This is a genomic window from Psychroflexus aestuariivivens, from assembly GCF_004010055.1.
GTDB lineage: Bacteria > Bacteroidota > Bacteroidia > Flavobacteriales > Flavobacteriaceae > Psychroflexus > Psychroflexus aestuariivivens.
The window spans coordinates 1-57,671 of the sequence record NZ_RQVT01000050.1 but is presented as its reverse complement, the minus strand read 5'-3'; the positions used below and the strand labels follow the sequence as shown (position 1 = coordinate 57,671).

The following is a 57,671-nucleotide window of genomic DNA, read 5'->3' as shown; positions in this document are numbered from 1 at the left end:
TAGGATTAATACAAGCACAACTGAGGCTAGACTTCCTAACAGAGAAATGCGTAAGCTCAATCACGAACACATATTTATTTATCCTTACTTAGAAGATAATGGTCTTGATTTAGACGACATCCTTCCTGGATTGCAGGCGGTTGGAAAACCATATAAACAAGACGAAGTTTTAAAAGATAAAGTAAAGACACTAGGAGAACGCTATCTACAGGATGGTAAAAACTTACTACATGGTGATTATTTTCCAGGAAGCTGGCTGAAGACGGGGCAGGGCATCAAAATTATAGATCCAGAATTTTGTTTTTTTGGAGACGTAGAATTTGAAATCGGTGTGACTTTAGCTCACTTAAAAATGGCTGATCAACCCAACGAAATAGTCGAAAAAGCTTTGAAGTTTTATAAGGATAAACATGCTTTAGAAAATTCCCTTTGTATGCAGTTTATGGCAGTAGAAATCTTAAGGCGGATTCTTGGTTTGGCACAGTTGCCATTAAGTATTGACCTGAAAAATCGTAAGGATTTACTAGAAGAAGCAAGAACCCTATTAATAAAAACCTGAAGATTCAGTATATCAAAACCGCCCAGAGATAAAAGCCAATGAACTACAATTTAGAGCCTTGGAGATATAACGAAAAAAATACATTATGGGTCTGCTTATTCCTGAATTAAATGTAGGTACTTACGGTTCTTATTTTGGTCGTATCAGAGGAAATGTATCACCAATGACCCCTGCTCAATATCCTGAAACACAACAGCTTTATCCTACACAAGCCTTGAATGTTTCATTGATGTGGAAAATCCCGTTGGGAGCAATAACCTATCAGGGAGACAAAAAGACCTTTGAAAGTAAAATGCGTCTGAATGAAATTGAAGCAGAGCAATTTAAAGTTAAGATCAACGAAGAAATTGCCAATGCTACTTCTGATTTGCAATTAGGAAAAGAACAAATTGAAGCCGCCAAAGAAGCGTTAGACTTTACTACAAAAGCTTTGAACCAAAGTATAGAAAGACAAAAGTTGGGTACGGCTAAACCCTTTGAAGTTTTTCAGGCACAACACTTTTTTCTGCAATCACAATTGGATTATTTGAAAGCGGTTAGTGCTTATAATAAAGCTCAGTATGCTTTGAAAGTTGCGAAGGGAGTAAATTTGTAAACAAGTCATGGCAATAAATTCTAAAAAAAGTTGTTAACAATAAAAATTCAAATATGAAGAAAATATTCCTAGTCGTTTCAGTAATATTACTAATTGCTGCATGCAACGAAAATACACCAAATCAAAAGAAAAAAGATACTAAGCAAGAACTTGGCATTAAAAAACATGGAGTGAGTGAAAATTCAAATCCTAAAGGTCTGAAAATTGGCGATAATGCGCCAGTTATTACAATGAAATCAAGTAATTCCGAAGAGATTTCACTTGAATCACTTTACCGTACCCAACCTCTCGTAGTTATTTTCTACAGGGGCTATTGGTGCCCAGTTTGTAACCGACATTTGTCAGAATTTGCAGAAAGAGCGGTTGAAATAGAAAATGCCGGTGCTAAAATTATCGCTGTAACTCCTGAGACCTATGAAAATACCGAAAAGACTATAGATAATACTGGAATTGATTTTACGGTAATTTCAGACGCTGACGGTTCAGTGATGACAGCTTTTGATGTTCAATTTGATGTTACAGATGAATATCACTCAATGATTGAAGAAAAGCTCAATGCCTCAATTAGTGAAACAAATGCAAATAAACAGGCAACACTACCTGTTCCGGCAACTTTCATTATCGACACTAATGGTAGAATTGTTTATAAACAATTCAATCCTGATTATAAGCAAAGAGCCTCGGTTAATGACATTTTAGAGAATTTACCCAAGTGAATTTGTAAAGAAAGTGAGTATTATATTAGCCCCTCAGATTGTTTGAAAGCAGAGAGTTCTAAAATATAATTTGAAAGAAATGAAATGGATGACCTCTTTCCGACAGAATTTGTTGAGCGATAATGTGGGCTGAGTAGTTAAAATTCAGTATTTTGAAATCTATAAAGTTTAATACGGGCAGACAGTGAATTGCTCTGAAATCCTTTATTACGCTATTATTTGGTCATTTTAGCATATTAGACAAAACATAAAAACGATACTATAACCCAAAAGATAAAAATATGACTAACTACATTGATGGCTTCGTACTTCCAATTCCTCGAGTTTATTTGGACGAATACAAAAGGGTCGCTAAAAAAGTAGCAGAAATTTGGAAACAACATGGTGCAATTGCCTACTTCGAGTTCGTTGGTGATGATTTGTCTTTAGAAGGCACGACATCTTTTATAGAGACCTTAGATGCAAAAGAAGAAGAGGAGATTGTATTTGGTTGGGTTGTTTTTCCTTCAAAAGAGATACGTGATTTAGCCAATAAAAGAGTTTCCACAGACCCAAGAATGGCAGAATTAGTTTCACCATTGACCAATCCTAAAAAATTGATTTTTGACGCCAGTAGAATGGTATATGGTGGATTCAAACCTCTTTTACAATCAGATGAATAGGTGAGAAATAAAGTGTAATAATGAAAAAATGAAGGAAATACTGATAAAAAAATACGTGATGTATATATTCAGCATAGCAATTTTAATATTTGTGTTGAATAAGCTATATATCAGAAATTGGATTTTAGAAAATGATTTACCAGATTTTCTTCTGATTGTTACCTATTCAATTCCGAACTTGATAGAAGCTATTATTGTAACGCTTCTACTAACAGGAATTCTTTTGCAAGTACGTCAACATTACAATAAAAAACTTGGCTCAATAAAAGTTGAACATATCAATATACTTGCATCAAGTATCGCTGCAGTTTATGTTATATCTCAAGAGCTAAAATTCCACAACTTAGGTGGAAATAACGTATATGACCCTTATGACCTATTAGCTTCATTCATTGGATTAATTGGGACATTTGGAATAATTCAATTATTTGGATTTATGAACGAAAACGAAGTTGACACAAAAGAATAAGAGCAAGTAAGATAACAATTTACAATATTGTACAATCATAATGGGGTGAATGCATGAATTGAGCATTTTTGCTTCTAATAAACTTTACTTTATAAGGACAATGAATCACTCCAAAACCCCACACTACACTTAAACTCAACCACCGTATCTAACAATCTAAATACCTATGGCGTGTCCCCGGTTTGCTTTCAAAAAAGAAAACAAACCCGGGTCGGGCTATCCGTTCCAATCTGCATTTGCGCTGTGGGTTCGCTAAACTTTTGTGGGATCTTTTAAGAAAGCTCCACAAAAGCAAGCCTCACCAACACAGCGACAAAACACAGGATTTCCACTACTATCCCTCACGCAACCACCACGCCCAGCAGCAAGATCAAATAAACAAAATCTTATTCTTGCCAGCTAGAGTGAAATCAAAATCCTCATCTTTCGAGAGAGCCAAAGAGGCTTTTTTAAACGTTTAAACGCAACTAAGAAATATAAATAGCCTATATTTGGTGGTATTTTGTAGTTGTGCCAATTAAAAAAACTGAAATGAAAAACCTTTTTTTAACGACAATATTCCTGATTTCAACTGTCTCTACTTTTGGACAACAAGCCAAATTGACAACAGGTAAAGAAGAATACAAGTTTGACGAAATCATAAAACTAACTTTCGAACTAAATGCAAAATTTGACTCAATCGACAATCCTGGACTCGAAAATTTCAAAATAATTAGCGGGCCAAACAAAAGCTCTTCTGTTTCAATTCAAAACTGAGTAACAACTGAAAGCGAAACACGGACTTATAGACTAAGACCAATAGAAAGTGGAAGACTGACAATTAGCTCTCCAACATTCTTTAAAGATGGAAAGAAGATAATAGGAAAATCTATTAAAATTACGGTAGCACCTTCAAGCTTGACTGACGAAGAATTAAAAGAAAAGGAATACATTGAATTTATTGAAGATAGCATAAAACCAAAAGGCACGACTCGAATAATTCTGCATGAAAATAAAGGTTTCATTGAGATTTTTGAAGATTTGAGATGGAAGCTTCTCAGACGACTAACTACCGAAGAAATTGAACAAATAGGAAAAATAAAATAACTGGTCACAAATCGACATATCGCTCACTGTGACGTTTCGGCTGAAATCAGGATTTGGGGTTTCATGAAATAAAATTATTGAATTGAAAAATAATCACTAATTTTTCCACTACGAGTCGATATTTAAGAACGTTGGCGGTAATCCCTTATAGATTTATAGAAATTTTAATCCCTCGGCTAACGTAAAAATGAATAAATTTAGGATTTAATTGAAAATTTCGAATAGAGTATAAATAATTGATTTATAGGTAATAATTTACGTTAGTCAGAGTTAAATTATAAAACAAATGAACACTTCAATTTTAGAATCTAAATTGAAAAGACATAAAATTTCATATTTCAATGAAAATGGAAAAATAATTATTGGAAAACCGAAAAAAGACTACTTGACATTAAGTGGACTTGTTGCTTCTCCAATTATCATAGGTGCGGGATTGTCTTTATTTATGTTATTTGAAGGTATTGAATCTTTTGAAAGACATCGGTGGAAAATTATACCTGGCATAGTTTTTCTATTTGGAACTGGGTTTTTCAATTATACTCGAATAACAAATAAAAAACAGGCAAACGACAATTTGAAAACGCTCGACAGTAAATCAATTAAAATAAAAAATGAGTTTGGTGAGTATATTTTTGATTCTAAAAATATTAAAGATTTTATTTTTTCGGCTGAGCAAATAGGTGAACATACATATGAAGGAAATCTTTACTTATTAGACAATAATGAAAGACAATATCAGATTCTTGGATTTGATGACGAAAATGAAAAATATATTTTGAATGACTTAAAATGGTTTACAGAATATTTTATGAATCATGTAAGATTGAAGGAAACTGTAGACAACATCTAGCATAGCAAATAACTATTATCTGCAAAACCGAAAGTTTTTGTATACTTAAAAGATAAAACTAAAAGGAAGCTAGTATTTGCACGTTAATTGCCATACTAGTAGATACCCCCCTTTGATAACAATATGAAAAAAACAATCCTACTTCTAATTCTAACCATTTTCAGTTCAAATATCTTGACTGCCCAACAAAAAATTTCCGAAACTGAAAAATTAGTATCACTCGGAAAAATCTATGGTTTTTTAAAATATTATCATCCCGAAGTTGGAAAAGGTAAATTTGATTGGGACGATGAGTTTATCAAGATTCTTCCTGAGGTTTTAAAAGCATCTGATAAAGAATCCATGTCGACTCTATATATTGATTGGATTGAAAGCCTTGGCGAGGTCGATGAATGTAAAAGATGTGATTCTGAAGAAAACTATTTTGATAAAAATTTCGATTTATCATGGACGCAAGACACCACAGTTTTTAATAATACTCTCATATTGAAATTAAAACACATTGAAAATAATAGATTTCAAGGAGAGAATTTTTATGCATCAAATGAACCTGTTGGCAAAATAAAAATAACCAATGAACCTATCTACAAAGAATTTGAGTATCCAAACGAAAAATATAGATTATTAGGATTGTTCAAATATTGGAATATCATAGAATATTTTTACCCATATAAATATCTTGCTGACCAAAATTGGGATTCAGTTTTGACAGAAATGATTCCAAAGATTAGAAACGCATCAAGCAAAAGTGAATATCAATACATCATAAAAGAACTTATTGCAAAACTAGACGATACTCACGCTTGGATAAATTTCTATGAGGAAAAAGCTAAATATCTTCCAGTTAAAGTTTCACATATAGAGAACAAAGCGGTTATTTCAGGTTTTTATAATGATTCGATTGCTAATATTAATAATTTAAAGTTAGGAGATATTATTTTAAAAATTAATGATTTAGATATCAAAAAAGAAACAGAGAAAAATCTAAAATATGTTGCAGGTTCTAATATAAATATCAAATTCAAAAACACTTACAATACAATTTTAAGAGGTTCAGAAAGCAAAGTAAAATTATCAATTGAAAGAGACGGACAAATTAAAGAGATCAAAGTAAATAGATATGACTTTAATGAGTTCAACTATTGGAATAATCCAAAACAGATTAAATCAAAACCCTTGAATGATAAAATAGGCTACATAAATATGGCGAGTGTTAAGGGCGAAGATATCAAAGATATTTTTGAGTCCTTTGAAAATAAGACAGCTATAATAATTGATTTAAGAAATTATCCCGCTTTTATTTACAAAAGATTTTCAAGGTATTTAAATTCAGAAAAAAGGGATTTTAGTAAAATTTATAGTCCTGATGTAAATTATCCATCAAGATTCACATTCAAAGATAATTTAAAAACAAACAGAAGTAGAAAGGCATTTAAAGGAAAAGTAATTTTATTGGTTAACGAAGATTCAATGAGTAGGTCTGAATTTACAGCTATGGCATTTCAAACGGCTGACAACGTGATTACAGTTGGAAATCAAACTGCTGGAGCTGATGGGGATGTAGTTATATTTGAATATATGGGTGGTTATAGAACAGCAATGTCAGGTAATGGAATTATTTATCCAGATGGGACAGAAACTCAAAGGACAGGTATTAGAATTGATGTTGAAGTGAAACCTACCATAAATGGATTAAGACAGGGTCGTGATGAAATTTTAGAGAAAGCGATTGAGATTGCGACTGAATAAAACACTGTTTCAAAAACTACATATAGCTCATTGTGAAGTAGCAGTTGAAGTAGACTTTTTGAGTTACACTCTAGATAAACTAGTTAATGGGAAAAAGAGCTTTTTAGAAAAATCAAGTAATGTTTTTGATATGAAATCATCTAGATTAGGAGAACAGGAAATTGAAGATTTACAAGAATTAGATAATAATAGTGATGAGAATAATTAATATTTTAGTTTCAAGGAGTTTATCAAGAATTTCTTTGCTTTTATTTTTTTTAATAAATTCATGTATCAATAGTTATGAAACATCTAAAAGTATTCCAGGTAGTTGGGTGATAGAAAATATCTCTTATACAGGAATTGATTACAAGGATTCGTTGGGATATAATATGATTTTTTTTGAAACGGCAAAGAACAATAAAATTGTTACGATACCTAGAACATCATATTCTAATCGAGTAATTTCGAAATGGAATCAATTAGAGGATAATTATATTTTAATAAACTCATCAAATAAATTGTTTAATGGGAAATTTGAAATAAAATATTTCAGAGACAAAAAGCGAAATTTAATTGGAGCAATTTTTGAATCAAATAATACTACAATTGAGGCTTATAAATTAGGAAATGGTTATTCAGATGAATAAAAGTGATATTAATTTATCTAATTGCTCTGAGTTTTTTGCAAATTGGGAAAACTGAGTTAACATGCTTATAGTCGGTCGGAAAGATGCTCTAAAAAATTTAAATAATTTAAAAGCTACCTTTTTTTATGGATTAAAGCTGAACATATTTTTTTGGAGGAAGTATTTAAACTTCTTTTAATTAACAAATGCAATTTTTAGGTCTAAAAGTTTAAAAATTGAAAGTGATAAAATCTGCCTATTTCTTATTCTGGTTGGAAAATGTTATTTTACTTTCTCAATTTTCAAAAAAAGGGAATCTCGTATTCAAGTCATAAATGCAACTCGATTGTTAAACAATAACTTATCCATGACAAAGAAAGGATTTTCATAATCAAAACTTTTTCTAGGTCTTCGGTTTAATTTGTCTTCAATAGCTTTCACTTGCGCATCTGTTATTCTACTGAAGTCTGAAGATTTGTTGAAGTACTCTCTTATCAATCCATTCAGGTTTTCATTACTTCCTTTTTCCCAAGAATAATAGGGTCTGGCAAAGTAATAATCGATATTTAATTGTTCAGAAACGAGCTTGAGTTAATTTAAAAGATTTTACAAAAAATTAAATAAGATTCTGTAAATTTAAATATTATAATGATCGAATTGAAATCAATAAGAGTTTTGAAATTGAAGCTTAAAAGAATTTATCGTACAAGAATCGTACAACTATGAAAATAAAAAATCCTTAAAGCCAGTGTTTACAAGGCTTTAAGGATTTTGATAGTGGAGAATATCGGATTCGAACCGATGGCCTCCACGCTGCCAGCGTGGCGCTCTAGCCAACTGAGCTAATCCCCCAAATTTACAAGACAAAAATAAACAAAAAATCAGTGTTTGAAATAATTCAGAAAAATATTTATTCAAAAAGCTTCAATTTTAAAACTAATCGCCTATAAATCTATACTTTTATGGCAAAATTTACAAGTGATACAAAATGGCAGATTTTTGGTTATATTTTAAACTCGGTTTCGAGCATGTTTTAGATTGGAAAGCTTATGATCATGTATTGTTTTTATCGGTATTAGTCGCCGCTTATTCGTTCAAAGAATCCAAACAGGTATTTTGGCTAGTTACACTTTTCACAGTTGGGCATGTCCTGTCTTTAGCTTTGGCAGCTTATGATGTGCTTCGAGTCAATTCTAAGACTATAGAGTTTTTGATTCCTGTAAGTATCATTTTTACGGCGCTTTATAATATCATCACGGCTGGCAAAAATACCGCATCCCAAAAGATAAATTTTTTATACTTTATCACTTTCTTTTTTGGTTTGGTACACGGCTTTGGCTTTTCGACCTATTTCAATATGCTTTCCAAAGACAGCGATAGCTTATTACTATTGCTGGTTGAATTTGCATTAGGCATAGAAGTTGCTCAGATTGTGATAGTTATTGCAGTTTTATTGCTAAGTTTCATTTTTCAATCTGTTTTCAGATTTTCTAAAAGAGACTGGATTTTGGTCATTTCATCTATCGTTTTAGGCATGTCAATTCCAATTTTAGCTGAAAATTGGCTTTTTTAGACAACTAAACTGTGTTTAAAACCAAAATTTATGCTTTTCAAAACAAATTTAAATAGCTTCTTAACTATTGTAAAATCACTTTCGCACTATATTCGAAATTATTTTCAAAAATGAATAAAGAGAAACAACGCAAATTCGATAAAGCTTACCTAAGAATTGCTCGTGAATGGGGCAAACTTTCGCATTGCGAACGTAAGCAAGTTGGCGCTATTATTGTCAAAGATCGAATGATTATTTCAGACGGTTTCAACGGGACGCCAAGCGGTTTCGATAACAATTGCGAAGATAACGAAGGCATGACCAAATGGTATGTCCTGCATGCAGAAGCCAATGCTATTTTGAAAGTTGCAGCCTCCACACAATCTTCAAAAAACTCAACGTTATACATCACACTTTCACCTTGTAAAGAATGTAGCAAATTGATTCATCAAGCTGGAATTACAAGGGTGGTTTTTCAAAAAAACTATAAAGATGATGCTGGATTAGAATTTTTGAGAAAAGCAGGCGTTAACTTACAACAAATCGAAGATTTAGAAGAATGACCAAAAGAACCAAAATATGGCTACCACTTATACTTGCAATTACTTTTGTGGGAGGTATGATCTTAGGCGATATTTTGGACTTCCCCGAAAATTCAATTTCCAATAAGTCATCCAAAAAGCAAAAGTTGAATAGATTGATCAACTATATTGATACGGAATACGTAGATGAAATCAACACCGACAGCATTGTAGATATTACGGTCAACTCTATTTTAAGCAATTTGGACCCACATTCTGCTTACATTTCAAAAAGTGAATACGAAGCAGTTCAAGATAATATGCGTGGCGATTTTGTTGGCATCGGGATAAGTTTTTATAAAGTGAAAGACACTATTGCAGTCATTCGTACTTTGGATAACGGTCCAGGCGAAAGCGCTGGTTTGAAAGCTGGAGATCGAATTTTGTACGCAGATTCAATTCCGCTTTTTGGTGAAAATATGAGTAACGATTCACTGACAGATATTTTGAAAGGACCAGCCAATTCTCAAGTTCAACTGAAAGTAAAACGCAATGGGCAGGATGACTTGTTGAAATTCGACATTAATAGAGGTGTGGTTCCGTTGAAAAGTGTAGATGCTGGTTATATGTTGAATGATACTATCGGTTATATTAAAATTAGTCGTTTTGCAGAATCAACTTATGATGAATTTAGATTGAAAATGAATGAATTGAAGACGCCACAGATGAAAAATGTTGTCATCGATCTTCGTAATAACGGTGGCGGTTTTCTGAAGCAAGCTACAGACATTTTAGATGAATTTATAGCCAAAGACAAACTACTGCTTTATACCAAAAACAAAAAAGGAGACATCAACGAAACTTTTTCTACAGATCGTGGGGAATATGAAGATCAAAAAGTTTTTGTGCTAATTGATGGCAAAACTGCTTCTGCCAGCGAAATTTTAGCCGGGGCAATACAGGATAACGACAGAGGAACAATCGTAGGCAGGCGTTCTTTTGGAAAAGGTTTGGTGCAAAGAGAAATGAATCTCGGTGACGGTAGCGCAGTTCGTTTGACAGTTGCACGATATTATACGCCAACCGGGCGTTCTATTCAACGACCATATGAAAAAGGCAAAAGTGATGCCTACTATTCAAAATATATGGAACGCTACACAAATGGTGAAATGCAAAGCAAAGACAGCATTGTTGTGGACGATTCTTTAAAATATGAAACTCCTGGAGGTAAAATCGTTTATGGTGGTGGCGGCATTGTTCCCGATATTTTTGTGCCAAGAAATGATTCTCAAGCAATTATTGATATTAAATTCATGTACAAAGGTGGTGTGATGGATAGGTTTATTTTCGATATTTTGGATGAAAATCGAAAATTTTATAATAATTTGAGCATTTCCGATTTTATGGAGCAAAAATTAATCACAGATGAAATTATGAATCGCTATACACAGTATTTAGGCGATTATGATATGAATTATAATTTTGGTAGTACTAGCAATATTCTAAAACGATATTTGAAAGCTACAATGGCAAGACAGCTTTTTGGTAGTGATTTGGCGGAACAAATCGCAAACAAAAATGACAAAATGATTGAAGCTGTTTTGAATCAGAAAAACTAAAAGCGCTTGATTTGAAAAAGTTTGCAGAACTTGTCAAAACTATAGACAGCACTAACAAAACCAACTTGAAAGTGCAGGCGCTTACAGATTATTTCAATAAAGCTTCAGATGAAGATAAAGTCTGGACCATAGCAATACTTTCCCATCGCAGACCTCCACGTCCTGTAAATAGTACAAAAATTAGAACTTACGCTTCAGAACTGGCAGAGATTCCACTTTGGCTTTTCGAAGAATCTTATCATATTGTTGGCGATTTAGCTGAAACGATTGCTTTAGTAGTACCAAATCCGGTTTCGCAAACCAATAAAAGCTTAACGAAGTTTCTAGAGGAAATAATCGCACTGAAACCAAAATCGGATACCGAAAAAAAAGAATATTTAACGAATAATTGGAGGCAACTCGATTATTATGAGCGTTTTGTGTTTACAAAGCTAATCACCGGTGGTTTCAGAATTGGTGTAAGTCAAAAACTGATGACACGCGCCTTGTCCAAAGCCACAAATATTGATGAAGATATTTTAGCCTTCAAATTGATGGGAAACTGGAATCCAGATAAAATTTCTTTCCAGGCTTTAATTTTAGAAGAAAATGAAGCCGATTATTTATCCAAACCTTTTCCTTTTTATTTGGCATACGCCATAGATGATAAAGTTGAAGATTTGGGGTCGCCAGAAGATTGGATTTTCGAACACAAATGGGACGGCATTCGTGCGCAACTTATCGTCCGCAAAAATCAATTGTTTGTTTGGAGTCGAGGTGAAGAATTGGTAACCGACAAATATCCTGAGTTTGAAATTTTTACTGATTTTTTACCCGACGGAACTATGCTCGATGGTGAAATTTTGCCTTTTCCAAATAAAGATATCGGCGATTTCAAAGATTTGCAAACACGGATTGGTAGAAAAAACGTATCCAAAAAACTTTTAGAAAATCTTCCTGTGATTTTGAAAGCTTATGATATTTTAGAATTCAAAGGAAAGGATATTCGATCTAAACCATTCAAAGAGCGTCGCAAAATATTAGATAATCTTTACACTCAATTTCAAGATAAAATTCCAGAGTTTCACCTTTCAGAAACCATGACTTTCAAAACTTGGGAAGATGTAGCTGAAGAGCGACAACGTGCCAGAGACATCAAATCCGAAGGTTTGATGATAAAACGTTCCGGTTCCGTTTACGGCGTTGGTCGTAAAAAAGGCGATTGGTGGAAATGGAAATCTGATCCGTTTACTATTGATGCAGTTTTGACTTATGCCATGCGTGGTCACGGGCGGCGTAGCAATTTGTTCACCGATTACACATTTGGTTTGTGGAATGACGACAAAACCGAGCTCATTACTTTTGCAAAAGCCTATTCTGGCTTAACCGATAGTGAATTCAAAAAAGTAGATGCCTGGATTAAGAAAAATACCATTGAGCGTTTTGGGCCAGTAAGAAGTGTAGAACATGAACATGTGTTTGAAATTGCTTTTGAAGGTATCGCCGAATCCAAACGACATAAAAGCGGCGTGGCAACGCGTTTCCCTAGAATTTTGCGTTGGCGCACCGATAAATTGATTGAGGACGCTAATACAATTTCAGATTTGAAAGCTATGATTCCAGATTAAAAATCAAGATTTGTTTTTAAGTTTCTTTTTATATAGGTATTCGTTCATATGCCAAGTGACGAACCCATATAGTCCACCTCCTAAAATTATTGAGATTAGAAGTGAAATTAGCAAAGAAGTCCATTCCATTCTCTCCCAATCTCCCCAGTAATTCATACTTGTATTAATTACAAAAATGATAAGGCCAAAAGCCAATCCGTGAGTGATGATGTATTTTTTCTTTCCAGCTTTTTTGGTGGCTTTCCAGTTTTCAATAAATTTTTTATCAGATGCTTTCATTTGAATTTGATGTTTTATTTCAATCTAAAGTTGGCCTAAAAATAATTAAGACTTTCAAATTGGAGAAGTAATATTTAAATTTATTAATTATTGACTCACACGTTTTTTATATTCGTTTAAATTACTGAGAAATGAAGCAAAACAAACTGAAGCCAACTTATTTTCAGCAATCGGATGTTGTTTTCCTAGCCAAAGATTTGATTGGGAAAAAGATATTTACCTTCTTCGATGGACAATTAACTGGCGGAACCATCACAGAAACCGAAGCCTACGCCGGTGTTGGAGACAAAGCTTGTCATGCACATTTGGGGCGCTTTACAGAACGCACCAAAGTGATGTATGAAACAGGTGGTATTTCTTATATTTATTTATGCTATGGCATTCACCACTTGTTTAATATTGTGACCAATATCAAAGGCCGAGCAGATGCAATTCTTTTACGAGGATTTGAACCTGAACATGGCATTGCAACCATGCTGAAACGGCGTAATAAGACTAAAGTTGAAAAGAATTTGTCCGCCGGTCCTGGGAACGTTTCTCAGGCTTTAGGTTTGACGAAAGCACAAAATGCCAATTCTGTTTGTTCTAATGAAATTTGGTTAGAAAATGGCAGTAATTTTGATGTAGACATTGTCGAGACCACTAGAATTGGAATTGATTATGCCAAGGAAGACGCTGAATTACCATGGCGTTTTTATCAAAAGGATTCCAAATTTGTGTCTGTAAAATAAAAATTATGAAATCCATCAATTGGTTTGTTTTAGGTGTTTTGCTTATGTTCAATTTTGAAATATATGGGCAAAATGAATTCGCTTTTAATCGTTTGTATAAGTATGAACATTACGATTGTGAACATCCTATAGGAATAATTTTAGTAGATAAAATTCAATTTCAGAATAACGCTGAGGATGATAATTTCATATGTGTTTTCAATTCTGAATCAGAAATAATAAATGTCAATTTGATTGAACGACAGAATTTCGTCAGCAGCAATAAGTTTCTGAAAAATGATTTTTTGCAGGCTCATAAAATTTTAATGAACCAATTCTGGACTTTGGATTCTGTCTCCAAAACAGACTTTTCTATTTTGAAAGAAAGATTTCGCTTAGGAAAAGTCAAGGATACACTAATACAAGGTAAATCCTTAAAACACTACACCATTCATGCAAATAACCCAGAGGCAGAGACTTTTAAATCTTTTCACTTAATCATAAATACAAAAATGAACTCTGAAAATGTGGTAATCAATTATCCTGCATTTTACTATTTTCTCAAACAAAAAGGGCTTAAATTGAAAGGTGTTCTAGTTGAACAATTTTTCATTAACTTAGATGACCAAATTTATTGCCACGATATCTTGTCAGTATTTGAAATTGTCAACAAAAGAGTGGTTGTAGATCCATTAGTAAAGTATTAGTTATGAATTTCAAACTTCTGTTTTTTATTTTATTTTTAATGATGACAGAAGTACTTTTTGCTCAAAGTAAACTCATTTTCAACCAGTTTTTACTTTACGAACATTCAGAATGCAACTACGATAGAGATCATTATCAATTTGTATACATGATGAGTTCTGGTTCTCATGACGAATTTCTAGAATACACCAGGCAGGGAAGTGATACAGTGAATGTAACGATTAGTAAGTTAGGTGAATTTCACGCCCACAGCGTCTTCAAAGAGTCAGAAATCTTTTCAGATAAACACATGAAATTTCGCACTAAATTTCAATATTGGGAACTTGATTTTTATAAGAAAAAAGCCCGTGACAAATTTGAATTAACCTACGATCAGGATACAATAATAAATGGCAAAGCTTATAAATTAATAAAATTAACTTCCAAAAAAAAGAAAAACGCCAGTTATAAATCTTACAATATTGTTGTTGATCCGACAGATCAATCACAAAAATTGACTGTTCCAAATCACAAAGTACATTATTTATTGGAAGATATTAGAGCTGAAATACGTGGAGAAATTTACATGACTTTTTATAGAGATCACAGTCAGAAAATCTATTGTAGAAGTGTTCTCACCCAAAAAGAAGCTATTCAAAAAACCATTCAAATTGGAGATTAATTTCAGCCTTGAATATATTTTTTTGGTGTCGTACCAAACTTCTTTTTAAAAGCTGAAATAAAATGACTTGCAGTACTGTAGCCAATTGCTAAGCCAACTTCATTTACATTATGCTGACCTTTTTCAAGAAGTTTTCGCGCATAATCCATTTTGTAATCGAATAAAAATGAAAAAACGGTGTCGCCGTATATTTCTTTAAAACCTTCTTTTAGTTTTTTTAGACTCAAACCAACTTCTTCCGCCAATTCCTGCAAACTTGGTGGTTCTGCCATGCGTTGTAAAATAATTTCTTTGGCAAGTTTTATTTTCTTCACATTATCTTCATCATCTAGAAATGGACATTGTTCAATGTCAGCTTCTTCCGGTCTGTTAAAATATAAACCGATCAACTCATAAGCTTTTCCTTTCAGGTAAATTTTTCTTACAGAAGGATGCAAGTTGAAATTCAGAATTTGAGATAAAATAACCGCCATTGCTGGAGAAACTGGAACTTCTTTATAGTATTTTTTATCACGATTGTCTTCCATCAGAAAATCGATATAATTGGCTTCTGCAGAAAATAAAGTATGTAATTTTTTAATAGAAATCAAAACAGAAACTGACCAAGAATTTGCAGAAGATTCCAAATTTATGGGTAAATCTCGCTGCGGATTATATAATAAAAGTGACTTGTCTTCAGCAATATCAAGCGAATAGCGACCTTGGTTGAAATTGAACCTAACTAAACCTTTCACGCAAAAATGAAATTGAATAAAATCTGCACCTATATTATGAGTGATGCATTGTTCTATTTCAGATTCATTTTTTACAGTCAAAATCGAAATTCCTTCTTCAATCTCGATTAAGCGTTCTGAACCTCTAGCGATATTTTCAATGGGCGTGGAAGACATATTTAGTTGATATTTATTTAGAATCGTTCTAATTTAATTGTTTGTCAAGGCTAACTATCATTACAAAAATAGCTAAATAAGATGATAAATATCAGTTTTAGTACAAAAACACGGGAAACGACAAAAAATGAACTTTCAGCGTTATTTTTAGAAAGCCTTCTGCTCTAATTTTGCATACTATAATTTTTGAATTCACAAATGCAGAAATATAACATTTCAAAACATGCCTATTTTTTCGTAATTGGAATCAGCTATCAAAAGGCTGATGCGGAAACTAGAGGTAAATTCAATTTGAACTTAGACCAGCGTAAAGCAATGTTAGAGAAAGCCCAAAACTTGGGTTTAGATGCTTTGGTGGTATCGTCAACTTGCAACCGTACGGAAATTTATGCTTTTGCAGACCAAGCGCAAACGCTTGTAGATTTACTTTGTGAATTTAGCATTGGAGATGCTAATACTTTTGAAACTAATGGTTATGTGCTTCAAAACCGCGAAGCGATCAATCACATGTTTAGAGTTGGTTGTGGTTTGGACAGTCAGATTTTAGGTGATTTTGAAATCATCAGTCAAATGAAATCTGCCTTCACATTGTCAAAGAAAAATGGAATGATCAATCATTTCATGGAGCGATTGGTAAATTCTGTGATTCAAGCCAGTCGTAGAATTAAAAATGAAACACAGATTTCTTCAGGCGCGACATCTGTATCTTTTGCATCTGTTCAATACATTTTGGACAATATCAAAAACATTTCTGATAAAAAAATATTGCTGTTCGGCACTGGTAAGATCGGTAGGAATACTTGTGAAAACTTAGTAAAACACACCAGTAACAAGAATATTACTTTAATCAACAGAACTAAAGATAGGGCCGAAGAAATTGCAGGCAAATTCAACCTAATTGTAAAAGATTTTTCTGAACTTCAATCAGAAATTCGCTCTACTGATATTTTAATTGTTGCCACTGGTGCACAAACACCGACTATTACGAAAGAATTGATTTATCCTAAAAAAGAGCTTTTGGTTTTAGATTTGTCTATACCAAAAAATGTTGCTGAAGATGTTGATGAAATGGATAATGTGAAGCTTTTACATTTAGATTACTTGTCAAAAATCACAGATGAAACCCTTTCCAAAAGAAAAGCATTTATTCCTGATGCGGAATTGATTATTGAAGAGGTGAAATTTGAATTTGACGAATGGTTGGATACCAGAAAATTTGCTCCAACTATAAAAGCTTTGAAAGATAAGTTTAAAATTTTTCAAGCTGAAGAATTAGATTATCAAAGCAAAAAAATCGGAGACTTCAATAAAGAGCAAGCTGAAATCATCAGCGACAGAATAATTCATAAAATCACTAGAAGTTTCGCTAGTCATTTGCGAAGTGCTAACGGTTCTACAGAAGACAGCGTGGCTCTACTCAAAAAAGTTTTCGAACTTGAAATTGAGAATCAGAAATAAAATTACCTGAAATCATTTTCAATATAAATTTAGACGTCTAAAATATTTTATTTTTGTGAAAAAGCAAGTGATAAGAATTGGGACAAGAGACAGCGAATTGGCATTGTGGCAAGCCAAAAAGGTGCAAAATCTTCTTCAAGAAGCAGGATATTCCACAGAATTGAAACCTGTAAAATCTACTGGCGATCTCAATCTGGATCAACCATTATATGAATTCGGAATTACTGGAATATTTACCAAAACATTGGATATCGCTTTGGTAAATGGAGATATTGATATTGCCGTGCATTCCATGAAAGATGTTCCGACTGCTTTACCGAAAAATGTTGTGGAAGCTGCAGTTTTACCAAGAGCTAACACCGCTGACATTTTAATTCACAAAGGCTTAGATTTTCTAGATAACGAAGGTGTAATTGCAACGGGAAGTTTACGAAGAAAATCACAATGGTTGAATCGTTATCCAAAACATGAGGTTGAAAATTTACGTGGTAATGTGAATACTCGGCTTCAAAAGTTGAAAGATAATGCCTGGAACGGTGCTATTTTTGCAGCAGCTGGCTTAGAAAGAATTAATTTGAAACCAGACAATCATATTTCTTTAGATTGGATGATTCCTGCGCCTGCTCAAGGTGCCATGTTGGTGGTGACTAAAGAAGAAAATCAGTTTTGTAGAACAGCACTTCAGGAATTGAATCATAAATCCACTGCTTTGGAGGTATTTGTTGAGCGCCAGTTTTTGAAAACTTTAGAAGGTGGCTGTACTGCGCCAATCGGTGCTTTAGCAAAAATTGAAAATGATGTTTTAAGCTTGAGAGCTGGATTGTACAGTCTTGATGGTAAAGAAAAGTTTGAAATTCATGAGCAAACTTCTATTGAGCAAGTGGAGAATTTTGGTAAACTTTGCGCTGAAAAAGTTCTAGATCAAGGCGGTCACAGCTTGATGAAATCTTTGCGAGAAATCTTATGATATGCCTAGTGTGCTTTCCACCAAAATTTTAACTGAATCGCAAACCAATTTACTGCTGAATGCGAATTTGAGTTTGGTGCAATACAATGCAATTGAAATAAAACCGCTTTATAGTCCTGACCATTTCCACAATGTTTATTTTGAAAATGCAATTGTGACCAGTCAGAAATCTGTAGATTTTATCAAACCTGCTAAGATTGAACGTTGCTTTTGTGTGGGCCAAAAAACTGCTGAACGGCTCAAGAATCATGGTTTTAAAGTTGAAGTTATTGCTGAATACGGCTCGGATTTAGCTGAGGTAATTACTAGGAAATATTCAGATTCAAAATTTCATTTTTTTTGTAGTGAACAACGAAGAGATGAATTGCCATCAGAATTGAAATCTCAAAAAGTTTCATTTGAAGAAATTCATTTGTATAAAACGCAGCCTAACTTAAAAAAATTTCATCGTAATTTTGATTCAATTTTGTTTTTCAGTCCTTCTGCGGTGAAAAGTTTTTTTGAAGTGAATTCTGCAAAGCATTCAAAATTAATTTGTATCGGAGAAACTACAGCGACTTGTGCACGCAAATTTTCTTCTGAAGTTTATGTAGCTAAACATACGTCGATAGAAAGTGTGATTGTGAAAACTGTTCAAGTTTTAAAACAATAAACCCCGCTAAAATTAGCAGGGTTTATTTAAAAAAGTAAAGGACTCAGTTATTTATTCAAAATCTGAATTAGAAACGCCTTCATTTACTTTCAATTCTTCAATTTTAATATCTAGAGTTTGTGGTCCCATGTCTTGTGATAAAGTCATTGGAAATTTTACACCATTTTTCTCCTGATAATCGCTGTATTTCATAGTTGTTGTAGCAGTTTGTCCCATTTGCTCTACTGTGGTTTCAGTGGCTAGTTTCAATCCATTTTCAACACTATAAAACTCTCTAATATTTTCAGAAACTTGAATAACGTATGCGTCTTCATCGTTCATTTTTTCAATACTAGTTAACTCAACGCCTTCTGGAACTTTCAACTCAGCAAACAATCCTGCTGTTTTCTTTTTAGCCTGAATTTGGTCTTCTGTATAGTCCATTTTTTGACCTCTTGCTTCAACATAACCTTTCTGTCCATTGAAAACATCTTTTTGCATGGTTGTGCCTTGCATAGCGACTTCTTCAATTTGCTTACCGTCTTTGGTCAACTTTCTAGTAATAGTTATAACAGTTCCTTGAATGCTAGCTGAGCCTTTCATCATTACTTTATTAACATCGTCAACTGCACTTTTTCCGCCAATAGCTTTGATATAATTGTCGTAAACAGTTTCAACGGTCACGCCTTCTGGAATCTCTTTGCTGAAAACAGGTTTGTCAATTTTTTCTGTTTCTTTGTTGAAATACAAAACAGGAACATTTTTTCCATTGAATTCAACTTTTTCAAGATTTTCAGCAACTTCTGAGCCTTTACCAGCAACAACAATTTGCATTTCGTCAATTTTCAAATATTTCTGTGCAACTCTTTTGACGTCTACAACACTAACTGCATTGATTTTTTCTAAATAAGTTTCGTAGAAATCTTCAGGCAAGTTGTTTGTTTCAATGTTTAAAGCATAACTAGCTATTGTAGAAGGTTGCTCCAATCTCATCACGAAATTACCAGCAAACTTCTTTTTGGTATCTTCTAATTTGTCAGAATCAACGTTTTCATTTCTAATTCTTTCTACTTCCTTAAGAATTTCAACAACAGCACTGTCTGTAACTGCATTTCTAACGCCTGCTGAAGCTCTAAATCTTGAAGCATAACGGCTTGCACCAATACTAGATCTTGCACCATAAGTATAACCTTTGTCTTCTCTTAAGTTCATATTTAGATAGCTTCCAAAACTTCCGCCTAGAATTTGGTTCATTACCAAAACTGGGAAATAATCTGGATCTTTCATTTCAAGATCAACTGTGTTTTGTGCAATGATTTGACTTTGCACAGCGTTTGGCATGTCAACAAAATCAATTTGAGTGTATTGAGCAGGTTTCACTTGTGGAAGTGTTGTTCCTGGAGGCGTTGCTTTTTTCCAGTCGCCAAAATATTCTTTAACTAATTTTTTAGCTTGACGTTTTTTGATGTCACCAACAATTACCAAGAATGCATTTTCAGGAACAAAGTAGTTTCTGTATGCGTTTTCAACATCTTGTAAGTTGATTTCTTCAACGGATTCAACAGAAGTATACTGTCCATAAGGATGGTTTTCGCCATAAGCTAAAGCGCTGCTCAATCTGCTAGCAATTGTACCAACATCTTTTTGGTTTGACTTCAAACTTTCAATAAGCTTCTTTTGTTCAGAATCAAATTCTTCTTGTTTAAAAACAGGATTTAATGCACCATCTGCCATTAATTCCATCACACGCGGAAAAAATTTAGAAAGAGAACTTGCAGAAGCGCTTTCTGAACCAAAACTTACTCTTGCACCAAGAAAATCGATTTCTTCGTTGAATTTGTCTTTAGAAATGTTTTCTGTACCTGTACCAAGTAGAGCTGAAACCATGCTTGAAGTTCCAGGTTTTTTTTCTGTGTATGGTTTGTTATCAATAATCAAACTCGCCGTAACTCTTGGGAGTTTGTCATTTTCAACGACTAAAACTTTCAAACCGTTTTTTAGAGAAAAAGTTTTAGGCTCGCCGATATTAATTTTTGGTGCTGGACCAGGTTTTGGCATTTCAGATCTGTCGATCTGAGCCATCATTCCGGTAGCGACCAAACAAAATACGATTAATGTTACTATGTTTCTTTTCATTTTATCCTTTTTTATTCGTTTGATTCTGGTAAGTAGTCAAGTTCTAAACGCTTGTTTTCTTTCAAGTATTTTTTAGCGACTTCTTGTATTTCTTCTCTAGTAATGCTCTCGTAAATTTCAATTTCCTCATTGATGAGGTCTGTGTTGTCATAAAGCATATTGTAAGTGGCTAGTGAGCCTGCAATACCTTGAATGCTAGAGTTAGAATTTACAAATCTATTCTCGAACTTATTTTGAAGTTTTTGATATTCTCTTTCGGAAATCAATTCGCTTTGAAGCTTTTCAATTTCTTCATCCATGACTTGTGTCAATTTTTCTAAAGAAGTGTCACCAAGCGGAAGTGCGCCAATTACATAGGTTCCATAGTCTTCCATGCTTCTTGCGAAAGCCAAAACCTGAAGTGCAATTTGTTCGTCATCAACCATTCTTTTGTACATTCTAGAACTTTTACCATCAGTTAAAAGAGTAGATATCATATCCAAAACGTAGGCATCACGATCTTTCATAGAAGGTGTTCTGTAAACTAAAACCTTTAGAGGAATCTGAATGTTGCTATCATATTCAGTAGCTACAATTTTTTCTTGAATAGGATCTTCCTTTATGTTTACACGTTCAACTTCTTCACCACTTGGGATAGGACCGAAGTAGCTTTTGATCATTTTTTTAGTTTCATCGATATCAATATCACCTGCAACAACTAAAGTGGCGTTGTTTGGATTATAATATTTATCGAAAAAAGCTTTAAATTCATCTAATTGCGCAGCATCCAAATCTTCCATAGTTCCTATGACAGAATTTTTATAAGGATGTTTGTCGAACATGTAAGGATTAATTCCTGTAGAATAAGCAACTTTACCATAAGGAGCGTTATCGATTCTAGAACGCTTTTCTTCTTTTACAACTTCGTTCTGAGTATCCACACCAACTTGGTTAATCACTGGGTGAAGCATTCTTTCGGATTCCATCCACAATCCTAACTCCAAAGCGTTAGAAGGGAAAGTTTCGTAATAATACGTACGATCTTGCGTCGTGTTTGCATTATTGCTACCGCCGTTAGCAGCTACAATATTGAACCATTCGCCTCTTTCGATATTTTCTGTACCTTCAAAGAGTAAGTGTTCGAAAAAGTGAGCGAATCCAGTACGTCCTTTTGCTTCGTCTTTAGCACCAACGTGGTACATTACACCAACAGTTACCACTGGTGCGGTGTTGTCTTCGTGAAGGATAACGTGTAAGCCATTATCCAGATCGTACTCTGTAAATTCTACTTTCTGCGCGAATCCGCTAAAAGTAAGAAATAACACAAAAGCAGATAGAAATAAGTTTTTAGTCATTTTGTTATTGTTTTGATTTATTATATTGGTATAAAAATATGGCAAATGTTACAATTATAGAGGCTAAATTTTAAAAATGATTTCATTTAAACTATAATAAAATATTAATATCTTATTTTAATTTTGATATAAAAGTTTATTTTTAATACATTTAGTGATTAGTATAATTAAAATTAATAAAAAAAATTATGAGTAGATTCGTTTTATCAGTCAGATTCGGAGTGGCATTGTGTACATCATTAATCGCATATTTTTTAGTTTTGTCCTTGTTCAACCTTCATACAAATCCGCTTTATAGTTTGTTCAATGGCGTTATTACCGGGTTTGCAATTTATGAAGCTATTCGTTTTAAAAGAATTGAAAAGAAGGATGACTATAATTATACAGTCGGATTTCAAGCTGGAATTGTTACTGGATTTTTAGCATCAATATTGTTTACTATCTTTATGGCAATTTATGCAACTGAAATCGAACCTGGGTTTATTGATAAGATCACAAATAATTTTTCTCAATCTTACGATATTGGTGTTGGCATTTTTTCTTTTACAGTTTTATTGTTAGGTTTAGCGACCACAATTGTGCTGACTTTATCATTTATGCAACTGTTCAAAAATCGAATTACACCTGAAAATAAGTAGTGCTCTTTTTCTCAACAAATTAAATTTGCCATTAAAATAGAATGCCGTATATTTGCAAACTATTTTAATAAAATATAAACACTATGTATGCAATTGTAGAGATAGCAGGGCAGCAATTCAAAGTTGCAAAAGACCAAAAAGTGTTTGTTCACCGTCTAAAAGATGACGAAGGTGCTAACGTATCTTTTGATAAAGTTCTTTTATTTTCAGATGGAGACCAAACTACTGTTGGCGCCCCGGTTATAGACGGTGCTAAAGTCGATGCCAAAGTCGTCAAGCACTTGAAAGGAGATAAAGTTATTGTCTTCAAAAAGAAAAGAAGAAAAGGTTACCGTAAGAAAAATGGTCATCGCCAGTATCTAACTGAGCTTATGATTGAAAATATTGCACTTACAGGTGGATCTTCTTCATCTGAAAAATCTTCTAAGAAAACTGAAGAGAAAAAAGAGACTAAAGCCAATAACGATTTGAGCAAGCACACTGTTGCTGAGCTTAAAGAAATGGCTAAAGAGCAAGGACTTGAAGGTTATTCTTCAATGAAAAAAGCGGAACTTGTTGAAGCTTTAAGTAAGTAAAAAAATTAAACACTAAAATTCAAAAAACATGGCACATAAGAAAGGTGTTGGTAGTTCCAAAAACGGAAGAGAATCAGAATCAAAACGATTAGGCGTTAAGATTTTTGGTGGACAGCCAGCTACAGCCGGAAATATTATCGTGAGACAAAGAGGGACAGCTCACAAACCAGGTGACAATGTTTACGCTGGAAAAGATCATACTTTACATGCTAAAATTGATGGAATTGTGCACTTTAAGAAAACTAAAGATGATAAATCTTTCGTTTTTGTAGAGCCTTTTCAAGCATAATAATTAGAATAAAGCATTAATAAAAAAGCTGAAATTTTTAGAATTTCAGCTTTTTTTATGTCTAATTTCGAATTATTTTTTTAAAACCAAGCTTGCCAAGGAATTCTCGATAACATCAGTAATAAAGCTAGTGCGTAGAAAATTGCAATTGTTCTGAATTTTTTATTAGAAGAAAGTTTCTTTTTATGCTTGCTATATCCAACTGTGATTAGAACGATACTAATAATCATTGTTAAAGGATGTTCAACCAAATAAAGTCTTAAAGTCGAATCTTTCATCACAGCGCCCATTCCTTGCTCTGAAAATGCGGCAAAATATGGCTGAACAAAATATAAAACCAAACCAATAAGCAGTTGAAGGTGGGATACAATTAATGTAAATAATGAAATTCTAAAATCCTGAGGTCCAAAAGGCTTTTTGGCTAAAGTTTTGAAAATTGCATTGAATGTGGCTAAAATTAAAACCAGTAAAACTAAATAAGCCCAGTAAGAATGGACAATCTGAACGACTTCGTACATCATAATTAGTGTTTTTTATTTTTCATCAAATAATGCCTTTAATTCTGTGGCATCTTTAGGTTCCATTTTTCCAGCCAAAACCAAACTGAGCTGCTTTCTTCTTAAAGCAGCATCGTAACGTTCTTTTTCAAGTTTGGTTTGTGGTTCCAGCTTTGGAACTGGCACTGGGTTTCCTGTATCATCTACAGCTACAAAAGTATAAATCGCCTCGTTAGCTTTGGTCTTTCTTCCGCTTTCTCGGTCTTCAATCCAAACATCTAAAAAAATCTCCATAGATGTTTTAAAGTTTCTGGAAACTTTGGCTTCAACAGTAACAACACTGCCTAAAGGTACAGCTTTGTTGAATGCAACATGGTTTACAGATGCAGTGACAACTATTCTTCGAGAATGTCTTCTGGCTGCAATACTGGCAGCACGATCCATTCTGGCTAGAAGTTCTCCTCCAAATAAATTATTCAAAGGATTCGTCTCGCTTGGTAAGACCAAGTCTGTCAAAATAGTTTTAGAATCTTCTGGATATTTAGTTTCCATAAAAGTTTTTGGCAAAGATAGTATTTGTTGTGTTAAGCCGAGCTTAAAGTTCGTTTACAAACAGCCAAGCGTCTGGGTTTTCTGAGCGTTTCACTTGGCGTAAAGTTAGAAGAGCTTTATTTTCATCTACAAAACTTTCAAAAACAACTTGGTGTAAACCATATTTATTTTCACCAATAACTTTGGCGTTATAGCCTTTGTTTTGAAGAATATTCACTTTCTTATCCGCATTTGATTTAACTCTAAATGCACCAGCAATCACATGGTATTTTGGCTTCAGTTTATCTTCTACTTTTGAGTCTATTTCAATTTCATTTATGCCAAAATTAACAGAAAAATTGGCGCTTTGTATTTTATCTTGAATTAAACGCTCTGCCTTTTTAGCCTCGCTCAAATTGTGGTCTTCTACGTGATTTTGATATTGAAAAAATCCAGCAAAACCAGCCAATCCTAGTGCTAAAATTCCAACTGCTGCATACTTTAAATAAGGTTTTGGTTTAATTTCCTCAGTTGCATCTAACTGTTCATTTGAATTTGGAACTTCATCAACTTCTTTGTTTGGTTTCAGTTCATGCTGAAAATCAACAACTTTTCCATAAACCTTTTCAATTTCAAGAGTTTCCATACCATAGGAATCTAGAAGGTAATTTTCTTCGGTATTCGGTTCGAAAACAAGTTTGTCTGATTTGTCAATTAGAAATACACCGATGCTATCTAGTTCTATTTTTTGTTGCTCGTCTAAAGCTAAAAAAATATCTTCAACAAAATTTTTGATTTTTTGTTTTGCATCTGAAAAGGAAATATTTTCCGATTTCGCAATATATTCTGTCAATAAACCATCTTGGTTTTTTACCTGTCTATTGAATGAAATTTGCTTTTTTGGTGGCAAAAATTTTGACTCTTCAGCATTGAGTTCAGCTGAAATGCGCTGTGTGATAAATGCACCGAAATCGGGCACGATAACACATTCGTATCTGTATAATAAGGCTTTTATATAATCTTCAACTCTCATAAAAACAAAGTTAATTGTTTTCTTAAGAAAATAACAAAAGCATGATTATATTTTTTGAAAAATAATTTCCGTGTGGGGCTTTTTCAACTTAGTTCATGCATACGAGAAAATAGCCTAAAACTTAAATTTTACTCCAGAATATATACCAAAGAAATAAGGTTTGAATTCTGTGGTATTTGCCTCGAAGGTATTGATTTGATATTTGAATTTTGGCTCTAAATTAAGTGACCATTTTTCAGAAAAATTATAATCTAACCCCATCCCAAAATTTGCACTAAAACTTGTGTTGTTCATATTGTTGGCAGAGCCAAGCTGTGAAACACCTTCGTTGGTTTCCAGTAATACATCGTTTTTGGTAAGCAAAAACGTACTTGCGCCTCCCAAAATATTTAAGCCGAATTTTTTGTCAAAAATATTGTATTGTATTTCTAAAGGAATTTCCAAGAAACCAAGTTCGTGATTCAAAGCACCGCTTTCTGACAAACCACGACTTCCATTAGAATCTAACTGATCAAAACTTTCTTGACTCATAATTCCATAAATAGCAATTTCACTTCCTGATAAATTACTGGCTTGGGTCGTACGAAAAAGGCCAGAAACCACCACGTTATTTGTTCCGTAGCCCATCGCGACTTGGTTGATTCCTGATCGAATTTTTATTCGTTTATTGATTTGAAATGCAAGATTTACACCATAAGACACGTTTGCATTACTAGAAGTTTTTCCATTTAGATTGCTAGCAACTGCATTGCCTCCATTTATGGAATTCATGAAAATAGGCGCTAGATTTGGTTGTAATTCCCAGCGATTTTTTAATTTATTTTCTGATTTATTTTCTTTTCTTTTGTTCAGGTTTTCAATTTCTGCAGCAACTTCAACAAGTGACTTTTTCTGTGTTTGTGTATTGGTAGCTAAACTTGTTTCGAAATTTAAATGATTTCCAGGTAGCAAATCATAATTTGAATTTTCAAGAGAAAATATCGGCTCAGTTTTTTCTTTAAATTGATTTGACTCAACATTGCGTTTTGAAACAGATTTTTTTGAATTTTGAACTTGAGACTTGTCAAAAATGGTCGCCAAATCAATATTTTTCAATTTATTATTGAAATTTGAAATATTTTTTTCAAGTGAAGAAAAGCTAAATTTATTCTGGAAAATTTCTATTTTACTTCCTGAAATATTTTTAAGCGGCCTCAGATTATTTTCTTCTACTGAAACTGAATTTTCATCACTGAATTTTGATTGATTAACTAAGCCTATTGAAAAAAATAAAGCTAAAATAGCCGCAACAGAAGCTGCTTTCCACCAAATTGGCAGCATTTTTCGACGAGTGTTTTTGCCATTTAGCTTAGCTTCAATATTTTTCCATAAATCTGGTGGAGGAGAAGCTTCAAAATCCTTGAATTTCTCCTGAAATAAACGATCTATGTTTTTTGAATTGCACATCTATTCAGCTTGACGTTTTATTTTATATTCTTGACTGGCCTCTATTTTGCGTTTCAGAATATCTCTTGCTCTGGAGAGATTCGACTTTGAAGTGCCTTCAGAGATATTTAGTTTGCTTGCAATTTCACGATGTGAAAAACCATCTAACACGTACAGATTGAAAACCAGTCGGTATCGATTTGGTAACGATTGAATGCATTCTAACAGATATGCAAGGGATATTTCATCTTCTTCAACATAAATTTCTTTGGCTTGCAAGGCTTCTTCATTAATCAACTCGAAGACTTTTTGTTGTCGATATTTCTGAAGCGTTGTGTTGATTACTATTCGCTTCATCCAACCTTCGAATGAGCCTTTATGTTGGTATTGTTCAATTTTCTGGAAAATCTTAATAAAAGCATCTTGCAGATTGTCTTGCGCTTCTGCGTAGTTTTTAGAATATTTTAGACTTAAACTAAAAAGCTTATCAGAATACAAATCATACAAGGATTTCTGAGCAGAAATCTCTTGCTTTTTGCATTGCTTGATAAGCTTTTTTATGTTCATAATTTATTCTGTGACTTCAACTTCAACTTCTATAAAAGTGTATCCATTTTCATTAGTATTTGAAAAAAACTTAATCACGAAATCATCTTCAAAATCATTTTCAAAATTCAAGATTTCTGTAATTTCTTCAGGATCATCATCAGCGCATGTTCCGTCATCTACATATCTTGTGGTTGCAGAATAATAGATTTCATTTTCATTTCTTTCTACCAAATCGAATCTTAGAAAAGTATGACATTCAGTTGTTTTTTCTAAGGTGACTTCAAGTGGGTAACTTTTCCCAGTAACCATAGTGGTTGGCGCTGAAACATCCAAGATTGGAACAGCCTGAGTCGTTTCAAAACTATAACCATCATCATCAATGCTACAAGATAAAGTGATTAATGAAATTGAAAGCAACGCTATTTTTAAAAAATTTTTAAGCATATAATCTTTTATTTTTAGATGTACAAAATATAAAAACGTTGCGTCAAACTTTAGATATTGAATTTAAGCCGAATAACTATTCTTCTTTTGACACTTTAATAGCCTCTACAATCTTGTGTTCCAACTCTTCCATTAGATCAGGATTATCTAAAAGCAATGTTTTTACAGCATCCCGGCCTTGGCCAAGTTTTGTATCTTCATAGCTAAACCAAGAACCAGCTTTTTTGATTATTTCGTAATCGACACCAATATCTATAATTTCTCCAATTTTCGAAATTCCCGTGCCATACATAATATCAAATTCTGCCATTTTGAACGGTGGCGCAACCTTATTTTTAACAACTTTGACACGAGTTTTGTTACCCATTACATCGCTGTTGCTGTTTTTGATTTGTGTAGAACGTCTAATATCCAGCCTCACTGAAGCGTAAAATTTTAATGCATTTCCACCAGTCGTAGTTTCTGGATTTCCGAACATTACACCAATTTTTTCACGCAGTTGATTGATGAAAATGACTGTACAATTAGTTTTACTTATTGTAGACGTCATTTTTCTTAAGGCTTGAGACATCAATCTTGCATGGAGTCCCATTTTGGAATCTCCCATTTCACCTTCAATTTCGCTTTTTGGTGTCAATGCAGCTACAGAGTCAATGACAATAATATCTATAGCGCCGGAACGAATTAAGTTTTCAGTTATTTCAAGAGCCTGTTCACCATGATCTGGCTGAGAAATAATTAAATTATCGATATCGATATTAAGGTTTTTAGCATAAGTCCTGTCAAACGCATGTTCAGCATCAATAAATGCTGCAATTCCCCCTGCTTTTTGAGCTTCAGCTATAGCATGAAGTGTCAAGGTAGTTTTACCAGAAGATTCTGGACCATAAATTTCGACGACTCTTCCACGTGGGTAACCGCCAACACCAAGTGCTAAATCCAAACCTAAAGATCCTGAGGATATCGAGTCAACATCTTGAACAGCCTGATCACTCATTTTCATAACTGTACCTTTACCATAGGTTTTGTCCAGTTTATCTAGTGTAAGTTGAAGCGCTTTTAACTTCGCATCTTTTTCTTTTGCATCTTTTGCCATAAAATTTAATTGAGATTGATTTTTGTAAAAATAGTATTTCTTTTTTAATATTGAAGCTGAATCACGCAACCATTGTCCAATTTTGCGTCTTCAAATTAAAATATATAAATATTGAAATTTCTTATTAAAACATCTATAATAAATTCCTGCGGCGGGTCAATCACTTTTTTGACAGTTTGCAGTTGTAAAATTGACGGGGGCTGACGTTGTTTTGTTTTTGATTGATAATTATTGAATTAAAAATGTATAACAACGAATTAGCCACCCTTGTTGTTTTTACAACATTTTAGAAAAAGCACCGAGAAATCGGTGCTTTTTTCAATTTTATTTATTAACAATTTTTTGAGGTACTTAAATATGTTTATATTAATTTTGCACGCCCTAACAGCTTGGCTATGAAGACAAGTGTTTTCTTTGAAACACTAGTGATAGATTATTTTGTTCCTGTGTTAATGATCTTGTTTACAAGTGTTGTTGTCCTATTATTTCTGAATAGATTTTCTATTACAATTAGGGATTTCAAAAACAGAAAAAATAAAAGAAAAATTAATACTTTCTTGCCAGAGATTATCTACGGCGGTTATTCTGAACTCAAAGCTAATATAGAAATAGAAAAATTCAAACGCAGTGTTCCTCACATTAAGTTCTGGTTTAAAGAATTATTGATTAGTTCAATGATAGAATTTAAAACAAACTTGAAAGGTCTAGATGGACAAAAGTTTTATAACATTTATGAAGCATTTTCTTTAAACAAACACAGTTATAGTTTTCTAAAACATCCGATCAATTTTTATAAGAAAAAAGGAATCTATCAATTACAAATGATGGATTACAAACCAGCTGCAAAACAACTAGAACATTATATGTTTCATGCCAATCAAAAACTAAGTGCGAATGCATTGTTAGCCTTTATAATGTTGTCCGGAAAAGATATTTCATTTCTAATAAATATAGATTATGAACTTTCTTATGCAAAAGAAATAGAAATTCTCGGCATCTGTAAAACAAGGAAATTGAGAAGACCTAAACTGCTTAGAAAGTTTTTAACTTCTGAAAATAATTTTATTGTAAGAGTTGGCCTTCATTTAGTTGTATATTATAATGCTTCTGACCTTGAGTCTGAGATTACAAACTGCATCGACCACCAAAATCCTGTGGTAAGAAAATTAGCTTACGTGGCTTTGGGTAACCTTTTCCTAGTTGAAAAGGCAGACGATATGCTTGCTAAATATAATAATGAAACAAAAGCCAACCAAACGCAAATTATTATGAGCCTTGGTAAAATAGGAGACCAAAATCATTTGGAATTTCTAAAAAATCGTCTTTTAGAAAGCAATTGGAATGAAATCGAAATTGCACGAACCATACAATCGATAGATTCAGAGTTTTTAACAAGCTTATCTTTCAATAATCAAAGAATAGAAAGCCTAAAAAGACACACAGACGAACCTTTACTAAAATGATAGAATATTTTTCAATTTTTTTATATTGGTTTGAATACTTCATCGCTGTATTCATGGCTTCCTATATTTTATTTTATTTGGTAATGGCGGTTTTTTCTTATTTGGCTATCAATAGGAATCTTGAAGAAAAATATGAATTGCCGAACGATATGATGCTCAAGTCCAACCAAGTACTTGGTGTTTCTGTCGTAGCACCAGCTTACAATGAAAGTGCGAATATTGTTTACAATGTAAAATCTTTACTCTCTCTACGTTACCCAAAATTTGAAGTTGTCATTATAAACGACGGTAGCACCGATGACACATTGGAAAAACTTATTAAAAATTTTGACCTCAAAAAAGTAGATTTTCACTACGAAGAACAAGTAATTACGAAACCAGTTCGTGGACATTACAAATCTACAAATCCCATATATCACAAACTTCTGGTTGTTGACAAAATCAATGGAGGTTCTAAAGCAGATGCTTCGAATGCCGGGGTAAATTCCTGCCGCTATCCAATCTTTATCTGTACCGATGTAGACTGTATTTTGAAAAAAGACACCATCACAAAACTCGTTCATCCTTTTATGAATGAAAAAAAGCGAGTGATTGCAACTGGCGCAGGAATCAGAATTTCAAACAGTTGTGAAGTTAAAGAAGGCAGTTTGAAAAAGGTAAAATTTCCAAAAGAAATGTTTCCTCGCTTCCAAGAATTAGAATATGTTCGTGCATTTTTATTTGGTAGAATGGCGTGGAGCAGAATAAATGGTTTGCTTCTCGTTTCTGGTGGTTTAGGTATGTTTGAAAAGAAAACTTTTTTTGAAGTTGGCGGATATTGGCATGCATCTCTCGGTGAAGACATGGAGCTTATTACCAGAATGCGGAAATTAATGCATGAGAGAAAAGAAGAATTTTCAATAAAATATATCGCCGAATCACTTTGCTGGACGGAAGTTCCGGCTACCAAAGAAATCTTGATTAGGCAACGTGCACGTTGGGGCAGAGGTCTAATCCAGACTTTGAAACTTCATAGGAAAATATTTTTTAATCCTAAATATGGCATTACAGGTTTGCTGGTTTATCCATATTTTGTTTTTTTTGAATTTTTAGTGCCAATTGTTGAACTTTTGGGTTTAATTGTAATTATTATATCTTTATTCATCATAGATGTAAACGTTGACTTTTTGCTATGGATGACTCTGACAATTTATTTATTTTTCCAAACCATTACATTAATATCTATTTTGATAGATGAGTATTTGTTTAGAAATTATAGCAGTTTAAGAGAAATTTTAATTTTAATAACCATGTCAATGGTAGAGCCTCTTGTTTATCATCCAGTAAATACATATGCTTATCTAAAAGGATATTGGTTATTTTTACGAAAAAAAGAATCTAAGTGGGGAGAGATGAAAAGGCGAGGGTTTAATGATGTCGATTTAAGCAAAAGTTAATATGAAAAATATACTGAATTATAATATTCTAGCCTTGGTTTTAGTCGTTTTGGTTTTCCAAAACAAATCCTTTGCACAAGAAATTAATGTTGATTCACTTCTATATGAAACCATTGATTTATTGAAAGAAAAAGAATATGAGCAAGTGAAAATTAATGCGAAGAAAGCATTGAAAATTGCTCCAGATTATCTCGATTACAATTTAGTTTTAGGAAGGGCGCAAGAAATGACAGGCGAGATCGACAAAGCTCGCCAAAATTATGAGCTCATTATCAGCCAAAATACCGATTATAAAGCTGCATTTTTTTACCTTTTTAATTTAGAATTTCAGGCAGAAAATTACCAAAAAGCAAAAGAAGTTAGCGAAGCAGCAATCAAGCATCACCCGGAAGAAGATGGATTTTATTTCAAGAAACTTTCCACATTTCAGCCATTGGATGATTTACAAGGTGAGTACACTTTCATCAAAGAAATTCAACCAAGATTTCCTGAAAATAACGATTTAAGTAGGCGATTAATAAATCTTGAACTTCGCTTCGATTTTGATATCGCAGGAGTAAACTATAGTTTAACGAATTTTGATAGAGAAAATGTTGGTCCATGGCATTTGGTAAGCTTACAATATATTAGACAAAGAAAATGGGGATCGCTTGGTGCTCGTGTCAATTATGCAAACCGACTTTCTAACGGAAACAGCATAGGAAATGGCTTGCAATACGAATTGGAATCTTACTTTTTTACAGGAAAAAAAAGCTACAGTTACGTCGGTGGCGCTTACAGCAATGATCAAGTATTTCCTACCTGGCGTTTTGGATTTTCCTATTTTCAATATTTTGGTAAAGGCTGGGAAGCAGACCTTGGTGGAAGATATAATAAGGCTTTCGATGGTCGAGAATTCTATACAGCAGCTTTGGGACTCAATAAGTATTTAGGTTCTTACTGGATTTATTTAAGATCTTATTTAATGACCGAAAAAGAGGATTATTATCCAGCTTTCACTTTGACAACACGATATTATTTGGACACAAGATTCGATTATATTGCTTTAATTTTAGGTTACGGAACTTCACCCGATGAACGCTCGACTTTAGGTCAATTTCAAAGTCGAGTTGCAACCGAATCTTATCGTGCAAATCTTGGATATTTTAGGATGATTGGACAAAATTATTTAGTTGGCATTCAGGGCGGTTACAATAACCAAGAGTTTTTACCAAATCGCTTTCAAAATGAATTTGAATTATTTGTAAGTTTACAATACAAATTCAACTAAATGCTACAACGTTTTCTAATTCTTTTCACAACCTTTAGTGTGACGCTGACTTTAAATTCTCAAGACATTCCGGTTTTTGATTCAGAAGAATTTCAACTTAGTTTATATTCTACAGAATCTGCCAGACAAGCTTCGGTTGATTTGAATCATTATTTTTCTGAAGTTTTAGGCCAAACCATAAATGTGACAGCAGTAGAAGAAAATAACCAAATTCTGCTCTCGATCAACACCAAAACTTTAAATGAAATCACTTTTGAAATTTCATCTGATTCAGAAAATATAAGGATTACTGGTGGGAGTCCGAAATCCCTACAGCGTGGAATCGCTTTCTTTTTAGAATCCATCGGAATCATAAAAATTACAGAAATGGATTGGTTTTTGAAATCAAATCGAAGGCTAACTTTTCCAAGTCATTTTTATAAAAAATCTGAACCTGATTTTGTTTATCGATACCTCTATTATCCAGGAAATTTCAACGAAAAATTTAGAAATTGGTATCAGCTAGACCAAATTGAAGAGGATTTTGGTGTTTGGGGACATAGCTTTTATAAACTGATGCCACCTAAAGATTATTTTGAAAATCAGCCCGAATTATTTGCCTTATATGAAGGTGAAAGAAACCCAGGTTCTATTTGCTATACGAATTCTGAAACCAAAGCTATTTTCAAAACTGAACTTACAAAAATCATACAAGAACATCCTAATTCTGAATTTTTTTCGGTTAGTCAAAACGACGATGCCATTTATTGTCAATGTGATGAATGTGAAAAACTAAATTCAAAATTTGGCGAAGAGCGTGGTGCACATTATGTTTTTTTGAATGAATTAGCAAAAGCTTTCCCATCTCAAAATTTGATGTCTTTAGCCTATTTGCACACTTCAAAACCGCCAGAAAATTTACATTTAGTACATAATTTACACATTATTTATTGTCCGATTAGTCTAAATCGTGGCAGAAGTTTTGCCGATGACCCGCGAAGTGCTGGAATGAGATCGATTTTGAAAAATTGGAATTCAACAACAGAAAATCTTTATTTTTGGGATTATACGGTTCAATTTACAGATTATTTCTCAGCTTTTCCCAATATTCATACGTTTCAAAAAAACTATGATTATCTCAAATCCGAGGGTGTCAAAGGCATTTTTAGCCAAGGTTCAGCAGATATTCCTTCACATTTTTACGAATTGCGGCAATATTTATTAGCCAATCTGATGCTGAATACCGAAATGAATTTGGATGATGAAATCTCGAATTTTATGAAGATGTATTACGGTAATGCTGCAGACCATATTTTGGATTACTTCAATCTTTTAACCGCAAACCAGATCAATTCCAATTCATATTTGGATATTTATGATAACCCAGTTGAACAAATTAGTACTTTTCTGAGTCCAGAACAAATGTCAGAATACAATCAAATTATTCTTAAGGCCGAAACTGCTGTAAGTGACAAACCAAAATTTTTCGATCGTGTGAAAGATTTGCGTTATTCACTAGAATACACCTATTTCCAGCAATCCAAATTTTTCGGAAAAGACCAACACGGTATGTTTGTGAAAAAACCTTCTGAAGATGGTTTCGAAGTTCGACCAAATCTCACAAATCGTGTGGCCGATTTTACAGATTATTTAAATGCCAAAGGCGTTTATGAAATTGCAGAAATGGGACTGAGTCCAGATGAATATTTTCAGCATTGGAAAGAAATTGTCACTTACGCCAATATTAGTCCAAAAGCTAAAAAAGCATCAGTGAAATTATTGACAAAACCTAGCGAAGTTTTCAATGGAAAAGGCGCATACAGTCTGGTCGATGGCATCCGTGCCTACAAGGATTTCAGCATCAACTGGATCGGTTGGTACGGCAACGATGCAGAAATTCAAATAGATATTGATGATATTCAGGCGCAAAGACTTAGAATAAATTTCTTGGAAGACCAAAGACATTGGATTTTTACACCTAAGAAAGCTATTCTTTTTGGTTTGAAAGATGATCGAAAAATAAAAATCGAAACTTTAAATTTTCCTGAAGCGTCAGAAAATTATGAAGTTAATATTGTTTCTAAGAATTTCACCCATTCCAATTTAAATAATTTTGATAGTTTTATCCTTGAAATTCAAAACCGAGATGAATTACCTTCGTGGCGGAAACGAAAACATAAACAACCGATGTTTATGATCGACGAAATTGAAATTTATTAAATAATGAAAACCAAAATCTTAGTTGTTGAAGACGACGAATTGACTATAAAAATTGTTGATTTCGTCCTTAAGAAAAATAATTTTGAAGTTGTAACTGCCAAAGATGGTGCAGATGCAATCAAAAGGTTTGATAAAATTAAACCCGATTTGGTAATTGCAGACATTATGTTACCTTTTAAATCTGGTTTAGAAGTTGCTCAACATGTTAAAAATACTTCACCAAATACACCAATTGTGATTTTGTCTTCTCTGGGTGAAGAAGAATCTACTGTTGAAGACGCTTTTGAGCTTAATGTAGACGATTTCATTAGTAAACCTTTTTCTCCAAACGAATTACTTCTGCGCATCAAACGTTTATTGAGATAGATGCGTAAATTTTCCCCTAATTTGTTTTTTTGATTTAGTTGAAGAAGTTTTACATTTGCAAAAATATATTTAATTTTTTTCTTTTAACTTAAATCAAGTATAGCATGCAACTGTACAATAAATTAAGCGCAAAAGAAAGAGAAGCACTAATTGAAAAAGCCGGTGAAGAGCGGCTGACGCTTTCTTTCTACAAATACACCAAGATTCTGAATCCCAATTTATTCAGAAATTATCTTTTTATCAATTGGCATGAAATGGATGTTCTGGGACGAATTTACGTCGCCCACGAAGGCATCAATGCTCAACTTTCTGTACCAGCCAAACGATTCGACGAATTCAAAAAATTCTTAGACGAAATTGATTTCCTTAAGAATGTCAGACTCAATATCGCAATCGAACAAGATAATAAAGCTTTTTTGAAGCTGAAAGTAAAAGTTCGTTCCAAAATTGTTGCCGATGGCCTCAACGACGAAACTTTCGATGTCACCAATAGAGGTGTTCACGTTGACGCCCAAAAATTCAACGAACTTATAGAAGATCCGAATACTGTATTGGTTGATATGCGAAACCATTATGAAAGTGAAATCGGACATTTTAAAAATGCAGTCACACCAAATGTAGATACTTTTAGAGAATCTCTAGACATTATTGAAGCCGATTTGCGCGAGCACAAAGAAGACAAAAACTTAGTGATGTATTGCACAGGTGGAATTCGTTGCGAAAAAGCCAGTGCATACTATAAACACAAGGGTTTCAAAAATGTATTTCAACTTGAAGGCGGCATTATAGAATACACTCGACAAGTAAAAAGTAAAAATCTAGATAACAAATTCTTCGGTAAAAATTTTGTCTTCGACCAAAGGTTAAGCGAAAAAATTTCTGATGATGTTATTGCCAATTGCCACCAATGCGGAAAACCTTGCGATACACATATCAATTGTGCTAACGACGCTTGCCATTTGCTATTTATTCAGTGTGAAGAATGTGCCGAAAAAATGGAAAGCTGTTGTTCTGTAGAATGTCAGGAAATTATTCAATTATCTGAAGAAGAACAGAAAAAATTGCGCGCTGGAAAAAGCAATAGTAACAGAATTTTCAAAAAAGGACGCTCGCCTGTTTTGAAGTTTAAAATGGCTTAAAACTTTTTTACCAAACACACTCAAGTTGTAGATTTTTCAACTTGAGAGTGTTTTTTCTTTTTTTTCCTGTTGGAAATATAAACTCCAATCAAAATTACCACGCCAGCACCAAGCTGAAATAAGTTAAATTCTTCTCCATCTAAAAAACCCCAAAATAAAGCCACAACTGGTATCAAATAAGTTACTGAAGTTGAAAAAACTGGATTCGAAAGTTGAATCAATCGATTGAATAAAATTTTGGCGAGTGCAGTTCCTAGAAGTGCTAAAACCGACACATAAAGAATAGAAGTTTTCACTTCTTCCTGAATTAAAAATTCTGAATTGAAAAAATCAGAAAAATATAGGATGACTAAAGACGGCGGAATTAAAACCAAAAATGAACCCGTTGCAATGCCTAAAGCTGATATTTGTTCTAAGTAAGTTTTCAAAATATTTGCATTGAAAGCATACATTAATGAGGCGACAACTGGTAAAATGGCAAACCAGTAATTTTGATTTGGATTCAAAGATGCGCCAGCGAAAATAAGCAAACCTGAACCTAAAAGTCCAATCACAACACCGATGAACTGCTTTTTGAAAAATCTTGCGCCAAAAAATGAAATTCCCACAATCAATGCTAGTAGTGGCACGGTAGAGTTTAAAATAGAAGCTATGGCACTGTCAATTTCAGTTTCAGCATAAGAAAATAACAGAGTTGGAAACATGGTTCCTATAAATCCTGAAATGGTAATCCAAATCCATTGTTTAGATTGAATTTGTTTGATTTTTTTGAAACCAATTATTCCTAAGAAAATTCCTGTAATTAAAACCCGTAATGCTGTAAGTTGAATTGGCGTTAAACCAATCAAGCCTTTTTTGATGAGTATAAATGAACTTCCCCATAAGAAAGCTAATGAAAACAGGAAAATCCACTTTAAGTAATTTGCATTCAAACCAAACTTTTTTGCAAAAGTCAGGTTTAAAATTCATTTCCTTGATAAATTCGGGTTAAATAAAATGATTTCAAAATCAATAAAATTGATTGTGATTCTTCAATCAAAAAAAATTAGAATAAACTTATTTTGAAGATTTCCATTCTACACTTTCCATGAGGTGCCGAATATCTTTTTTAATATAATCTGCCGCTGGCAAAATTGAGTCGTAATTTGGTCTGGCTTCAAAATAAATAGAACCGGTTAGGAAGTGATTTGTGCTGTCGGTAACGTAAAACTGTGCTTGAGAAGCTGCATCTCCTTCAACTTCATAAAAATTGCCAAATGTATTTTTCTCGAAATTTTCATAAATACTTGCTTCAATAGCATCGGCTTTTATAGTGTGTTTTTCAGGTAGTTTTTGGGCGTCAATCAGCAATTTTCGCAAATTTTTTTCTACAGGTCGATAGGTGATGTAAATCATCGCATCCATGTTTGGATAATCCAGATTGAAAGCACAATTTTGACTGGATTTTCCGGTTTTAATTTGGGCATATTTATTTTTTTCAAACACGAAAGGACAGTCCAAATTAATTTTTTTGTATTCTGGTTTTGGATATTCCAAGGCCAAAAAACCATCAGGTTTTGGCTGTGGATCTTCTTGACAAGCTGAAATTATAACTGCTAAACAGCTAATCAGTAAAATTTTCGTCTTCATTTTGTACTTCATTTATCTTTACTTTTAGTTGGACGATGCGTTTACTATCCACGACTTCAACAGTAAAGTCAAAATTTTCAAATTTTATGACTTGTCCTTTTTTAGGAAAGCCTTTTGCGGATTCTAAGACAAAACCCGCCAGAGTTTCAGCTTCTCCTTTAGAAGCTTCAAAATCTTCTTCGATGTCTTCGCCAATTTTTACGATTTTATAAAAATATTTCAAAGGTGTTTTTCCTTCAAAAATAAAAGTAGCGTCATCTAGTTTTGAATATATAATATCTTCATCATCGAATTCATCGCTAATGTCTCCAACGATTTCTTCTATGATGTCTTCAAGAGAAATTAAACCACTCGTCCCACCATATTCGTCTACGACAATTGCGAGATGATTTTTTTGCTCCTGAAAGTCAGTCAGCAAATCATCTAGTTTTTTATTTTCAGGAACAAAATATGGCTCTCGGATTAATTTTTGCCATTCAAATTCTTTCTCTTGGAGATGTGGCAGCAAATCTTTGATGTATAAAATTCCAATAATATTGTCGATATTATCTTCAAAAACAGGAATTCTGGAATAGCCATTTTCCAAAATTTCAGCAACGACTTCAGCGTAGTTTTGATTCTTGTCTAAAGCAAAAATATCAAGTCTTGGTTTCATGACTTGCTTGGTGTCTGTGTTTCCAAACGAAACAATACCTTTCAATATTTTTTTCTCGTCTTTGGAAGTGTCTTCTTCACTTGTCAATTCCAAAGCTTGCGACAATTGGTCGACGCTAAGGTTGCCTTTTTGTTTTCCGAATTTACTCTGAATTTGATTCGTAACCGCTCGCATGGGCAAACTCAATGGGGTTAAAAAACGATCTAAAATATTGAGTGGATACGCCATGAAATGCGCAAATTCTACATTATTTCTATTGGCATAAACCTTTGGAAGGATTTCGCCGAACATCAAAATAAGAAAGGTAACCAAGCCAACATCTATAACGAATTTAAGACTTATTCCAAAAATTAGTGTTTGCATATCGCCGTACAACACATCGCTAATTGAACTGTAAACTAGCACAGACGCAATGTTGATGAAATTATTAGCAATCAAAATAGTTGCTAATAGTTTTTTGGGCTTATCTAGTAAATTGATGATAATCTGCTCTTGTTTCGACACGTTACCATCATTCACATCAAAGTCTGAAGGTTTAAGTGAAAACAAAGCAACCTCTGAACCTGAAATAAGTGCAGAAGCAAATAATAATATCAAGAAAAATACAATCTTGATGATTTCTGAAAATTCAAGGCTAATAAAAAATAAAAGACTCGAGGGGCCGGGTTCCAAAATTAAATAGTTTTTTGTATTCTGTTAAAATGGTAAATCGTCTTCTTCCTCTTCCTGTACTTGATTCGCAGAAGGTTGTGGTTTAGGTTTTGGTGATTCAGAATTTTGTGATTGCTGAGGTACATTAGAAGTTTGGCTTCCGCTTTGATCTTTTGGTGTGAGAAAAGTAAATTCTAAACATTGAATTTCGGTAGAATACCTGTCCATTCCTTTATCGTCTTGCCATTTCCTAGTTTTTATGCGTCCTTCAATATATACTTTATCACCTTTGCTTAGATACTTCTCGCATATTTCTGCAGCTTTATTTCTTACAACGATGTTATGCCATTCTGTATTAGACACTTTTTCGCCTGTAGTTTTATTCACGTAATCTTCATTGGTAGCTAATGGAAATCTGCCTATGCAGCCACCACCTTCGAAATAATGCATTTTTACCTCGTCGCCTGTATGACCGATGAGCATAACTTTATTGAGTGTTCCTGCCATAATGAGAAATTTTAAATGTAAATGTAATAAAAAGAATCATGCTTTGAAAAAGTCTGATTCTATAAAATTTTGAATTAAAACTGGTACCGCATAGGTTTTGACTTTATCTAGTTCAGAAACTTCTGCTTTTGATGTTGTTGGGAAAGATTTCAAATCTGATTTGAAATATACTTTCCAAAAATCTGCGTGAAGCTTTTGATGCGTTAACTGGTGTTTAATCGATTTTTGATTTATTTTTTCAATTGAAATTATTCCTGAAATTTCTGATGGAAACAAATCATCAACCGTTTCTTTTGAAAGCGAAGTTAGTTTCTTTTCTGCTTCTATAAGTGGAAATTGATATAGATTTTGCCAAATTCCTTTAGCCGTTCTTTTTTCAACTAAAGTTTGTTTGTTTTGATCTTCAAACACTAGAAAATTTAAATATCTATGTTTTATTTTTATTTTTTTGAGTTTCACAGGCAACGTGTCTATTTGATTGGTTTGAAAAGCGACACATTCATTTTGAAATGGACAAAACATGCATTTTGGGGTTTTAGGTTTGCATTGAATTGCGCCAAACTCCATCATGGCTTGATTGTGAATGCCGGGATTTTCATCAGAAAGTAAATCTTCAGCAATTTTTTTGAAATTTTTTTCACCTTCACTAGAATTGATGGGAGTTGAAATACCATGCAAACGCGCCAAAAGCCTGTAAACATTCCCATCGACTACAGCAACAGTTTCATTATAGGCAAAAGAAGCGATGGCAGCTGCGGTATATTGACCAACGCCTTTCAGTTTCAGCAAATCTTTATAATTCGAAGGGAATTTTCCGTTGAGGTGATTTGATACATATTTTGCTGTAAAATGTAAATTTCTTGCCCGGGAATAATAGCCTAATCCTTGCCAAAGTTTCATCACAACATCTTCATCTGCTTTAGCTAAATCTTCAACTGTTGGAAAGTTCGATATAAATTTCTCATAGTATGGCAGGCCTTGCTTTACTTGGGTTTGCTGGAGCATTATTTCACTTAGCCAAATTCTATACGGGTCTTTTGTATGCCGCCAGGGCAAATCTCTTTTGTGTGTTTCATACCAAGTGACAAGTGTTTTGGAGAAATTCATTTTAAGCTTTTTTGCAAGTATAAATCATATTTGCCTACTATTTAGCGCCTTGGATTTATTTATTGTGGATTAATTCCCTATATTTGCAAACTCAAAAAAATAGAAGATTAACCCTGTATAAATTTTTTGAATTATGACGAAAGCAGATATTGTAGCTAACATTTCGGAAAGGTTAGGATTGGAAAAAGGAGATGTCCAAGTTACTATAGAAACCTTTATGGACGAAGTTAAGAATTCTTTAGAAGGTGGCGATAATGTTTACCTAAGAGGTTTTGGAAGCTTTATAGTGAAAACAAGAGCGGAAAAAACAGGAAGGAATATTTCTAAAAACACTACCATCAAAATTCCTGCACACAACATACCGGCATTCAAACCAGCCAAAGTATTTGTAGAAGGAGTGAAACAAAATGTTGAAGTAAAATAATTTATTAATCACAAAAAACTCAAGCGTATGCCAAGTGGTAAGAAGAGAAAAAGACACAAGGTTGCAACTCATAAAAGAAAAAAGAGAAGTAGAGCAAACCGACACAAGAAAAAGTAGTTTTTAAAAACTACTTTTTCTTGTTACGTTCATTGACATCAAAAATTTCATATCAAGAAATTTTAAAATTAAAATCTATTTTCAGTTGAAAAAATCTGAAAATAAAAATTGTTTAACTTATCTGTGAATTTTACAGATACTAAATCTAATTAAGCGTGAATAAGGAATTAATAGTAAGATCTAGTTCCGACGCTGTAGATTTTGCCTTGTTAAAAGACGGAAGACTCATAGAGCTTCATAAAGAAACAGAAGGTTTCAATTTTTCTGTTGGCGATATTTTTCTTGCAAAAATAAGAAAAGCTTTACCTGGTCTAAATGCTGCATTTGTAAATGTAGGCTACGAAAAAGACGGGTTTTTGCATTATCATGATCTTGGTCCACAAGTCAAGACCATGCTGAATTTTGTAAAAAAAGCCACTTCAGGAAAACTGAAGAATTTTTCTTTAAAAGATTTTCCGCGAGAAGAAGATATAGATAAAAACGGATCCATAGCAGACACGCTACACTCCAATCAATCTGTTCTTGTTCAAGTGGTGAAAGAACCTATCTCTACCAAAGGCCCAAGATTGAGCAGTGAGCTTTCTCTTGCAGGTCGCTACATTGTTTTGGTTCCATTTTCTGACCGCATTTCAGTTTCCCAAAAAATTGAAAGTAAAGAAGAAAAAAGCCGATTAAAACGATTAGTTAAAAGTATTAAGCCTAAAGGTTTTAGTGTCATTATCAGAACTGTTGCCGAAGGCAAAAAAGTCGCTGATATCGACAAAGACCTTCAGAATTTGATGAAGCGTTGGGAAAATATGTGCAAAAAACTCAATCGTGCACATCAACCCTCCAAAGTATTAGGTGAACTCAATAAAGCCTCATCAATCTTAAGAGATATTTTCAATGATTCTTTTACGTCTATTTGTGTAGATGACGATGTTATCCACAACCAAATCAAAGAGTATGTTGGTAAAATTTCCCCCAAAAAGGAATCCATCGTATCTTTATACAATAACAACAAAGTTCCAATATTTGAAAAATATAGTATCGAAAGACAAATAAAAACATCTTTTGGAAAAACTGTGACTATGAAAAAAGGAGCTTATCTCGTTATTGAACATACTGAAGCTATGCACGTTATAGACGTCAATAGTGGAAACAGAAGCAATAAGGCAAAAAATCAAGAAGATACAGCATTAGAAGTCAATTTGATAAGTGCAACAGAAATAGCACGACAACTCAGATTGAGAGATATGGGCGGCATCATTGTCGTAGATTTTATCGACATGAACAACCCAGACAACCGAAGAAAACTTTATGATCATCTCAAAGAAGAGATGAGCGATGACCGCGCCAAGCACAAAATTCTTCCGCCGAGTAAGTTTGGTCTAATCCAAATTACTAGACAGCGCGTAAGGCCGGAAATGAATATCAAAACACGAGAAAAAAATCCAAATGTCGATGGAGAAATAGAAGCGCCAATTGTTATTGTAAACAAAATTAACGCCGATCTTCAGAAAATCATGAAAAAGGATATTAAAAAAGTGGTGCTTACAGCACATCCATTTATTGCAGCATATCTTGTCAAAGGTATGCCTTCACCAAGAAGCAAATGGTTTTTTGATTTCAAAAAATGGATAAAAATCCAACCAAGAGATGCCTATAACTATCTAGAATATCACTTCCATGATAGTAAAGGTGATGTCATCAACATATAAGTTAAATACTAAACCCTATGACCAAAACTGGACATAGGGTTTTTTTGTTTTTCATAAATTAGCATTCCGATTTAACTTAATATGAAAAATTATTCTGATTTCGAACCAAAAAAATCCTACACTGTCGATGAAGCGATGCTGAAGTTGATGAATTATTGTGTTTATCAAGACCGATGTCATAAAGAGGTTGAGCAGAAGCTTTATGATATGAATATGTTCGAAGACGCTAGAAATCAGATTATTTTAAAATTAATCGAAGAGGATTTCCTCAATGAAAGTCGTTTTGCAAAAAGTTTTGCAAGAGGAAAATTTAGAATAAAAAAATGGGGAAAAATTAGAATTGTTCGTGAATTGAAGATGAAAAACATTTCAGCCTTCAATATTAAATTAGCCTTGAAAGAAATTCCAGATGAAGATTATTTTTCCACTTTAAATGATTTAGCTGAAAAACGCTGGAATGACATCAAGGACACTTCTATTTTGAAAAAAAAGAAAAAACTGGCAAATTATTTATTTTATAGAGGTTGGGAATCGCAACTTGTTTACGAAAAAATCCATGAATTGGCTTCTGCAAAAAAATAAATATTTACGCCTTTCTCTTCTTTCCTTTTTTCTTTTTGTTCCACCAAACTAAAAATCCAGTTACTGGTAAACTTGCACATATTAGACTTACCAAAAATGCTAGTATTTTACCCGGCAAACCCCAAACCGCGCCAATGTGTATGTCATAATTCAGTGAAACCAATTGATCGGCAAAGCTTGCTTCTTCATATTTAGCACCTTCGACTTCAAATTCCTCCAAAGTGTACTGGTCATAGAAATATTCGTTTTTATTGTAAAACGAACCATGGTCTTGGTAAGCTACAATTTCTATGGCATCATCTTTATCTTTTAAATTTGGGGACAAATACATGCCTTGGAAATTATCTTCTTTTGCTAATGTTTTATACCAGGCACGGTCTAAAGCAGAGATTGTATCATCTTCAACTAAATAACTTTTGGAAATATCTGAATGTGGATGGTGATGTCCAGGATGTTCTTCGCCACCAGAAGTTACATAATACAACGAATCTTCAAACCATTCAAAACTCCAAACCAATCCTGTAATTCCGATAACCAAAGCAAAAAGTAAACTATAAAAACCAAGCACATTATGTAAATCGTAGTTGACGCGTTTAAAATTACCTTTCCATTTGATACTGAAACTTTTCTTTCGATTGCCTTTTTTCAAATTTTTTGGCCACCACATAACCAGACCGCTAATTATCAGGAATACGAAAATTAAAGTGGCAACGCCTACAATTGGCCTGCCAATATCGTATGGCAACCACAAAGCCCTGTGACCATCTATTATGAGTCGAAAAAAGTCAAAATTTCCACTGCCCATAATTTGTTGTTTTTTTATGAATTCCCCAGTGTATGGATTCATAAAAACTGCAGTAAAATGCCTTTCACCATTTTCGAAGGAGTTGAAACCAACTGCAGCTGCACCTTCTTTGTTGCTATAAGTTAGACCTGAAGGTTCTGAATTTGGCATATAAACTTTTGCCGTATCAAGAAGTTGAGTTGGTGGTACAAAATCTTGATTTTTTACCTCTACAAATCGCCAAGGTTCCATGGCATCTTTGATTTCTTTTTCAAAAACATAAATGCAACCTGTGATGCTAACGATAAAAACAATAATTCCAGAAAATAAACCTAGCCACAAATGCAACCAGTCATTCAACTTTCTGAAATTACTTTTTTTAGAAGATTTGGCTTTGTACTTTTTCATACCAATGAAAACAAAATTTTCGGACTTATTTGAAATGAATAAGCCCGAAAATTATATGATAAATTTTTTATAATTTGAAAATTCCTGCAGGAAAACTAGCTTGTATTTTAGCACCTTTTTCAGCAGTTCCTGTTTGTAGATTTACTTCGTAAACATAGAGTCCGTTTTCTTCAGTTATAGAAGTGTAGAGGAAGTTACCATCCTGAAGTGCAATCAATCTTCTTCCTAGTCCAGGATGTTCTGGAATGCCATCGATATAGCTTACTGTTTGCGCTTCTAAATCTACGATAGCAGATTGTAGCGGTCCGTCAGACCACATTTCTTGTTGATCTCTGCTAGCCACATTGATTTCAGCAAAAGCACGACCGTTGCCTAAATATTTCAAATGTGCTGTGTTATTTCCGCCAGAAGCTTCTTCAATATCAAAAAAGTAGTCAGCATCAAATTCAGTTTCTCCAGAATTGATTTTCAATATACCACTTGGTTTTGTGAACTCACTAAATCCATTTGCTGGATTTGAATGAGAAATGGCGTAAACATTGTTATTTTCATCTTTAATCAAGCCAGACTTCACGTTAAACCCGCCAATTGGTCCGACACGATCATCAGTAATGACTTTTTTAAATTCTAGTTCAGGATAAGAAAAAACCGCAACTTCAGCTTGGTCAGTATAGTCTGTAGCAAAAGTTTCAGGATTACTGATGTAATAACTTAAGAATAAATGATTTTCCGTAACAACCATTCCCGAGTAAGCTGGACCAACCAATGATGTGAATTGAGAAACTTGAATATTTTTAGTTTCAATCGCAGACACATTATTTTTGTTGAATTTTCTGAAAGTAACGACATCGGAAGCTGAACTCATGCTGACAGAAATCACGGTGTTTTCATCAGCATTTACCACATCGTTTAAGCTTGCATCATAAGACACGTCGCCAACTTGAACCAATTCGTCAGATTCATTTTTAGAAATACCAACGACGTTGACATCGTCCAAACCGCCAATACTGTAAATTGTTTGGTCAATTTGAGTGAAATCGTAATATCCAGGTTGTTCGAAACCTTGACCTTCAGCAGAAAGTGTGCCTTCCATTAAATTTTCAAAAGGAACGGTGTAATAAGTGAAATTTCCCTCGCTGCCTTGGATTGCCATAGACATAACGTAAGGTTTGCCTTCTGCAGGAATTGTTGTTGAATTATCATCGCTGACCACATTATCATCGTCATCACTACATGAAGTGAAAGAAAAAACGCCTAAAAGGCTTAAAAACGCTAAACTTGTTTTTTTGAAAGAATTTGTTGAAAACATATGAATTATTTATTAGTAATTATTAATTGATTGCGTATCTGAATTTGACATAAAATGCTCTTCCTGGTTTTTGTAATCTGAATTTGTCATACAAAATTTCATCTGTAAAATTTCTGCATTCTATGCCTAGATTGTATTTGTTGTTTTGAAAACTGTAGTTCAATTCTAAGTCATGAGAACTTTGCTGTGGAATGATTGCTTTGGTATTTCGATTGCCAAATCTTGACCAACTTAGAAAGAATTCTTCCACAAAATTGTACCGATAAGTTGCTTGAAGCTTTGAATCATCCAGACCAATATTTTCAAAATTGAACCTTGCATTTGCATTCCCAAATAAATAAGGTGTGTTTGGTAAACGCTCACCGAGATTGAGGTTTTCTTGATAGCCTGAAAAATCGTTATATGTAAATTCTGCCTGATCTGTACTGTTTTGATAAGTCATATTTGTGGAAAGTTCGAAGAAGTCTTTCCAAGCATAATTCACATTACTTTCCACGCCAATTGTGCGTATTTCAGCTAAATTACTGAAGTTGGTTTGTGGGCTGCTTAAAGTTACCACTTGAAAAATAAGATCTTTGGCTTCACGATATATAAAATTGCTTCCAACATTGAATTTATGTTGTTTGGCTTCACCTATGGAAAAATCATATGTGGCACCACAATTCAAATTGTCACTTTGTTCTGGCTCCAAATCTGCATTTGCAGTGACAAACAAACCATTACCAAAAACTTCTGTAGCGGTTGGTAGTCTGTAAGTATGTTCATAAGATGCTTTTAGCTGAAGATTTGGTAAAATGAAATATGAAGTCGCCAAACCATAACCAAAATTTTGACTATTTGTTTCAAAAACATCGGTTCTTCTAGTTTCTTCACCGAAATCAAATTCTTTTGACGTTTCAAGATTCAAAATATAGGCTTTTCCGAAAGCTGTGGCATTCCAGTTCTGATTGAAATTATACTTATAAGCCAAGCCTAAAACATTTTTGTACAATGAATTTGGAAATTGGTTTGCAATTCTGTCAGGATTTAAAACATCGAATCTTTCTTGATGAAAATATTGAAATCCATGATTGAAAACCAAAGAATGTTTTTCATCGAATAAATAACTAGCATTGAATTGAGAGGTGAATTCTGTATTGTCTAAAGTGAGTAAACTAGCTTCACCTAATTCGCCATCAGTTTCTGAACCAGTGTCCAAAGCATTGCCAGACCAGTCGAATCTTCTTCCAGTAAGTGTATCTATGATTTTGTTTTTAACTAAATTCAGTGCAGAATTTAAACTCACATCCAGCCCTTCAAAAAACAAGTTGTTCTTTTTGTATTTTAAAGTAGGAATTACAGATTCACTTTCGTTTATAACACCACCGTAAACTGTTTCCATAGTCGCTCCAGTTTGGATTTGGTTATCATCCCCTGAAGCTATAATTCCAAATAGAAGTTGATCTGCAAAATCAGTGTTAACCCAGCCTGTTTCAATGTTTGCAGAAATCGAACGATAGCGATCGTGAAAACGCTCTGCCCAAATATTTCTTTCTACTACATTGCCATTTACATCTTTTTTGTCAACTAATACGTCGTAATTATTATCTGAATAATTATGATTAAAATTTCCTCTTACAGTGAATCCATTTTTATTAGTAAAAGCGCCGTTTACAGAAGTTCGGTGTGTGTTAAATGAGCCATACGAATAAGAAACATCTAAAAAATCATTTTTTTGATTGGTGATAATATTCACTGCGCCACCCAAAGCGTCAGTGCCGAGCCAAACCGGTACGACGCCTTTGTAAACATCGATTCTTTCTATAGAATTTACTGGAATACTTGCCAAATTGAACGCCGAACCAAAATTATCCATGGGAATACCGTTTAGGAAAAATTTCACTTGATCGCCAGAAAAGCCATTTAGAGAAAAATCCAAATCTGAACCCAATCCACCATCTTGTAAAATTCTAACGCCTGGCACACGATTCAAAATTTGTTTAGCATCCGAAGTGCTGTTTTGAAGTGCTTTTGTTGATACTGAATTTACAGTATAGGCTTGTTCATTAATTTTTCGGACTGCAGATTTTCCCTTCAAGTTGATGGTTTCTAGTTCAAATGAACTTTCTTCAAGTTGAATGTCTAATTGAATCTGCGCTTTAGGTCCAAATTCAATTTCTTTTTGAAAACTTTCAAACCCTAAATAACTGACTTTGATGTTGTGTCTGCCTTCAGAAATATTTTTTAAATGATAAAAACCTTTGGCATTTGTAACCACGCCTTTGTTTTTATCTACTAAAATAACGGTGACACCTTCCAAAGCTTGACCAGCTTTATCGCGAATATTCCCAAATAGACTTGCTTTAGAGGTGTTTTGAGAAAATAAATTTCCGACACAAAAAAACAATATTAAACAGAAATTAAATTTGTAAATCAAGCTCCGTTAATTTAGATTAAATATAAAGAGTGCAAAAATAATATAAAATTGAAATTCACAAAAGTTATTTAGAATAATTCTAAGAAAAAATTATGGGTCAATGAAATTGTATTATAACAAGCTTTGATTACTCAGTTTTCAATCTAGATTTATTCGCTTATGTTGCCTTTTGTAGGCAAGTTCATTTTTATATTTGATCCAACGGTCACCTCCGATTTTGCGCATAATATTTTCAATGCCACGCATCACGGTTAAATTATAAACTGCTTTGCCGATGTTTTTAGCACTTCTTGGTAATGTTCTTAAACTCATTGAAAATCCAGGTGTCAGATACGTCATATTATGCCAGTAACCTTCCGGCATATATAAAGCTTCGCCATGGCTTAAATAAGCTTCGTAACCTTTGGCTTTTTGAAGTGCAGGATATTTTTCAAAATCAGGATTGTTGAAATCAATCGCATTCAAACTAATTAAAGCATTTGGAACTTTGTATAAGTATTTGGTTTCTGAAGGTGGATAAATTAAACAGCGTTTTTTGCCTTCAAAATGGATGTGAAGGATATTTGCATAATCAATATCGTAATGCATAAATACAGAAGAACCTTCTGCGCCAAAGAATAAAAAAGGTAATTTCTTAAGAAAAGATACGCCAAGATTTGGTATTTTGATGTGATTTTGAAGTTCTGGAACTTCTTTTATTAAATTGAAAAGAAATATGCGATATTCTGTAGATCTGTTCTGAAGTAAATCAACATAATCTTTCATTTCCATTTGCGCATGAGGCTCATTGAATTTATCTTTTGCACTTACTGAACGATTATCGTATAAGGGAACTTCCACATTGCCTGCAATTTCTTTGAAATAATCAAGAGACCATTTCTTATAAGCTGGCCAATCTTCAGTTAATTTTTCTATAACCAGAGGCTTTTGGGGCTTTACATAGTTTTCAACAAAATCTTCTGGAGATATATTTTTGACGCGCTCTACACTGCTAATATTCAAGGTTGGTTGCTTCATTTTCTGCATAAAAAAGCTTCAAACTGAAATTAATCAATTTGAAGCTATGTTCAAAAAAATTATAGCTTTTTTAAGCTTTTGATTTTGCTTTTGCCTCCAGGTTTCTTTCAATTTTATGACCTGGACGAGACCATTTTGGTTTTTCGCCGAGAGGTTTGTATTGAGATTCATCAGCGGAAACACTTTCTGGTTTAGCTTTCTTTTCAAAAGCTTTTTGTGGTTCAAGTCCTAAAAGTTTGAACATTTCCATATCTTCATTTACATCAGGATTTGGTGTGGTTAACAATTTGTCTCCAGCAAAAATCGAATTTGCACCTGCAAAAAAGCACATGGCTTGTCCTTCACGACTCATATCTGTTCGACCAGCAGAAAGTCTAACTTGCGTTTCTGGCATTACTATTCTTGTTGTAGCAACCATGCGAAGCATTTCCCAAATGGATACTTTTTGCTGTTCTTCCAGTGGCGTACCTTCCACAGGAACTAAAGCATTAATAGGAGTCGATTCTGGTTGTGGATTTAGTGTTGCTAAAGCGACAAGCATTCCAGCTCGATCTTCAAGAGATTCTCCCATGCCGATAATTCCACCACTACAAACAGTAACATTGGTTTTTCTGACGTTGCCAATCGTATCCAATCGGTCTTGATAGCCGCGAGTAGAAATAACTTCTTTATAATATTCTTCAGAAGAATCTAAATTATGATTGTAAGCATAAAGTCCAGCTTCAGCTAGTCTCTGGGCTTGATTTTCTGTAACCATACCGAGCGTACAGCAAACTTCCATATCTAGTTTGTTGATGGTTCTTACCATTTCTAAAACATTATCGAACTCTTCACCATCTTTAACATTCCGCCAAGCTGCACCCATGCAAACGCGTGAACTTCCTCCAGATTTTGCTCTTAAGGCTTGCGCTTTGACTTGAGAAACACTCATTAAATCGTTGCCTTCAATGTCTGTGTGATATCTGGCAGCCTGTGGACAATAACCACAATCTTCAGGACAACCACCAGTTTTTATAGAAAGCAGTGTTGAAACCTGCACTTTATTCGGATCATGATGTTTTCTATGAATTGTTGCTGCTTCGTATAGCAATTCCATCATAGGCTTATTGTAAATCTCCAGTATTTCTTCTTTTGTCCAGTCGTGTCTTGTCATAATAATATCTTTACAAGGTCAAAAATAGAAAAAAGTCTTTGCAATTTCTACTTTGAAACATTTTTCAGTGAAAATAATTTATCTGTTTTAGTCTTCCTGAATTTAAATCAATTTTTTGTCAACAAAATACTCACAGCATTTCCACCAAAACCAACAGCATTTACCAAAACAGATTCAATTGTTTTGGAATTGCTTTTCTGTTTGTAAAAAGGATTTTCTAAAAACTTACCAGTCCGAAGCATAATTAGTGCCATTTCTATATTCATCATTCCAGAAGCGCCAAAAGTATGCCCAATCTGCCATTTGTTAGTTGTTAATAGTGGCATTTTTGGAAAGTTTTTTTCAATAGCTTTGACTTCTGCTAAATCACCTTTTACAGTTCCTGGTGCGTGCAAAACAATGGCATCCACATTTTCTAGATCAGCTTCATTAAGCGCCATTTTCATAGATTTTTGAAAACATTTAGCATCGGTTGAAATCGAAATATTGTGAGTGATTTGTTCAGTGGCATAACCAAATCCTGCAATTTTTGCCAGTGCTTTTTCTGGTGATTTTGAAAGTACTGCAGTTGCGGAAGCTTCACCTAAAACTAAAGAGTTTTCGGTTTTATTCAAATTTAAACTTTCGCAAGGTGAGGATCTTGTAGATTTACTATAAAGTTTCAGAGCTTGCATTTGCGCTATTGTAAAGGCTGTTAACGGTGCTTCGGTACCACCGACTAAAAACACATCGCTCATATTGGATTGTAACCATGCTTTGGCATTTAGCATAGCGTGAAGTGCTGTGGAGCAAGTTATAGAATGACTGATATTTGGCCCGTCAATGCCTAAATCCTGTGCCACCCAAGATGAAATATTACCCAATGTGGTGGTCGGGGAGGCGAGTGGAGAAAAGGTTTTGCCTTCTAAAAATGCTTTATGATATTTCTCAAATAATGTCGTTGCACCACGAGATGATCCAATGTTTATTCCTGTTGAATTTGAATTTAAGTTTAAATTTTTGACCGCTTTTCTGGCAGAAAATATTGCCATCAGCACAGATTTGTCAAGGTTTTGAAATATTTTATTTTCAGTTTTTATTTTTTCAATTTCAGCTTCAGAATTTGTGCTTAATTCTGCGCATAGGTTAGATTCATTGCCAAATTTTTTTAGGCTGAATTTAGTTGAATTTTTAAAATACCCGGATTGAATGTCTTCAGCAATGTGTCCATAAGGAGAAATCGAGGCAAATTCGTTGATATAAATTGTGTTTTTCAAACCACTTTTTTGAGCAAATATCGATAAATTCTAAGATTTTAAACTTGGCTTTGTGTCAAAATTATTTTCGATACACACATAAGGGAAAGTTTTTTCAATTCACTTTTGGTCTTAAGATAATTTTCATATTTTTAACAATCTGTTACAATCATCTATTATGAGATTATTTTGCTTCATTTTTTCATTTTTTACATTTCAACTTTATGCGCAAGATGAAAAGTTTTGTGAGCAAGTTTTTCAGCTGAAAGATTTAGTTCAAACAATGCATTACGACCCCAAGCCGGTAAATGACAGTCTTTCCGAAGAAGTTTTCAAGCTACTTGTCGACAATATTGACCAAGAGGATTATTTGCTTTATAAATCAGATATTGAACTTTTCTCTGTGGATCGCTACAAAATAGATGATTACGTCCTGAACGGAAATTGTGATTTTATTGATAAATACGTTGATGTGATTAGCAATAGAATAAACCAAACTAGCAAAATTATTTCGAATTTAAAAAATGAAAAATTAGATTATTCCGGATGGGATACTTTGTTTTTCGATTCTAAGAAAAAGTCGGCTTACTTTAGATCAGATGATAATCACGTAGATTACTGGAATCGTATGATTCGCTATAAAGTTATTCTTGAAATCATTGATCAGACTGAAACTAAATCTGAGTTTTTAAAAAAATTTGATAGTTTACAGGCTTTAGTTCAACCTAGAATTGTTGAAAACGAATTATGCAAATTGAATGAACTCAAATTTCAAAAAGGAGATTTAAAAAAGTCTATTCAAGAAACTTTCTTGGATGCTTATGTGAAATACCAAGATCCAAATTCATCTTTTTTTAATCCTTCAGAAAAAAATATGTTTGAATCTTCGGTTTCTAATAGTCAGTTGTCTTTTGGTATTTGGACTGACAAAAATGACGATGGAGAAATATTTATTACTCATATAAGTCCTGGTAGCGTGGCTTTCGCAAACGGTAAATTAGACGAAAACGATGTTTTACGATCTTTGAGATCTGGAGAAGATAAACTGACTGCCTTCTGTGTTTCTAATTTTGATGTAATTAGTTTTTTGAATAATGAAGCTTATAATACTGTTGTTTTTGAGGTGAAAAAGAAAAATGGCGATATCAAAAAAGTTGAACTTACCAAAAGTGAACTTAAAGTAGAAAACAATACCTTAGAAAGTTATATAATTGAAGCTTCTCCAAAAATTGCCTATATCAGTATTCCGTCATTCTATACAGATTTGGATTCGCCAACAGGTTTTGGAACAGCCAATGATTTTGCTAAGGAATTATTCAAAATCAATAAAGCTGAAGTCGATGGTCTAATTATCGATTTGCGTTTCAACGGTGGCGGTTCCATGAAAGAAGCATCAGAACTTTCAGGAATTTTTATAGACAAAGGGCCTTTGACTATTTTGAAGCATCGCAATAACGATAATATTACAATAAAAGATCAGTACAGAGGAACTATATTTGAGGAACCAGTCGTGGTTTTGGTAAATGATTATAGCGCTTCAGCTTCAGAATTATTTGCAGGCGTTTTGCAAGATTATAATCGAGCGATTATAGTTGGTTCGCCAACTTTTGGCAAAGCTACTTCACAGTATATTTTTGAACTTTCAGAACAAGAAAATTTAGGTTATTGTAAATTGACTGTTGAGAAATTTTATAGAGTAAATGGTAAGAGCCATCAGAAAATTGGAGTCTTGCCTGACGTAATATTACCTTCTATTTATAATAATTTTGAAAGTCAAGAAAAACATCAAGCTTTTGCATTATCAAATGATCAAACAAGTGTAGATATTGAATACGAAACATATCCTGATATCGACTTTGAAGATATCCAATCTAAAAGTGCTTCTAGAGTGAAAAATAATGCTGATTTTCAACTTATCAAAAAGCAAAATATTGGACTTGTTAATTACTTATTCCATAAAAAAGTATCTTATTCTTTTACACCTGAAAATGTATATGAAGACGTTTCTAATTATAAAAAAATATGGGACTTTGAATATGATACCGAGCCTTTTTTCAGTTTAAAAAATACGGCATCTACTGAAGAAGCTTTACTTTTTGATCCTGAAAGAGCGAAACTGAATGTTTCAATCCGCGAGGAGTTATCTAAAGATATTTACATTTTTGAAGCCTTTAATATTATAAATGATTATATCAACCAAAACCAAAAACAATGAGAACACCTGTTTTATTTTTATTTTTTGCCCTGTCATTCATTACTTACAAAAGTAAGGCCCAAGAATTTAGTGAGGCTATAGAATATCTTGAATTTGTTGACGATTATAGCAAAGATATTAGCAAAAGAATGTGGAACTATACAACTGCTATTGCTCACAGTAAAAATGACCGTAATATCGAACGAAAACGAAATCAAATTATAAAAGCTTATGATAAAGGTATTGAAGCAATTCAAAGCGCCAAAAGTTTTGAGGGAGAAGAATTCAAAGCCAAAGTTATTGAGTCTTTTGAGCTGAATAAGAATTTACTTAATCAAGATTATGCTAAAGTGGTAGATTTAAAAGCGATTTCCGAACAATCCTACGACAACATGGAAGCTTATTTTCTCACTCAACAGAAAGCCAATGAAAAAATGGAGCAGTTGCAAAAAGAATATAGTGAACACCTTGATGCTTACGCAAATCGGCATAATATCAATTTAATAGATTCTGAATCTGAACTTGGAACTAAGATGAAAGCCTCAGGTGAAGTTTTTGAACATAATAATGCTTTGTATCTTATATTTTTCAAAGCTAATATCATTGAAAACCAGCTTATGAAATCTATTTCAGAAGAGAATATGGTTGCGGCTCAACAAAACATAAGCTCTCTAAAAAGTGCTGTGAAAGAAGGTCTAGAAGCTATAGATACTGTCGCTTTATACAAGGATGATTCTTCTGTTGTTAGGGCAACAAAAGAAGCTTTAGAATTCTTTATGGTTGAAGCTGAAGACTATTTACCTGAAATGTTAGATTTTTTAGTTTTGAATTCTAATTTTCAAAAATTGAAGTCAAAATTAGATGATACTCCAGAAAGAAAACGAACTAAAGCCCAAATTGATGCATTTAACAAAAAGGTTACACAAGTCAATGATGGAGTTGATAATTATAATAAATTAAGTAACGACTTGAACTCCAAAAAGCAACAAATGATCAACAATTTGAATTTAGTCAAACAGGAGTTTCTAGCTACACATATTCCTAAGAGTTAATTTTTAATTTAGATTTAAATGAAAATTACAACTCTTGAAATTTTCATTTAAGTCTACTTTTGAAATAAAAGGTAGCTACCGATTACTTTAGCAAAAATTATATTTCTTTACAACTATTTTTTAAAGACATTAATTAAATATGATTTCTTTTAAATAATCTCTTTTTGAGCTTATAATGATTCAAATAAAATAGCCGATAAATTTAATTTATCGGCTATTTTATTTGTTTTTAAATCCTTATTAAAAGTTTACTGCAGGACAGTTACATTTATAACGCTTTCTGTCTTCACCGAAATTGAAACCTAATGTAATTTGATGAAATCCACTATTAGACATAACGACAGAATTAGCTTGATACGAATATGTATATCCAAACATTAATTTTTCAAAATTTATACCAATAAAAGGCGTAACATATTGCAGCTTTTGAGATTCTACAGAACCAAGACCGTCATTTGTGTACTCTGCACCATCAAAAGTTCTTCTGTACGAAATTCCACCCCATAATCTACCAAAACTAGTCGTATAATAAGTTTTAGCATTCAAATCGACATTAGATTCTCTCGTTTCTTCTCTCAACTGTAACATAACAGAGGGTTCAAAAGACCAGCTAGACCCTAATTTAGAAAAGTTATAGCCTACACTTGTTAAATATTGCCTTTGATTATCGGTTTCAAAAACCTCAGAAAAAATTTGTCTCTGTTGTGGAATTAAATTTTTAACGGTCAAATGTGCAAAAAAGTCAAGATAAAAATATGACATTCCAAAATCAACATTAAAAAACGAATCTGATTGCGTAACACCAGCAATAACAGGATCAGGGTTGTCTATTGAATTTAAATCTGTTTCATCAAGTTTTTCTTGAACCATACCAACGCTTAAACCAAAAGAAAGCTGATTTAAATCTATATTACTTCTTGAAAACATTAAGTGATAAGCAAATGTTAGATAGGCTCCTTGTTGAGAAAACCTACCATTTGTATCATTGAAAAGAATTCCTCCAATACCTGTATTTGTTCCAAGTTTACTATTCATACTTAAGGTTTGTAAACTTGGTGCATCATCAACATCGAACCATTGTTGTCGTCCAGTTAATCTGAGTTTATTAGAATTAGACGCACCTGCCATAGAAGGGTGTATCAAATAGTAATTATCAGTTAGGTAATCAGAATAAACTGGTATGCCTCTGTCTTGTGCAAAACTCATATTTATTGAAAATGCAAAAGCAACTATTAAAAATGGTTTAAAAAATTTCATATTATTCTATCGTTTCAAAGTAAAATTCGCTTTATATTCTCTAGGGCTGCCATCTTCAGGATTGGTATATTCCACGCGGAACCAGTAATCGTTGGAAGGCATTGCATTGCCATTAAAGGTTCCATCCCAGCCATCACTAGTTGGGCTGAGTTGTTTCAAG

General features: G+C 33.4%; 60 protein-coding genes, 1 tRNA gene and 1 pseudogene (1 of these 62 running past the window's edge). 36 read left to right on the top strand and 26 right to left on the bottom strand.

What is annotated here, in order from left to right:
- The 12 genes from EIG86_RS08930 to EIG86_RS08880 all read left to right on the top strand — a co-directional run.
- Window positions 1–559 carry the 3' portion of a phosphotransferase gene (locus tag EIG86_RS08930; protein WP_317129924.1) on the top strand. 320 nt of this gene lie to the left of the window's left edge, so only the last 559 of its 879 coding nucleotides appear in the window; the start codon falls outside the window, past its left edge; the stop codon is at window positions 557–559.
- An 85-nt stretch (window positions 560–644) separates the two neighbouring features.
- Window positions 645–1,154 (top strand): TolC family protein, encoded by a 510-nt coding sequence (locus EIG86_RS08925; RefSeq protein WP_127845830.1) that lies wholly within the window; start codon window positions 645–647, stop codon window positions 1,152–1,154.
- 53 nt (window positions 1,155–1,207) lie between these two features.
- On the top strand, window positions 1,208–1,870 hold the full coding sequence (locus EIG86_RS08920) for a peroxiredoxin-like family protein (RefSeq protein WP_127845829.1): 663 nt from the start codon (window positions 1,208–1,210) through the stop codon (window positions 1,868–1,870).
- 281 nt (window positions 1,871–2,151) lie between these two features.
- Entirely contained in the window at window positions 2,152–2,532 is a 381-nt protein-coding gene (locus tag EIG86_RS08915; RefSeq protein ID WP_127845828.1) for a DUF1428 domain-containing protein, read from the top strand.
- A gap of 28 nt (window positions 2,533–2,560) precedes the next feature.
- A complete protein-coding gene (locus EIG86_RS08910; protein ID WP_127845827.1) occupies window positions 2,561–3,001 on the top strand; it encodes a hypothetical protein in 441 nt (146 codons plus the stop codon).
- A 262-nt stretch (window positions 3,002–3,263) separates the two neighbouring features.
- Window positions 3,264–3,404, top strand: coding sequence for a hypothetical protein (locus tag EIG86_RS14120; protein ID WP_157983125.1), 141 nt, complete (start codon window positions 3,264–3,266; stop codon window positions 3,402–3,404).
- A 128-nt stretch (window positions 3,405–3,532) separates the two neighbouring features.
- Window positions 3,533–3,757 (top strand): hypothetical protein, encoded by a 225-nt coding sequence (locus tag EIG86_RS08905; RefSeq protein ID WP_127845826.1) that lies wholly within the window; start codon window positions 3,533–3,535, stop codon window positions 3,755–3,757.
- 141 nt (window positions 3,758–3,898) lie between these two features.
- A complete protein-coding gene (locus EIG86_RS08900) occupies window positions 3,899–4,087 on the top strand; it encodes a hypothetical protein (protein WP_127845825.1) in 189 nt (62 codons plus the stop codon).
- Window positions 4,088–4,373: 286 nt separating this feature from the next.
- The gene (locus tag EIG86_RS08895; RefSeq protein ID WP_127845824.1) at window positions 4,374–4,937 is read left to right on the top strand and encodes a hypothetical protein; all 564 of its coding nucleotides are present in this window, start codon (window positions 4,374–4,376) and stop codon (window positions 4,935–4,937) included.
- 123 nt (window positions 4,938–5,060) lie between these two features.
- Entirely contained in the window at window positions 5,061–6,686 is a 1,626-nt protein-coding gene (locus EIG86_RS08890; RefSeq protein WP_127845823.1) for a S41 family peptidase, read from the top strand.
- Window positions 6,673–6,894 carry a hypothetical protein gene (locus EIG86_RS08885; RefSeq protein WP_127845822.1) on the top strand — a complete coding sequence of 74 codons (222 nt, stop codon included), beginning with the start codon at window positions 6,673–6,675 and terminating at the stop codon, window positions 6,892–6,894. The genes EIG86_RS08890 and EIG86_RS08885 overlap by 14 nt, the downstream gene beginning before the upstream one ends.
- Window positions 6,881–7,315, top strand: a complete 435-nt coding sequence (locus EIG86_RS08880; protein ID WP_127845821.1) for a hypothetical protein — start codon at window positions 6,881–6,883, stop codon at window positions 7,313–7,315. Before EIG86_RS08885 ends, EIG86_RS08880 begins: the two co-directional genes overlap by 14 nt.
- Window positions 7,316–7,618: 303 nt before the next feature.
- Here EIG86_RS08880 and EIG86_RS08875 read toward each other — a convergent pair.
- Window positions 7,619–7,870 (bottom strand): annotated as a pseudogene (locus tag EIG86_RS08875) (IS30 family transposase); the annotation flags it as partial.
- Window positions 7,871–8,072: 202 nt separating this feature from the next.
- Window positions 8,073–8,146, bottom strand: a tRNA-Ala gene (locus tag EIG86_RS08870).
- Between the two features lie 136 nt (window positions 8,147–8,282).
- Between EIG86_RS08870 and EIG86_RS08865 the strand changes: the two genes are divergently transcribed.
- The 4 genes from EIG86_RS08865 (at window position 8,283) to EIG86_RS08850 (ending at window position 12,593) form a co-directional block, all read left to right on the top strand.
- Complete coding sequence (locus EIG86_RS08865) at window positions 8,283–8,867, top strand: HupE/UreJ family protein (RefSeq protein WP_127845820.1); 585 nt, start codon at window positions 8,283–8,285, stop codon at window positions 8,865–8,867.
- 110 nt (window positions 8,868–8,977) lie between these two features.
- Window positions 8,978–9,409, top strand: coding sequence for a deoxycytidylate deaminase (locus tag EIG86_RS08860; RefSeq protein WP_127845819.1), 432 nt, complete (start codon window positions 8,978–8,980; stop codon window positions 9,407–9,409).
- Window positions 9,406–10,986, top strand: coding sequence for a S41 family peptidase (locus EIG86_RS08855; RefSeq protein WP_127845818.1), 1,581 nt, complete (start codon window positions 9,406–9,408; stop codon window positions 10,984–10,986). The genes EIG86_RS08860 and EIG86_RS08855 overlap by 4 nt, the downstream gene beginning before the upstream one ends.
- Window positions 10,987–10,997: 11 nt before the next feature.
- A complete protein-coding gene (locus EIG86_RS08850) occupies window positions 10,998–12,593 on the top strand; it encodes an ATP-dependent DNA ligase (protein WP_127845817.1) in 1,596 nt (531 codons plus the stop codon).
- 3 nt (window positions 12,594–12,596) lie between these two features.
- Here EIG86_RS08850 and EIG86_RS08845 read toward each other — a convergent pair whose 3' ends face one another.
- Window positions 12,597–12,872 (bottom strand): hypothetical protein, encoded by a 276-nt coding sequence (locus tag EIG86_RS08845; RefSeq protein WP_127845816.1) that lies wholly within the window; start codon window positions 12,870–12,872, stop codon window positions 12,597–12,599.
- Window positions 12,873–13,003: 131 nt separating this feature from the next.
- On the opposite strand from EIG86_RS08845, the gene EIG86_RS08840 reads away from it, so the two are divergent.
- From EIG86_RS08840 to EIG86_RS08830, 3 genes are read left to right on the top strand one after another with little or no spacing between them, the layout of a single operon-like run.
- Window positions 13,004–13,603: a DNA-3-methyladenine glycosylase gene (locus EIG86_RS08840; protein WP_127845815.1), complete on the top strand. Its 600-nt coding sequence runs from the start codon at window positions 13,004–13,006 to the stop codon at window positions 13,601–13,603.
- Window positions 13,604–13,608: 5 nt separating this feature from the next.
- A complete protein-coding gene (locus tag EIG86_RS08835) occupies window positions 13,609–14,289 on the top strand; it encodes a hypothetical protein (protein ID WP_127845814.1) in 681 nt (226 codons plus the stop codon).
- 2 nt (window positions 14,290–14,291) lie between these two features.
- A complete protein-coding gene (locus tag EIG86_RS08830; protein WP_127845813.1) occupies window positions 14,292–14,948 on the top strand; it encodes a hypothetical protein in 657 nt (218 codons plus the stop codon).
- 2 nt (window positions 14,949–14,950) lie between these two features.
- On the opposite strand, the gene EIG86_RS08825 is transcribed toward EIG86_RS08830, so the two are convergent.
- The gene (locus EIG86_RS08825; RefSeq protein ID WP_127845812.1) at window positions 14,951–15,838 is read right to left on the bottom strand and encodes an AraC family transcriptional regulator; all 888 of its coding nucleotides are present in this window, start codon (window positions 15,836–15,838) and stop codon (window positions 14,951–14,953) included.
- A gap of 198 nt (window positions 15,839–16,036) precedes the next feature.
- On the opposite strand from EIG86_RS08825, the gene hemA reads away from it, so the two are divergent.
- The 3 genes from hemA to EIG86_RS08810 are packed head-to-tail and all read left to right on the top strand — an operon-like array spanning window position 16,037 to window position 18,915.
- The gene (gene hemA, locus EIG86_RS08820; protein WP_127845811.1) at window positions 16,037–17,296 is read left to right on the top strand and encodes a glutamyl-tRNA reductase; all 1,260 of its coding nucleotides are present in this window, start codon (window positions 16,037–16,039) and stop codon (window positions 17,294–17,296) included.
- Between the two features lie 55 nt (window positions 17,297–17,351).
- Window positions 17,352–18,263 carry a hydroxymethylbilane synthase gene (hemC, locus tag EIG86_RS08815; RefSeq protein WP_127845810.1) on the top strand — a complete coding sequence of 304 codons (912 nt, stop codon included), beginning with the start codon at window positions 17,352–17,354 and terminating at the stop codon, window positions 18,261–18,263.
- Window position 18,264: 1 nt separating this feature from the next.
- Complete coding sequence (locus EIG86_RS08810) at window positions 18,265–18,915, top strand: uroporphyrinogen-III synthase (RefSeq protein ID WP_127845809.1); 651 nt, start codon at window positions 18,265–18,267, stop codon at window positions 18,913–18,915.
- Window positions 18,916–18,966: 51 nt separating this feature from the next.
- Here the strand turns inward: EIG86_RS08810 and EIG86_RS08805 are convergent, their stop codons facing one another.
- A complete protein-coding gene (locus EIG86_RS08805) occupies window positions 18,967–21,030 on the bottom strand; it encodes a M16 family metallopeptidase (RefSeq protein WP_127845808.1) in 2,064 nt (687 codons plus the stop codon).
- A gap of 11 nt (window positions 21,031–21,041) precedes the next feature.
- Window positions 21,042–22,364 carry a M16 family metallopeptidase gene (locus EIG86_RS08800; protein WP_127845807.1) on the bottom strand — a complete coding sequence of 441 codons (1,323 nt, stop codon included), beginning with the start codon at window positions 22,362–22,364 and terminating at the stop codon, window positions 21,042–21,044.
- A 188-nt stretch (window positions 22,365–22,552) separates the two neighbouring features.
- Here EIG86_RS08800 and EIG86_RS08795 point away from each other — a divergent pair, with 188 nt between their 5' ends.
- From EIG86_RS08795 to rpmA, 3 genes are all read left to right on the top strand, one after another.
- Complete coding sequence (locus EIG86_RS08795) at window positions 22,553–23,002, top strand: DUF4199 domain-containing protein (protein ID WP_127845806.1); 450 nt, start codon at window positions 22,553–22,555, stop codon at window positions 23,000–23,002.
- Between the two features lie 83 nt (window positions 23,003–23,085).
- A complete protein-coding gene (rplU, locus tag EIG86_RS08790; protein ID WP_127845805.1) occupies window positions 23,086–23,577 on the top strand; it encodes a 50S ribosomal protein L21 in 492 nt (163 codons plus the stop codon).
- 28 nt (window positions 23,578–23,605) lie between these two features.
- Complete coding sequence (gene rpmA, locus EIG86_RS08785; protein ID WP_127845804.1) at window positions 23,606–23,866, top strand: 50S ribosomal protein L27; 261 nt, start codon at window positions 23,606–23,608, stop codon at window positions 23,864–23,866.
- An 80-nt stretch (window positions 23,867–23,946) separates the two neighbouring features.
- On the opposite strand, the gene EIG86_RS08780 is transcribed toward rpmA, so the two are convergent.
- The 7 genes from EIG86_RS08780 to recA form a co-directional block, all read right to left on the bottom strand.
- Complete coding sequence (locus EIG86_RS08780; protein WP_127846097.1) at window positions 23,947–24,384, bottom strand: hypothetical protein; 438 nt, start codon at window positions 24,382–24,384, stop codon at window positions 23,947–23,949.
- Between the two features lie 15 nt (window positions 24,385–24,399).
- Window positions 24,400–24,915 carry an acyl-CoA thioesterase gene (locus EIG86_RS08775; RefSeq protein ID WP_127845803.1) on the bottom strand — a complete coding sequence of 172 codons (516 nt, stop codon included), beginning with the start codon at window positions 24,913–24,915 and terminating at the stop codon, window positions 24,400–24,402.
- A gap of 43 nt (window positions 24,916–24,958) precedes the next feature.
- Window positions 24,959–25,927: an HU domain-containing protein gene (locus EIG86_RS08770; protein WP_127845802.1), complete on the bottom strand. Its 969-nt coding sequence runs from the start codon at window positions 25,925–25,927 to the stop codon at window positions 24,959–24,961.
- A gap of 114 nt (window positions 25,928–26,041) precedes the next feature.
- Window positions 26,042–27,373, bottom strand: coding sequence for a porin family protein (locus tag EIG86_RS08765; RefSeq protein WP_127845801.1), 1,332 nt, complete (start codon window positions 27,371–27,373; stop codon window positions 26,042–26,044).
- A complete protein-coding gene (locus EIG86_RS08760; protein WP_127845800.1) occupies window positions 27,374–27,919 on the bottom strand; it encodes an RNA polymerase sigma factor in 546 nt (181 codons plus the stop codon).
- Window positions 27,920–27,922: 3 nt separating this feature from the next.
- Complete coding sequence (locus EIG86_RS08755; RefSeq protein WP_127845799.1) at window positions 27,923–28,345, bottom strand: hypothetical protein; 423 nt, start codon at window positions 28,343–28,345, stop codon at window positions 27,923–27,925.
- A 76-nt stretch (window positions 28,346–28,421) separates the two neighbouring features.
- On the bottom strand, window positions 28,422–29,441 hold the full coding sequence (gene recA / locus EIG86_RS08750) for a recombinase RecA (RefSeq protein WP_127845798.1): 1,020 nt from the start codon (window positions 29,439–29,441) through the stop codon (window positions 28,422–28,424).
- A 395-nt stretch (window positions 29,442–29,836) separates the two neighbouring features.
- On the opposite strand from recA, the gene EIG86_RS08745 reads away from it, so the two are divergent.
- From EIG86_RS08745 to trhO, 6 genes are all read left to right on the top strand, one after another.
- On the top strand, window positions 29,837–30,904 hold the full coding sequence (locus EIG86_RS08745) for a HEAT repeat domain-containing protein (RefSeq protein ID WP_127845797.1): 1,068 nt from the start codon (window positions 29,837–29,839) through the stop codon (window positions 30,902–30,904).
- Window positions 30,901–32,340 (top strand): glycosyltransferase family 2 protein, encoded by a 1,440-nt coding sequence (locus EIG86_RS08740; RefSeq protein WP_127845796.1) that lies wholly within the window; start codon window positions 30,901–30,903, stop codon window positions 32,338–32,340. Before EIG86_RS08745 ends, EIG86_RS08740 begins: the two co-directional genes overlap by 4 nt.
- 1 nt (window position 32,341) lies before the next feature.
- Window positions 32,342–33,610 carry a YaiO family outer membrane beta-barrel protein gene (locus tag EIG86_RS08735; protein ID WP_127845795.1) on the top strand — a complete coding sequence of 423 codons (1,269 nt, stop codon included), beginning with the start codon at window positions 32,342–32,344 and terminating at the stop codon, window positions 33,608–33,610.
- Window positions 33,611–35,809, top strand: coding sequence for a DUF4838 domain-containing protein (locus EIG86_RS08730; RefSeq protein WP_127845794.1), 2,199 nt, complete (start codon window positions 33,611–33,613; stop codon window positions 35,807–35,809).
- Between the two features lie 3 nt (window positions 35,810–35,812).
- On the top strand, window positions 35,813–36,175 hold the full coding sequence (locus tag EIG86_RS08725; RefSeq protein WP_127845793.1) for a response regulator transcription factor: 363 nt from the start codon (window positions 35,813–35,815) through the stop codon (window positions 36,173–36,175).
- A 104-nt stretch (window positions 36,176–36,279) separates the two neighbouring features.
- A complete protein-coding gene (gene trhO, locus EIG86_RS08720; RefSeq protein ID WP_127845792.1) occupies window positions 36,280–37,314 on the top strand; it encodes an oxygen-dependent tRNA uridine(34) hydroxylase TrhO in 1,035 nt (344 codons plus the stop codon).
- A gap of 20 nt (window positions 37,315–37,334) precedes the next feature.
- On the opposite strand, the gene EIG86_RS08715 is transcribed toward trhO, so the two are convergent.
- The 5 genes from EIG86_RS08715 to mutY all read right to left on the bottom strand — a co-directional run bounded on the left by EIG86_RS08715 (window position 37,335) and on the right by mutY (window position 41,863).
- Window positions 37,335–38,246, bottom strand: a complete 912-nt coding sequence (locus EIG86_RS08715) for a DMT family transporter (protein WP_127845791.1) — start codon at window positions 38,244–38,246, stop codon at window positions 37,335–37,337.
- Window positions 38,247–38,370: 124 nt separating this feature from the next.
- The gene (gldD, locus tag EIG86_RS08710; protein ID WP_127845790.1) at window positions 38,371–38,943 is read right to left on the bottom strand and encodes a gliding motility lipoprotein GldD; all 573 of its coding nucleotides are present in this window, start codon (window positions 38,941–38,943) and stop codon (window positions 38,371–38,373) included.
- Window positions 38,918–40,270, bottom strand: a complete 1,353-nt coding sequence (locus EIG86_RS08705) for a gliding motility-associated protein GldE (protein ID WP_127845789.1) — start codon at window positions 40,268–40,270, stop codon at window positions 38,918–38,920. The genes gldD and EIG86_RS08705 overlap by 26 nt, the downstream gene beginning before the upstream one ends.
- Window positions 40,271–40,294: 24 nt before the next feature.
- Window positions 40,295–40,756 (bottom strand): single-stranded DNA-binding protein, encoded by a 462-nt coding sequence (locus EIG86_RS08700; RefSeq protein ID WP_127845788.1) that lies wholly within the window; start codon window positions 40,754–40,756, stop codon window positions 40,295–40,297.
- 36 nt (window positions 40,757–40,792) lie between these two features.
- Window positions 40,793–41,863 carry an A/G-specific adenine glycosylase gene (gene mutY / locus EIG86_RS08695; RefSeq protein ID WP_127845787.1) on the bottom strand — a complete coding sequence of 357 codons (1,071 nt, stop codon included), beginning with the start codon at window positions 41,861–41,863 and terminating at the stop codon, window positions 40,793–40,795.
- 133 nt (window positions 41,864–41,996) lie between these two features.
- Here mutY and EIG86_RS08690 point away from each other — a divergent pair, with 133 nt between their 5' ends.
- The 3 genes from EIG86_RS08690 (at window position 41,997) to EIG86_RS08680 (ending at window position 44,686) form a co-directional block, all read left to right on the top strand.
- Complete coding sequence (locus tag EIG86_RS08690; protein ID WP_127845786.1) at window positions 41,997–42,287, top strand: HU family DNA-binding protein; 291 nt, start codon at window positions 41,997–41,999, stop codon at window positions 42,285–42,287.
- 272 nt (window positions 42,288–42,559) lie between these two features.
- Window positions 42,560–44,104, top strand: coding sequence for an Rne/Rng family ribonuclease (locus EIG86_RS08685; protein ID WP_127845785.1), 1,545 nt, complete (start codon window positions 42,560–42,562; stop codon window positions 44,102–44,104).
- A gap of 81 nt (window positions 44,105–44,185) precedes the next feature.
- A complete protein-coding gene (locus EIG86_RS08680) occupies window positions 44,186–44,686 on the top strand; it encodes a regulatory protein RecX (RefSeq protein ID WP_127845784.1) in 501 nt (166 codons plus the stop codon).
- 4 nt (window positions 44,687–44,690) lie between these two features.
- On the opposite strand, the gene EIG86_RS08675 is transcribed toward EIG86_RS08680, so the two are convergent.
- From EIG86_RS08675 to EIG86_RS08650, 6 genes are all read right to left on the bottom strand, one after another.
- Window positions 44,691–45,878: a PepSY-associated TM helix domain-containing protein gene (locus tag EIG86_RS08675; RefSeq protein ID WP_127845783.1), complete on the bottom strand. Its 1,188-nt coding sequence runs from the start codon at window positions 45,876–45,878 to the stop codon at window positions 44,691–44,693.
- Between the two features lie 67 nt (window positions 45,879–45,945).
- Complete coding sequence (locus EIG86_RS08670; RefSeq protein ID WP_127845782.1) at window positions 45,946–47,187, bottom strand: DUF4374 domain-containing protein; 1,242 nt, start codon at window positions 47,185–47,187, stop codon at window positions 45,946–45,948.
- A 22-nt stretch (window positions 47,188–47,209) separates the two neighbouring features.
- Window positions 47,210–49,573 carry a TonB-dependent receptor gene (locus EIG86_RS08665; RefSeq protein ID WP_205030469.1) on the bottom strand — a complete coding sequence of 788 codons (2,364 nt, stop codon included), beginning with the start codon at window positions 49,571–49,573 and terminating at the stop codon, window positions 47,210–47,212.
- A 168-nt stretch (window positions 49,574–49,741) separates the two neighbouring features.
- Window positions 49,742–50,620 carry a cupin-like domain-containing protein gene (locus EIG86_RS08660; RefSeq protein WP_127845781.1) on the bottom strand — a complete coding sequence of 293 codons (879 nt, stop codon included), beginning with the start codon at window positions 50,618–50,620 and terminating at the stop codon, window positions 49,742–49,744.
- A gap of 70 nt (window positions 50,621–50,690) precedes the next feature.
- On the bottom strand, window positions 50,691–51,773 hold the full coding sequence (gene bioB / locus EIG86_RS08655) for a biotin synthase BioB (RefSeq protein WP_127845780.1): 1,083 nt from the start codon (window positions 51,771–51,773) through the stop codon (window positions 50,691–50,693).
- 107 nt (window positions 51,774–51,880) lie between these two features.
- On the bottom strand, window positions 51,881–53,029 hold the full coding sequence (locus EIG86_RS08650) for a beta-ketoacyl synthase N-terminal-like domain-containing protein (RefSeq protein WP_127845779.1): 1,149 nt from the start codon (window positions 53,027–53,029) through the stop codon (window positions 51,881–51,883).
- 157 nt (window positions 53,030–53,186) lie between these two features.
- Between EIG86_RS08650 and EIG86_RS08645 the strand changes: the two genes are divergently transcribed.
- Entirely contained in the window at window positions 53,187–55,223 is a 2,037-nt protein-coding gene (locus tag EIG86_RS08645) for a S41 family peptidase (protein ID WP_127845778.1), read from the top strand.
- Complete coding sequence (locus EIG86_RS08640; RefSeq protein WP_127845777.1) at window positions 55,220–56,254, top strand: hypothetical protein; 1,035 nt, start codon at window positions 55,220–55,222, stop codon at window positions 56,252–56,254. The genes EIG86_RS08645 and EIG86_RS08640 overlap by 4 nt, the downstream gene beginning before the upstream one ends.
- Window positions 56,255–56,494: 240 nt before the next feature.
- Here the strand turns inward: EIG86_RS08640 and EIG86_RS08635 are convergent, their stop codons facing one another.
- Both EIG86_RS08635 and EIG86_RS14355 read right to left on the bottom strand, forming a co-directional pair.
- On the bottom strand, window positions 56,495–57,511 hold the full coding sequence (locus EIG86_RS08635; RefSeq protein WP_127845776.1) for a PorP/SprF family type IX secretion system membrane protein: 1,017 nt from the start codon (window positions 57,509–57,511) through the stop codon (window positions 56,495–56,497).
- Window positions 57,512–57,517: 6 nt separating this feature from the next.
- Window positions 57,518–57,670 (bottom strand): T9SS type B sorting domain-containing protein, encoded by a 153-nt coding sequence (locus EIG86_RS14355; RefSeq protein ID WP_394342215.1) that lies wholly within the window; start codon window positions 57,668–57,670, stop codon window positions 57,518–57,520.
- Between the last annotated feature and the right edge of the window lies 1 nt (window position 57,671).

What these genes read in the sequence shown, in the direction of transcription:
- EIG86_RS08855 (WP_127845818.1), top strand. Translation starts at nt 9,406, where the DNA reads ATGACCAAAAGAACCAAAATATGGCTACCACTTATACTTGCAATTACT.
- EIG86_RS08910 (WP_127845827.1), top strand. Translation starts at nt 2,561, where the DNA reads ATGAAGGAAATACTGATAAAAAAATACGTGATGTATATATTCAGCATA.
- EIG86_RS08730 (WP_127845794.1), top strand. Translation starts at nt 33,611, where the DNA reads ATGCTACAACGTTTTCTAATTCTTTTCACAACCTTTAGTGTGACGCTG.
- EIG86_RS08835 (WP_127845814.1), top strand. Translation starts at nt 13,609, where the DNA reads ATGAAATCCATCAATTGGTTTGTTTTAGGTGTTTTGCTTATGTTCAAT.
- EIG86_RS08880 (WP_127845821.1), top strand. Translation starts at nt 6,881, where the DNA reads ATGAGAATAATTAATATTTTAGTTTCAAGGAGTTTATCAAGAATTTCT.
- rplU (WP_127845805.1), top strand. Translation starts at nt 23,086, where the DNA reads ATGTATGCAATTGTAGAGATAGCAGGGCAGCAATTCAAAGTTGCAAAA.
- EIG86_RS08890 (WP_127845823.1), top strand. Translation starts at nt 5,061, where the DNA reads ATGAAAAAAACAATCCTACTTCTAATTCTAACCATTTTCAGTTCAAAT.
- EIG86_RS08760 (WP_127845800.1), bottom strand. Translation starts at nt 27,919, where the DNA reads ATGAACATAAAAAAGCTTATCAAGCAATGCAAAAAGCAAGAGATTTCT.
- EIG86_RS08645 (WP_127845778.1), top strand. Translation starts at nt 53,187, where the DNA reads ATGAGATTATTTTGCTTCATTTTTTCATTTTTTACATTTCAACTTTAT.
- EIG86_RS08740 (WP_127845796.1), top strand. Translation starts at nt 30,901, where the DNA reads ATGATAGAATATTTTTCAATTTTTTTATATTGGTTTGAATACTTCATC.
- EIG86_RS08860 (WP_127845819.1), top strand. Translation starts at nt 8,978, where the DNA reads ATGAATAAAGAGAAACAACGCAAATTCGATAAAGCTTACCTAAGAATT.
- EIG86_RS08735 (WP_127845795.1), top strand. Translation starts at nt 32,342, where the DNA reads ATGAAAAATATACTGAATTATAATATTCTAGCCTTGGTTTTAGTCGTT.
- EIG86_RS08775 (WP_127845803.1), bottom strand. Translation starts at nt 24,915, where the DNA reads ATGGAAACTAAATATCCAGAAGATTCTAAAACTATTTTGACAGACTTG.
- mutY (WP_127845787.1), bottom strand. Translation starts at nt 41,863, where the DNA reads ATGAATTTCTCCAAAACACTTGTCACTTGGTATGAAACACACAAAAGA.
- EIG86_RS08795 (WP_127845806.1), top strand. Translation starts at nt 22,553, where the DNA reads ATGAGTAGATTCGTTTTATCAGTCAGATTCGGAGTGGCATTGTGTACA.
- bioB (WP_127845780.1), bottom strand. Translation starts at nt 51,773, where the DNA reads ATGACAAGACACGACTGGACAAAAGAAGAAATACTGGAGATTTACAAT.
- EIG86_RS08915 (WP_127845828.1), top strand. Translation starts at nt 2,152, where the DNA reads ATGACTAACTACATTGATGGCTTCGTACTTCCAATTCCTCGAGTTTAT.
- EIG86_RS08770 (WP_127845802.1), bottom strand. Translation starts at nt 25,927, where the DNA reads ATGAGAGTTGAAGATTATATAAAAGCCTTATTATACAGATACGAATGT.
- EIG86_RS08690 (WP_127845786.1), top strand. Translation starts at nt 41,997, where the DNA reads ATGACGAAAGCAGATATTGTAGCTAACATTTCGGAAAGGTTAGGATTG.
- EIG86_RS08830 (WP_127845813.1), top strand. Translation starts at nt 14,292, where the DNA reads ATGAATTTCAAACTTCTGTTTTTTATTTTATTTTTAATGATGACAGAA.
- EIG86_RS08845 (WP_127845816.1), bottom strand. Translation starts at nt 12,872, where the DNA reads ATGAAAGCATCTGATAAAAAATTTATTGAAAACTGGAAAGCCACCAAA.
- EIG86_RS08905 (WP_127845826.1), top strand. Translation starts at nt 3,533, where the DNA reads ATGAAAAACCTTTTTTTAACGACAATATTCCTGATTTCAACTGTCTCT.
- EIG86_RS08865 (WP_127845820.1), top strand. Translation starts at nt 8,283, where the DNA reads ATGGCAGATTTTTGGTTATATTTTAAACTCGGTTTCGAGCATGTTTTA.
- EIG86_RS08675 (WP_127845783.1), bottom strand. Translation starts at nt 45,878, where the DNA reads ATGAAAAAGTACAAAGCCAAATCTTCTAAAAAAAGTAATTTCAGAAAG.
- EIG86_RS08725 (WP_127845793.1), top strand. Translation starts at nt 35,813, where the DNA reads ATGAAAACCAAAATCTTAGTTGTTGAAGACGACGAATTGACTATAAAA.
- rpmA (WP_127845804.1), top strand. Translation starts at nt 23,606, where the DNA reads ATGGCACATAAGAAAGGTGTTGGTAGTTCCAAAAACGGAAGAGAATCA.
- recA (WP_127845798.1), bottom strand. Translation starts at nt 29,441, where the DNA reads ATGGCAAAAGATGCAAAAGAAAAAGATGCGAAGTTAAAAGCGCTTCAA.
- EIG86_RS08800 (WP_127845807.1), bottom strand. Translation starts at nt 22,364, where the DNA reads ATGACTAAAAACTTATTTCTATCTGCTTTTGTGTTATTTCTTACTTTT.
- EIG86_RS08765 (WP_127845801.1), bottom strand. Translation starts at nt 27,373, where the DNA reads ATGTGCAATTCAAAAAACATAGATCGTTTATTTCAGGAGAAATTCAAG.
- EIG86_RS08670 (WP_127845782.1), bottom strand. Translation starts at nt 47,187, where the DNA reads ATGTTTTCAACAAATTCTTTCAAAAAAACAAGTTTAGCGTTTTTAAGC.
- EIG86_RS08825 (WP_127845812.1), bottom strand. Translation starts at nt 15,838, where the DNA reads ATGTCTTCCACGCCCATTGAAAATATCGCTAGAGGTTCAGAACGCTTA.
- EIG86_RS08635 (WP_127845776.1), bottom strand. Translation starts at nt 57,511, where the DNA reads ATGAAATTTTTTAAACCATTTTTAATAGTTGCTTTTGCATTTTCAATA.
- EIG86_RS08640 (WP_127845777.1), top strand. Translation starts at nt 55,220, where the DNA reads ATGAGAACACCTGTTTTATTTTTATTTTTTGCCCTGTCATTCATTACT.
- gldD (WP_127845790.1), bottom strand. Translation starts at nt 38,943, where the DNA reads ATGAAGACGAAAATTTTACTGATTAGCTGTTTAGCAGTTATAATTTCA.
- EIG86_RS08920 (WP_127845829.1), top strand. Translation starts at nt 1,208, where the DNA reads ATGAAGAAAATATTCCTAGTCGTTTCAGTAATATTACTAATTGCTGCA.
- EIG86_RS08895 (WP_127845824.1), top strand. Translation starts at nt 4,374, where the DNA reads ATGAACACTTCAATTTTAGAATCTAAATTGAAAAGACATAAAATTTCA.
- hemA (WP_127845811.1), top strand. Translation starts at nt 16,037, where the DNA reads ATGCAGAAATATAACATTTCAAAACATGCCTATTTTTTCGTAATTGGA.
- EIG86_RS08805 (WP_127845808.1), bottom strand. Translation starts at nt 21,030, where the DNA reads ATGAAAAGAAACATAGTAACATTAATCGTATTTTGTTTGGTCGCTACC.
- EIG86_RS08755 (WP_127845799.1), bottom strand. Translation starts at nt 28,345, where the DNA reads ATGCTTAAAAATTTTTTAAAAATAGCGTTGCTTTCAATTTCATTAATC.
- EIG86_RS08700 (WP_127845788.1), bottom strand. Translation starts at nt 40,756, where the DNA reads ATGGCAGGAACACTCAATAAAGTTATGCTCATCGGTCATACAGGCGAC.
- EIG86_RS08925 (WP_127845830.1), top strand. Translation starts at nt 645, where the DNA reads ATGGGTCTGCTTATTCCTGAATTAAATGTAGGTACTTACGGTTCTTAT.
- EIG86_RS08745 (WP_127845797.1), top strand. Translation starts at nt 29,837, where the DNA reads ATGAAGACAAGTGTTTTCTTTGAAACACTAGTGATAGATTATTTTGTT.
- EIG86_RS08840 (WP_127845815.1), top strand. Translation starts at nt 13,004, where the DNA reads ATGAAGCAAAACAAACTGAAGCCAACTTATTTTCAGCAATCGGATGTT.
- EIG86_RS08780 (WP_127846097.1), bottom strand. Translation starts at nt 24,384, where the DNA reads ATGTACGAAGTCGTTCAGATTGTCCATTCTTACTGGGCTTATTTAGTT.
- EIG86_RS08810 (WP_127845809.1), top strand. Translation starts at nt 18,265, where the DNA reads ATGCCTAGTGTGCTTTCCACCAAAATTTTAACTGAATCGCAAACCAAT.
- EIG86_RS08680 (WP_127845784.1), top strand. Translation starts at nt 44,186, where the DNA reads ATGAAAAATTATTCTGATTTCGAACCAAAAAAATCCTACACTGTCGAT.
- EIG86_RS08660 (WP_127845781.1), bottom strand. Translation starts at nt 50,620, where the DNA reads ATGAAGCAACCAACCTTGAATATTAGCAGTGTAGAGCGCGTCAAAAAT.
- trhO (WP_127845792.1), top strand. Translation starts at nt 36,280, where the DNA reads ATGCAACTGTACAATAAATTAAGCGCAAAAGAAAGAGAAGCACTAATT.